Consider the following 56,643-nt stretch of genomic DNA (forward strand, 5'->3'; position numbering starts at 1 on the left):
CGTTGAACAGCGCGCGTGTCGCGCTGGCCCCGAAGGGGTGAGCCGCTGTGCGGCGAATAATCGAACGGAGTTCGATGAAGAGTCCGGATGCAGAAAAGCAAAAACCCAGCCATAGGCTGGGTTCTCTGAATAAGTGGTGCCCGGACTCGGACTAACGCCGCAGGCGTTGAACAGCGCGCGTGTCGCGCTGGCCCCGAAGGGGTGAGCCGCTGTGCGGCGAATAATCGAACGGAGTTCGATGGAGAGTCCGGATGCAGAAAAGCAAAAACCCGCCTTTTGGGCGGGTTCTTTAAATAGTGGTGCCCGGACTCGGAATCGAACCAAGGACACGGGGATTTTCAATCCCCTGCTCTACCGACTGAGCTATCCGGGCAACGGGGCGCATTAAACCGTAATCGCCGCGCCTCGTCAACGAAATTTATCTGTTTTGCAGCAGACTGAACAATCTATCACCACATTGCGCTAAAAGCACGCGTCTTCAGGCAAAAAACAGCGTCCAGGCCGCTGAAATCGGCATCGCCAGCACCAGCGCAGGCAGCATATTCACCACGGCAAACATTTTTATTCCGCAGATGCGCAGCCCGGTGGCCACCAGCAGCATACCGCCGACGGCGCTGAAATCCGCCAGCATCATCGGCGTGGTGAGCGGCATAATGATCGCCGCGCAGGCCGCGAGAGACAGCTGGATAAGTAGCATCGGTACGCTGATGGCGGCGACGGCAATGCCCAGGGTACAAGCGAAAATGGTGGCGGTGAAAAAATCAAGAAACGCTTTGGCAATCAGAATGCTGGCGTCGCCGGTCATCCCTTCGCGCATGGCGCCGAAGACGCCGGTGCCGCTGGCGCAGAACAGGACGATAATCGCCACATAGCTCTGAATATAGGAGTCATGCGCCGAGGCCTTTTTCTTACCCTTCGATGACAGCAACTGCTGAAGCTGACTGACCAGCGTATTTATGCCTTTTTCCATATTGCATATTTCGCCGAGCAGCGTTCCCACCAGGGTCGACAGCACCATCACCGGCAGATTGGCGCATTTAATCACCAGCAAAATACCGATGCCTAATGACGCCAGGCCAAAAATTGAGGTCATGGATGTGCGGATCCGTTCCGGCAACCGCTGGCTGAGTAAGGCGCCTAACACGCCGCCGACCAGCACCGCGCTGGCATTAATAAAAGGTCCTGTAACCACGCTGACTCCTGTTAAATATCCCTGATAACCGACTGATTATGACGTTAACCCGCCGTGAAAGCTTGTGTATCCGTGATATAAGTGCATACGGTTTTCATCTTGCGCCTGTCAGTGAAAGGTGCCATGATTGCGCGAATTTTCTCCTCCCTGATATGAGGCCGCCGATGACGACACTGCCATTACCTCGCCAGCGACGCCGCGCACAGATGCGTGGGCTGCCTCATCTTGCTACGCTTACCCCTTCGTTCACCATGCGGTGAAGGACACGTATGCTCACTGTAGGGCAACAGTAAGATCGGACGCGTCTGCTTTTACTGATGTCCGGCGGTCGGAGCTGAATCCGTCAGACCCGGACACATCGTTGGGCAAGGTTTCCCTTGTCTGAGATTTTTACACTCCCGATACGGGCATTTGCGCTTATGAAATCCATGCACATTGCCGCCAGCTGCGAGCTGGTCACCCGCTTGTCCACCCACCGTCGCGTTGTGGCGCTGGACAGTACCGATTTTACCGATGTGGCGGCAGTCGTCATCACCGCGGCGGACAGTCGCAGCGGTATCCTTGCCCTCCTCAGGCGTAGCGGATTTAACCTGCCGGTCTACCTGCTGAGCGAGACGGCGGTCGATAAGCCGGAGGGGGTACAGGCGGTGATCGCCGGTAAAGATCAGGAGTGGCTCGAGCTGGAAGCGGCGGCCTGCGATTATGAAGCGCGTCTGCTGCCGCCGTTTTTCAATACGCTGACCCAGTACGTCGAAATGGATAACAGCACTTTTGCCTGTCCGGGACACCAGCACGGGGCCTTTTTCAAAAAGCACCCCGCAGGCCGTCAGTTCTATGACTTTTTTGGCGAAAACGTCTTTCGCGCCGATATGTGTAACGCCGACGTAAAATTAGGCGATCTGCTGATCCACGAAGGGTCGGCCAAGCATGCGCAGAAGTTCGCCGCGAAGGTCTTTAATGCGGATAAAACCTACTTCGTCCTTAACGGCACCTCGGCGGCCAACAAAGTTGTGACCAACGCGCTGTTGACCCGCGGCGATCTGGTGCTGTTCGATCGCAACAACCACAAGTCAAATCATCACGGGGCGCTGATTCAGGCGGGGGCGACGCCTGTCTATCTTGAAGCCGCGCGCAATCCGTTCGGCTTTATCGGCGGCATTGACGAGCGTTGCTTTGATGAGCGCTACCTGCGGGATCTCATCCGCGAAGCGGCGCCAGAGAAAGCCACGGCCGCTCGCCCGTTTCGCCTGGCGGTGATCCAGCTCGGGACCTATGACGGCACGGTCTATAACGCCCGCCAGGTGGTCGATAAAATCGGCCACCTCTGCGATTACATCCTGTTCGACTCGGCGTGGGTGGGCTATGAGCAGTTTATCCCGATGATGGCCGACTGTTCGCCGCTACTGCTGGAGCTGACGCCGGACGATCCGGGCATTTTTGTCACCCAGTCCGTACACAAGCAGCAGGCCGGTTTCTCGCAGACGTCGCAGATCCATAAAAAGGATAACCATCTGCGCGGCCAGGCGCGCTTCTGTCCGCACAAACGGCTGAATAACGCCTTTATGCTGCATGCCTCCACCAGCCCGTTTTATCCGCTGTTCGCCGCGCTGGACGTCAACGCCAAAATTCACGAAGGCGAGAGCGGCCGCCGCCTGTGGGCCGAGTGCGTGGCGCTGGGCATCGAGGCGCGCAAAGCGATCATCGCCAACTGTAAGATGATTCAGCCCTTTATTCCGCCGATGGTGGCGGGGCGCCCGTGGCAGGATCACCCGACCGAAGCGATCGCCAGGGAGCGTCGTTTCTTCAGCTTCGAACCGGGCGCGCGCTGGCATGGTTTCGAGGGCTATGCCGACGACCAGTATTTTGTCGACCCGTGCAAGCTGTTGTTGACCACCCCTGGCATCGACGCGGAGAGCGGGGAGTACAGTGAGTTCGGCATCCCGGCGACCATTCTGGCGCATTACCTGCGGGAAAACGGCATCGTGCCGGAGAAGTGCGATCTCAACTCGATTCTGTTCCTGCTGACGCCGGCGGAAAGCGCCGAAAAAATGGCGCAGCTGGTGGCGATGCTGGGGCAGTTTGAACAGCATATTGAAGCGGATACGCCGCTGGCCGATGTGTTGCCGACCATCTACAACAAATATCCGGTGCGCTATCGCGACTATACCCTGCGCGAGTTGTGCCAGGAGATGCACGATCTGTACGTCAGCTTTGACGTGAAGAGCCTGCAAAAAGAGATGTTCCGTAAACGGAGCTTCCCGCGGGTGGTGATGAATCCCCAGGATGCCAACCGCGAATTTATCCGCGGCGACGTGGAGCTGGTGCGTCTGAGCGAGGCGGAGGGCCGCGTCGCGGCGGAAGGGGCGCTGCCGTATCCGCCGGGGGTATTATGCGTGGTGCCCGGTGAGGTCTGGGGGGGCGCTGTGCTGCGCTATTTCCTCGCGCTGGAGGAGGGGGTCAATATGCTGCCGGGCTTCTCGCCGGAGCTGCAGGGAGTCTATAGCGAGACGGATCCGGACGGCATTAAGCGGCTGTATGGCTACGTGTTGAAGGGATAAAAAAACGCCCCGCCGAACAGGCGGGGCGTTTTACTTTTGCCGATCACGCGCTCTGCTGCGCGGCGGTCGGCTGTCTGACGTGTTTGTATTTGAACAGCGCCACGAAGGCAAAAGCCAGCGCCAGCGAATAGCCGGCGAAAATCAGCCACACGCTCTGCCAGTTAGTGATCCCTTCGACGGTAAAGTGCTCCACCACTTTGCCGCTCACCATGCCACCGAGAATACAGCCGAAGCCGTTGGTCATCATCAGGAACATCCCCTGGGCGCTGGCGCGGATTTCCGGGCGCACCTCTTTCTCAACGAACACTGAACCGGAGATGTTGAAGAAGTCGAAGGCGCAACCGTAGACGATCATCGACAGTACCAGCAGCACGGTGCCGAGCGGCGTCGGGTCGCCAAAGGCGAACAGGCCGAAGCGCAGCATCCACGCCACGATACTCATCAGCATGACGTTCTTAATGCCGTAGCGGCTGAGGAAGAACGGGATGGTCAGGATAAACAGGGTCTCGGAGATCTGCGAGATCGACATCAGCACCGAGGCGTGTTCGACGATAAAGCTGCCGGCAAACAGCGGATCTTTATCGAAGCTGTGCAGGAAGGTATTACCGAACATGTTGGTGATTTGCAGCTCGGCGCCGAGCATCATTGAGAAGATAAAGAAGATTGCCATGCGCTTGTTTTTAAACAGCGCGAAAGCGTTAAGCCCCAGCATCTCCGTCCAGCTTTGATTACGCTGGGCGTTAGCCACCGGGATCGTCGGCAGCGTCAGGGTGAACAGCGCCAGCAATACCGACAACGTCGCACCGATGTACAACTGCATATGGCTCAGCTCAAAGCCGGAGAAGCTGACGCCCCACATGGCGAAGATAAAGCCGATAGTGCCCCAGATACGGATCGGCGGAAAATCGGTAACGATATCCAGCCCCGCAGACTGCAGGCGATAGTAAGAGATGGTGTTAATCAGCCCCAGCGTCGGCATATAGGCCAGCGAGTTAAGCAGGATCACGAGGAACATTTCGCCCGGCGTGGTGACCTGCGCCGCCAGATACAGCGTCAGCGCACCCACCAGGTGACAAACGGCATACACCCATTTGGCGCTAATCCACTTGTCGGCGACGATGCCGAGCAGCGTCGGCATCAGCACCGCGGCGATACCGAGCGAGCTATAAACCGCGCCGATTGCTGCGCCGTCAAACTTCAGGGTGACAAACATGTATGAGCCAAGCGTGGTAAGCCAGCTCCCCCAAAGACAGAACTGCAGGAACGACAGTATTTTGAGCTGCAGCTTAAGATTCATGTAGTTATCCTCACGAATGTGGGCTTGTTATGTTTTTTAAATAACATTAAACCCGTTATTTTGATGCGATTCTATCATTCGCCAACCGAAGGCTTCTGTTAACTGCCGCAGAAAACCGAAAGATATTGCACCGTATGGCGCAGAAAAAACGCGGCCTCAGCGCGGGGCTGAGGCCGGTGTCAGGAGGGGGTTATTTACGGCGGTAGCTTTTCTGCGCTGTGTTAACTTTATACAGATAGCGGCGCGATTCCGCCGACGGATGGCGGGTGGTCAGGGTCTGGTAGACGTCCCCTGGCGCCATGCTGTTGATGATATTGGCCGCCTGGACTTTATCGCTGGAGAAGACCCGCAGCACGCTGCCGGCGCCGCCGTTATAGGCGGTGATCACCGCGTAGCGACGCGAGGTGGGGTTATCGATGCCGGCGAGGTAGACATTGTTCAGCATCGCCAGGTAGGCGGTACCGGTGTCAATGTTATTCGCCGGGTCGAACAGATAGCTGCGGCTTGGCAGGCCCGATTTACCCTGGGAACGGAAGACGTCTCTGCCGGCGCTGTGCTGGACCACCTGCATCAGCCCCATGGCGTCGGCATGGCTGACCGCATAAGGGTTAAAGGAGGATTCGGTCTGCATAATCGCGAGGATCAGCGACTCATCAACCCCATACTTACGCGAGGCCTGACGCACCATGCCGAGGTATTTATGCGCACGTTTGTCGAGGTGGTTCGGCACCAGGTTGATGGTGATGCTGTAGATCACGCGCAGGCCGTTGTTGCGGCTCTTCAGGCGGGTTTGCAGCAGATAGTCGGCAAAGCGCGCGGCGCGCCACTCCCAGCGAATCGATACCCCGGTGTTATCCACCACCTGGCCATAGAGGAACGGCTCTTTGGAGATCTGAATGTCATCGACATCGGAATAGAGGTCGATGGAGTTGGGGTCATCGCCCATCAGCAGGGTTTTGACGATCGCCTGGCGCAGTCGTCCGCGCGGATCGGTGCCGGCGATGGTCTCGACGGTGATTGTCCCTTCATCGAAGTTGATGTGGCTGCGGGTTTGATACTGGTCGGTGTATTTGACGTAGTCCTTCGGCCCGGCGAGCAGGACTTCGTTGTACCCCCAAATGTTCTCGATGTTGTGGGCAAACTGGCCCATCAGGATATCAAAACCGTTGGTATCCTTGACCCAGGCCTCGTTGTATTCGGCGCCTTTTTTATTGGAGCTGGAACACGAAACGAGCAACGGCGCAATCAGCGCGAGCGCTAAGTATTTTTTCATCATTCCGGGCGTGCGTGTTGTGTTTGTTTTTAAAAGGCCGCAGGGCCCTTACTGTTTTTCCGGCGGCGTATAGCCTTCGATGTGCACGTCTTTCCCTTCAAACAGGAACTGCACCATCTCCTGCTCCAGCAGCTTGCGGTGCTCCGGGTTCATCATGCTGAGCTTTTTCTCGTTGATCAGCATGGTCTGCTTGTGCTGCCACTGTGCCCAGGCTTCTTTGGAGATTTCGTTGTAAATGCGCTTCCCGAGTTCGCCCGGATACAGCTGAAAATCCTGGCCGTCCGCTTCACGCTGCAGGAAGGTACAAAAAATGGTTCTGCTCATAATCAATCCTCTTTGATAGCCGAAAATTTATACCGGCGTTCCGGCTTTTAACTGTTGCAACAAACGCTCCACGGGGGCCGCCAGACCGACCGACGGCGGCTGCGCTAAGTTATACCAGAGTGCGTTGCCTTCATCCATGCATGCGCCAGATGAGTGCACTGTAAGCCACATCGGCACAATATCCAGATGGAAATGGCTGAAAGTGTGGCGAAAAGCGGTGAGCTGCGTCAGATTATCGGCCTTAATCTGGCGCTGTGCCAGCCACTCGCGCAGGCCCGCTTCGTCGGCAAACTGCGGAAAACAGAACAATCCGCCCCACAGGCCCACCGGCGGACGCTGGGCGAGAAACACCTCGTCGCCGTGCTGCATCAGCAGGAAATAGCCGGTGCGTTCCGGAATGGTCTGCTTCGGTTTTTTGCCCGGATATTCTGCCCATGAATGATTGGCGTAGGCCACGCAGCCGTTGCTCAGCGGGCACAGTTCGCACTTCGGCTTCGATCGGGTGCAGACCATCGCCCCGAGATCCATCATCGCCTGGTTAAAGCGCTCCACGCCCTTCGCCGGCGTGACCGCTTCGCTGATCTCCCACAGCCGTTTTTCCACCTCTTTTTTCCCCGGCCAGCCGCTGACAGCATAGCAGCGGGCGAGCACGCGCTTCACGTTGCCGTCGAGAATCGGATAATGCTGACCGAGCGAAAGGGATAAAATGGCCCCCGCCGTTGAGCGCCCGACGCCGGGAAGCGCCGCCACTTCGTCAAAGGTCTGCGGGAATTCGCCGCCGTGCTGCGCCGCCACCTGCTGCGCCGCTTTGTGTAAGTTGCGCGCCCGCGCGTAGTAACCCAGTCCGGTCCACAGGTGCAGCACCTCATCCAGCGGCGCGTTGGCGAGATCGACCACCGTGGGGAAACGCGCCATAAAGCGTTCAAAATACGGGATAACCGTGGTCACCTGGGTTTGTTGCAACATCACTTCGGAGAGCCATACTTTGTAGGGCGTCTTGGCGATTTGCCAGGGCAGGGTTTTACGCCCGTATTTGTCGTACCAGTCCAGGACCTGGGCTGAAAATTGCGTGGCGAGAAAAGTCAAAGCTACGGCTCCGGGATCGCGATTACAGGGTGGCAGATTGCAGCACAAGGCCGAGTGGCTGTAAACCCTTGCATCCGCCGGGTAACTTTGGATAATGCCCGTTTTCCGAACACTTTCACTAGCAGACCTAACTTTTATGAAAAACGACGTCATCTCTCCGGAATTTGATGAAAACGGCCGTCCGCTGCGCCGTATTCGTAGCTTCGTCCGTCGCCAGGGCCGCCTGACGAAAGGGCAGCAGCATGCGCTGGATAACATTTGGCCGGTGATGGGCGTTGAATTCAACGATGCGCCGCTCGATTTCGCCGCCCTGTTTGGCCGCGAAGCGCCGGTCACCCTCGAAATTGGCTTCGGGATGGGCGCCTCGCTGGTGGCGATGGCAAAAGCCAAACCGGAACAGAATTTCCTCGGCATCGAAGTGCACTCCCCGGGCGTCGGCGCCTGTCTGGCCTCGGCCGAAGAAGAAGGTGTGCAAAACCTGCGCGTGATGTGTCACGATGCGGTGGAAGTGCTGCACACTATGATTCCGGATAACTCGCTGAATATGGTGCAGCTGTTTTTCCCTGACCCGTGGCACAAAGCGCGTCATAATAAACGTCGTATCGTGCAGCCGCCTTTCGCCGAGCTGGTGAAAAGTAAACTGAAGCTCGGCGGCGTCTTCCATATGGCGACCGACTGGGAAGCCTATGCCGTCCATATGCTGGAAGTGATGTCCTCGCTGGAAGGGTACCGTAACCAGTCGGCAAGCAACGATTACGTACCGCGCCCGGAATCGCGCCCGGTAACCAAATTTGAACAGCGTGGCCATCGTCTCGGCCACGGCGTATGGGACTTAATGTTCGAGAGGGTGAAATAATGGCCAAGAATCGTAGCCGTCGTCTGCGGAAAAAAATGCATATCGACGAGTTTCAGGAGTTAGGCTTCTCCGTCGCCTGGCGTTTCCCGGAAGGGACCAGCGAAGAACAGATCGACCAGACGGTCAACGATCTGATCGAAGAGGTGATTGAGCCGAACAAGCTGGCCTTTGACGGCAGCGGCTATCTCTCCTGGGAGGGGCTGATCTGCATGCAGGAGATCGGTAAATGCACCGAAGAGCATCAGGCCATCGTGCGCCAATGGCTGGAAGCGCGTAAGTTAGAGGATGTGCGCACCAGCGAACTTTTTGACGTCTGGTGGGACTAAGTTTGACAAGGGTCGGCAACTGCCGGCCCGTTTTGTCTTAAGGGAGTTTTATGATGCGTAAAACGCTGCTGGCGGTGGCGCTCTCCGTCACCGCTTTGTCTGCCCATGCAGACTACCAGTGTAGCGTCACGCCGCGTGACGATGTGATCCTCACCCCGCAGCAGGTCCAGGTGAAAGGGGAAAATGGCAATCTGGTGATCAAACCGGACGGTAACCTGACCTTTAACGGCAAGGCCTATGCCCTCAGCGCCGCCCAGCGCGAGCAGGCCCAGGATTATCAGGCCGGTCTGCGCAGCAGCCTGCCGTGGATTGACGAAGGCGCGCGTTCGCGAGTCGAAAAAGGCCGCAAGGCGCTGGATAAAATCATTACCGAACAGGTCGGCGCCGACAGCAGTATGCACGGTCGTCTGACTAAGCTGGACGCGCAGCTGAAAGAACAGATGAACCGCATCATTGAGCGCCGCAGCGATGGCCTGACCTTCCACTATAAAGCCATCGACCAGGTGCGCGCCGACGGCCAGCAGCTGGTGAATCAGGCGATGGGCGGCATTCTGCAGGACAGCATTAACGAGATGGGGGCGAAAGCGGTGCTCAAAGGCGGCGGCAACCCGCTGCAGGGCATTCTCGGCAGCCTCGGTGGTCTGCAAACCGCGATTCAGGACGAGTGGAAAAACCAGGAGGCCGATTTCCAGCAGTTTGGTAAAGACGTCTGCAGCCGAGTGGTCTCCCTTGAGGACAGCCGCAAAGCGCTGGTGGGCTCGTTAAAGTAAGTTACATCCCGCTACCTGCGTCCGCAGGTAGCAAAATCAGATTTCATTTATCCTGCCTGCTGTGGCGAACGCCTTATGATGCCTGCTGTATTCATAAAAGGAATTTGCTGATGAAAGAGGCATGGAAAACGCTCACCGTCCTGATGATCGCTTCCCCTTGTTACGTGCTGGCGGATGCCAACACGCCAACAGACGACGTGGTGAAAAAGCAGTTTGCTGAACAGACTGGCGGGATTATGCGCTTGCAACGTGTGACGCTAAAGCAGCTCGACGCCAGGGGAAATCAGGCGACCTATATGCTGGAAGGCGATATGGCCGCCGCGGAAGATCTCTATATTTGCGTCGGCGTCGCAGGAGATTACTTTTTTTATGAGCGAGTCTGGACCAGGGGGCGGCCGGTAAAGTTCTCCGCCATGATGACCGCGGTAGGGACCAAAGACTCCGGCTGGCAGACCGAATTCTTTTCGCTGCAAATGGCGGCGAAGAGGGGCGGGAGAACCTTGAAGGAAATCGGAGGGGATGAAAGTAAAAACCTGATCGTTAATGACCACAAATTTATGGCGCAATTTGCCAAAATTAACGCCAGCTTTGCCGCCAGCAAAGCCACGATGAAGACGTTGCAAGTGCAACAGGATGCGCTGAAAACCGAGATCGCCGCGTTAGAGGAGCAGATTAACCGTTCATGGGGTACGGATGCGAACGGCAAGCCGCTCGATCGCAGCGACGTGCAGCAGGCGATGCTGGAAAAAATGTATGAAGTAGATCGGCAAAACGATCCGCTGAAATTCGAGAATCATTACTACAAAACTATCTATGAACCCGCCCTGACCGCCTGTCAGAAAAAAGCGGTTTGCGATGCCGGGCCGCTGCGCGCCGAGCGCGATGCTGTGCTGAATGAGCAGAAGCGTAACTATTATCGCCAGCATAAAGAGATGAGTGAAAATATCAAAGCGGAGATGGCCGCGCGCGATAAAAAGATAGCGCCTCTGCAGAAGCAAAAAGGCGAACTGAGCGCTCAGCTGATGGCGCTGGAGATACGCTATCGGGATTTGGCTCGCGACGAAAAATACTGGCAGGAGGGGCTGGAGAAGATGCGCCGCGACGGGGTCCTTAAGTAGCCGAATCAGGTTCGGAATGGCCCGGCTGCGCCTGGCGGGTATAGGCTTGTCGGATGACACAATGTTCTGATATTGAAGATTTTTGCCTGACGGGCAGGGCGCTAAGCGCCGCCCGGGCAGAAGCGTTAGCACGGGGGCTAACGCTCGTTTTTCCTCAGGGAGGAGAGCCCCTTCTCCTGGGCAAAACCCTACATCAGCCCCAGCAGCTGTGGAATAAACAGCGAGATCGGCGGGATATAAACAATCATCATCAGCGCGATCAGCAGGGCGGCGTAGAACGGCAGCAACGGTTTGATGAGCTGCTGAATTTTCACCCCTGAAATGGAGCAGCCGACAAACAGCGCGCTGCCTACCGGCGGGGTCAGCAGTCCGATGCACAGGTTAGCGACCATCATGATGCCGAAATGAACCGGGTTCATGCCCAAATCCTCAGCAATGGGCAGAAATATCGGCGTGAAAATCAGCACCGCTGGGGTCATATCCATAAAAATGCCGACGATTAGCAGCACAATATTTATCAACATCAGGATCACCACCGGGTTTTCCGACACCCCCATTAGCGCATCGCTTATCATGTAGGGAATGTCGGCGTTGGTCATCGCCCACGACATGCCCACCGAAAAGCCAATCAGCAGCAGCACAATAGAGGTCATGACTACCGATTCCAGAATCAGCTTCGGCAGATCGCGCCACTTCACTTCCCGATAGATCAGTACCGACAGGATAAAGGTGTAGACCACGGCGATGGCAGAGGCTTCCGTCGCGGTAAAAATGCCGCCAAGGATCCCGCCCATCACAATGATGACCAGCAGCAGGCTGGGCAGGGCGTCGAAAAAGGCCTTTGCCGCCTGGGCGCAGGTCGGCCGTTCGGAAACCGGATAGCCGCGGCGTTTAGCGATGCAGCCGCAGACCAGCATAATAGCCAGGCCCATCAGGATGCCCGGCAAATAGCCGGCCATAAACAGCGAGGCCACCGAGACGCCGCCTGCGGTCAGGGAAAAGACGATCAGGACGTTTGACGGCGGAATAAGCAGACCCGTGATGCAGGATGAGACGTTTACCGCTGTGGAAAAGGTCGGATCGTAGCCTTTCTGCGTCTGAATGGGATTCAGCGTGCCGCCTACCGCCGCGGCGGCGGCGACGGCTGAACCGGAAATCGAGCCGAACATCATATTGGCCAGCACGTTGACGTGGCCCAGAGAGCCCGGCACGCGTCCGACCATCACCTGCGCCAGATTGATTAAACGTATGGCAATCCCGCCGCTGTTCATCAGGGTTCCGGCAAAGATAAAAAAGGGGATGGCCAGCAGCGCGAAGTTATCAAGCCCGTTCGCCAGGCGTTGAGACACGGTAATCACCGCGATATCCCAGGGAAACATCAGCAGCATCGAACCAACGGTAGCGATACCGATGGCGAAGGAGATGGGAACGCCAATAAAAACCAGAATAAAGAAAGCGCCAAACAGCGTCAGTGCAATATAGCTATCCATGAGTGCTCCTTATTCTGCATGTTTGATGTTTTTCAGGCCGTTACTGATAAAACACAATGCGTAAAACATCATCATGATGCCGGTGAGCGGCAGGATCAGATACACGTAGCCCATAGGGATCTGCATCGCGGCTGAGACCTGGGCGGTCGACAGCGTTTTTGCAATCAGTTTTACGCCGCCGGTCACAATCACTGCGCCGGCAAACAGCAGGATCAGCAGGTTAATGATGACGCTGTAAAGCGCCTGCCTGCGGGGAGAGAGCGTCATGGTGAGTAAATCAATCGCCAGATGACGCTGGGCGCCGACGGTATAGGCCGCGCCCAGTAGCCCGACCCAGATCATTAAGAAGCGCGCCAGCTCGTCGGTCAGGGTGCTTGGCTGGTTGAGCACGTAGCGGCTGAATACCTGCCAGACGACGCAGACAACCAGCGCAATCATTACAGCGACAGAGAAGGCGGCGATGGTGCGGTCCACCGCCAGCTTAATGCGGTTAAGTATCATCGTTGATTTCCTGGTGCAAACGGGCCAGCGGCCGGCCCGTTAAAGGTTATTCCGCGGCAGCTTTAAATTTGGCCAGCAGGGCGGCCTGGCTGGGATCTTTTTTAAAGTCATCGTATAGCGGCTGCACGGCGGCGCGGAACGGCGCTTTATCTACTTTGATAATTTCGCCGCCCAGGGCTTTGGCCTGCGCGCGGGTATCGGCATCGATCTTCCGCCACAGCTGTTGCTGATAAATCTCTGAGGCTTTCGCCGCTTTGATCAGAATGTGCTGCTGATCCGGCGTCAGCTTGTCCCAGGTTTTGCTGGAGATAACGAGGAAGTCAGGGATGGAGGCGTGCTCATCTTCAGAGAATACTTTCGCGATTTCGATATGGCGCGTCTGCACCCAGGAGGGAACGTTATTTTCCGCGCCGTCAACCACCCCCTGCTGCATGGCGGTATAAACTTCACCGAAGGAGATGGGGGTCGGGGAACCGCCCATTAATTCGACCATTTTTAACGTTGTCGGACTGGCCTGGACGCGGATCTTCAGTCCTTTTAAATCTTCCGGTTTAGTAATGGGCTTTTTGGCATAAAAGCTTCGCGTCCCGGCGACATAAGCGGAAAGGGCAAAGAATCCTTTCTCTTTCGTCGAGTTCATTATTTCCTTGCCTACCTCGCCGAAGACGACTTTATTGAAGTGATTCTGGTCGTTAAACAGGAAGGGTAAATTATAAATGGCATAAATATTATCGAAAGACTCCAGATCGCTGGCGGAACCTTTGGTCATATCCAGCGCGCCATTTTGTAATAACTCCATGGTCTCGCGCGCGCTGCCCATCTGACTACTGGGGTAAATACGAATCTTCATCTTACCGTCAGAAAGCTGGTTTACCTCTCTGGACATCTCCTCCAGCGCCTGATGCACCACATGGCTGCGCTCAAGGTTATGTGCCAGTTTTAACGTGACTTTTTCAGCCGCGACGGCCCCTGCGGAGAGTAGGGCCAGTAAAGCTATACCTACCAGAGAACGAGAAAAAGGATATTTTTTCATGAGTTGGCTCCATGCACTTGGGATAATTGGTCAATATCTTTAGCATCATGCTTTATTTCTGTATGACATATTATCTTTGTTGTCGTACATCTTTAAGCTACCTGACTCACACTTTCTGGCAATGAGGTAAGGAAATAACCGATCTTATTGCTGGATTGATATTTGGCTTGTATTAATTAATGCAAATTAATTTGAGGGTGGAATATTTAATAAGAATGAGTCGGATATAATAGGGTATATATGGCGGAGGAATCGAGTTATTCCCATTCCCGCACTCTGCCTGGCGGGAATGGGATAACGATATTTATTCGCTAAGGAATAGTTCGAGAAGAGAATTTAAAAACAGCTTTCCATGCTCGGTGATCTGCCAGTTCTGCTCGTCTTCCTGGAGATAGCCCTGAGCTATCGCCGCGTCCAGCTGCGGACGGATCGCCGCTTCATCAAGACCGGTATAACGGCGGAATTCCGCGCGCGGCGCGGCCTCCAGCAGGCGAAAACGGTTCATAAAGAACTCAAACGGTTTATCCGCCTCTTCCACATCATGCTGACGTTCGAGGTAGCGGCCTTCCATATAGCCGCGCGGGTGGCGGGTTTTGGCAGTACGCAGAATGCGCCCGTCCGGGAAGGTTATCTTGCCGTGCGCGCCGCAGCCGATGCCAAGGTAGTCGCCAAAGCGCCAGTAATTGAGATTATGCTGACACTGATAGCCCGGTTTGGCGTAAGCGGAAGTCTCGTACTGCTGGTAGCCGGCGGCGTTCAGCAGCTGATGCCCCTGCTCGAAAATATCCCATAGCGCGTCGTCATCCGGCAGCACCGGCGGCCGGGAGCCGAACAAGGTGTTCGGCTCAATGGTCAGCTGGTACCACGAGAGATGCGGCGGGTTGAGAGCAATGGCCTGACGCAGATCGTCCAGCGCCTCCTCCAGAGACTGGTCCGGCAAACCGTGCATCAGGTCGAGATTGAAACTGCGCAGGCCCAGGCCGCTGGCGAGGCGTGCCGCGCGTTTGGCCTCTTCCGGGCCGTGGATCCGCCCCAGCCGCTGCAGCTTCGGTTCGCTAAAGCTTTGTACGCCGATGGAGATGCGATTCACCCCGGCGCGCTGGTAATCAACGAAGCGATCGGCCTCCACGGCGCCCGGGTTGGCTTCCATGGTGATTTCCGCCCCGGCGGCCAGCGGCAGGCAGGTGCGGACGCCATCGAGCAGGGTTTGCATGGCCGGGCCGGACAGCAGGCTCGGCGTACCGCCGCCGATAAAAATGGTGCCTATTTCCCGTCCCTGGGCATACTGCGCATCGGCCCGCAGATCGTTCAGCAGATGCTGGACGTAGTCATCGTGCGGCACTTCGCCTTTCAGCGCATGCGAATTAAAGTCGCAGTACGGGCATTTCTGCACGCACCAGGGAATATGGATATAGAGACTCAGCGGCGGCAAATTAGCCATTACGTAATGCTTCCAGTAACAATTTCAGCGCTTGCCCGCGATGGGAAATGGCGCTCTTTTCTTCACGGCTCAGTTCGGCCGCGGTTTTTCCTTCTGACGGGACGAAGAAGATCGGGTCGTAGCCGAAACCGCCCTGACCCGCGGCTTTCCGGGCGATCACCCCAGGCCAGCTGCCGTGGCACACCAGCGGCGTGGGATCCTCGGCATGGCGCAGATAGACCAGTACGCAGTGGAATTGCGCCTGGCGCTGGTCGTCCGGCACGTCCTGCAGGGCGTCGAGCAGTTTCTCAAGGTTCTGCTGGTCGCTGGCGTCGACGCCGGCATAGCGGGCGGAGTAGATGCCCGGCGCGCCGCCCAGGGCATCGACGGCCAGACCGGAATCGTCGGCGATAGCCGGCAGGCCGGTGATCTGCGCCGCATGACGCGCCTTCAGAATCGCGTTTTCAATAAAGGTCAGGCCGGTCTCTTCCGCAGACTCGACGCCCAGCTCGGTCTGAGCGACGATATCGAGACCAAAATCTTCCAGCAGCGAGGCCAGTTCGCGCACTTTACCGGCGTTGCCGGTAGCGAGGACGACTTTTTGCATGATGAATCCTGTTTATTCAGTTAGCGCCGCGACCGCAGTCGGGATCTGTTGTGGGGCGATGATTTTAACTTGCTTATGGCGGCCCAGCTCGCCTTTTTCAATCAGTACCTGGCTTTTGGCGACGCGGAACTGTTTGGCGAGAAATTTCACCAGATGGGCATTGGCCTGGCCATCAACGGGCGGGGCGGTAATGGCGACTTTGAGCTCGTCGCCATGCACGCCCACGATGCTGTCGCGGCTGGCCTTCGGCTGAATATACAGCCTCAGCACCAGCCCGTCAGCGCAGCTTTCAACGGCACTCATAGCGCCATCCACAGCCCCGGCAGCAGTACGTTACCGGTGGCCTGCAGCACCTCGGCGATACCCATATTGATCACGTACAGCAGCAGCACCAGCACCATCGGTGAGAAATCGATACCGCCCATCGACGGCAGCAGGTTGCGGATAGGGCGCAGCAGCGGGTCCGCCAGCTGCATCAGCACATACTCCACCGGGCTGCGTCCCTGGCTGACCCAGCTCATGATCGCCATCAGCAGGAGCACCCAGAAGATCAGCGAGCCGATGGTTTTCAGCAGAATAAGCAGAGCGGAGATCCAGATGATCGGCTGGAAGGTGATCACCATAAACAGTACGATCGCTTTGATGACGCAGAGGATGAATGCCACCAGCAGCGAGGCGCTGTCAATCGGCCCCATTGCCGGGATAATCCGGCGCAGCGGCCCGACAATCGGCTGCGTGGCCTTTACCACAAACTGCGAAAACGGGTTGTAAAAGTCGCAGCGCGCCCACTGCATCCAGACGCGTAACAACACGACCATCGTGTAAAGCTCAATGACCGTTGAAAGCAGGAAAGTCAACGTCTTCATGGCGTTCCTCAGATTCCTTATTATTTGCTGTAGTCGCGCGCACCAAAAATGGCCGTGCCGATGCGCACCATTGTGCTTCCCGCCGCGATAGCGGCTTCCATATCGTCCGACATTCCCAGAGACAACGTATCGACCGTGGGGTACCGCGTTTTTAACCGCGCAAATGCTACCGCCATTTGCTGGGCGACGGCAAACTGCCTTACATATTCTGACTCAGGCGCGGGGATCGCCATCAGGCCGCGCAGCTCCAGATGAGGTAACTCAGCGATCTCCGCCGCCAAGGCATCGAGCGCTTCCAGCGGGATGCCGGATTTACTCTGCTCATCGCTAATGTTGATTTGAATCAGTACCTTCAGCGGCGGCAAATGCGCCGGGCGCTGCTCGTTCAGGCGGGTGGCGATTTTCAACCGATCGACGGTGTGGCACCAGTCAAAATGTTCGGCCACCAGCCGGCTTTTGTTGGACTGCAGGGGGCCAATAAAGTGCCACTGCAGACCGCTGACGCCTGCCTGCTGGAAATGGTTAATCTTCTCCACGCCCTCCTGGACGTAGTTTTCACCAAATGCCCGCTGGCCTGCCGCGATGGCTTCTTCGATCGCGCTCGCAGGTTTCGTTTTACTCACTGCAAGCAATGTCACTTCTTCTGGCGCACGCCCGCAACGGGCGGCGGCACCGGAGATTTTGTCCCGGACCTGTGCCAGGTTATGCGCAATATCGTTCATATTCCGAGGATGAGTTATGAAGCTGGAAGAAATCGTAGCCCTTAGTGTAAAGCATAATGTCTCCGATCTACACCTGTGCAATTCCGCCGCACCGCGCTGGCGGCGGCAGGGCAAGCTGGAGGCCGCTCCCTTTCCCGCGCCGGATATCGCGGATTTACTCAACGACTGGCTCGATGCCGCACAGTTCCAGCACTGGCAGGAGCACGGCCAGATTGACTTTGCGCTGACTCTGGCCTGCGGTTCGCGGCTACGCGCCAGCGCTTTCGCCCATACGCGCGGAATATCGCTGGTGCTGCGCCTGCTGCCCGTCCAGTGCCCGCGTCTGGAGACGCTGGGCGCGCCGCCTGCGCTAAGCGAACTACTGGCGGAAGAGAGTGGCTTGCTGCTGGTCACCGGGGCGACGGGCAGCGGCAAGTCGACTACCCTGGCGGCGATGGTCGGGCATCTCAACCAGCATCTTGATGGCCATATTCTGACGCTGGAGGATCCGGTGGAGTTTATTCATCACAGCGAGCGCTGCCTGATCCAGCAGCGGGAGATTGGCCGTCACTGTCCTTCGTTCTCCGCGGCGCTTCGGGTGGCGCTGCGCCAGGATCCGGATGTGATCCTGCTTGGGGAGTTACGCGACAGCGAAACCATCCGTCTGGCGTTGACGGCTGCGGAAACCGGGCATCTGGTGATGGCGACATTACACACCCGCGGCGCGGCGCCGGCGGTGGAGAGATTGATCGATGTCTTTCCGGCAGAGGAGAAAGATCAGGTTCGGAGTCAGCTGGCCGGAAGCCTGTGCGCGGTGCTGGCGCAAAAATTATTACCCGCACGTCAGGGCGGTAGAGTTGCGCTATACGAGCTTCTGGTCAATACGCCGGCGGTGGCGAATTTGATCCGCGAAGGAAAAGTGCACCAGCTGCCCGGTGTTATGCAGACCGGGATGCAGGCCGGAATGCTGACATTTACCCAGAGTTTTCAGCAACGTGTGGCCACAGGCCAGCTGTAAGGGGGGCGTGAAGCGGGTTGGGTGGTTAAAATGATGTGTTAACTGAATGTTTAAATACTGTTTCTGGATATTATTTGATAATACAAATAATCTTTCTGAATAAATTCAAATAAGACATTCAGCTGAGATATTTCGACAGTGAATACGCATTTCCAGGAAAAAAGTTTGATTACCTTTTGACAGCTTTGCGGTATTCGATTTATGCTGTTTACGGGAATAGGATGATTCTCATGGAATAACGTTTCAATTTGTAAATTGCTAAGGCTATTTATAAATTCATGACTGATTGTATATTTTTTTATTCATTTAACCACCATGACGGTGGATAGCAGCTAAGGAGAGTTTTAAGTGATTAATTTAAATGGAAATTCATCATCTTCTCGTCAGGTTACATTTATTACCCACCCGTCAATCCAGAGTAAAGCCTTTGCCAGCTATCTCAGCGAAACCCTGATGGCACCGGTAGTTTTACAAAATATTAATAAACCGCTGGCGCAGCGACTGGCGAAGGACTCTGTAATATTATTTGATATCGCCGTTTCAAATAAGAAATTAAACGGGGTGTGGCGAGATATTATTCGGCTGCAGTCAGATAATCCCCGCTTGCTGATTATCAACAGCGCGCAAAAGTATGAGTTATACGAAATGGCGCAGTGGCCGGCTTTATATGGCGTGTTCCGCCATGACGATGATGAATCGCGCTTAATTGAGGGCGTCAAGGCCGTGCTGAACGGCGAACAGACGGCTGAATTGAGCGTGATGCACCCGGCGATGTACGCTGCGGACCATACATCGGCGCCGGTTGAAAACTCGCCGCTGACCGAACGAGAATGCGAGATCCTCAACGAACTGCGCTGCGGCGCGACCAACCTGGATATTGCCCGCGCGCTGTTTATCAGCGAGAACACGGTGCGGACGCACCTGTATAACGTGTTCCGTAAGCTGAGCGTTAAGAATCGCACCCAGGCGGTGAGCTGGGCTAACGAACATCTGCGCCACTAGGCGGGAGGATCTGCGCCGTTAGCGGTTCGCCGGCGGCGCAGAAGACAGAGCTTAAAAGCTCTGCTCGAAGTAGCTTTCCAGAATGACCACCGCAGAGGCCGAATCGACGCTGCCTTTATTCAGCGCCCGATAGCCGCCGTGTTCGAACAGGCCCGCCCGGGCCTCAACCGTACTCAGACGTTCATCGTGGAGAAGGATCGCGACGCCAAAGCGGCCATGAATTTTATTGGCGAAATTACGTGCGCGCGCCGTCAGCGGTTGCTCGGTGCCGTCCATATTCAGCGGCAGGCCGACGATCACCGCCTCAGGCTGCCACTCCTTAAGCAGTTTTTCGATGATATTCCAGTCCGGTTTACCGTCCTGCGCCTTCAGCGCCGGCAGTGGCCGGGCGGTGGCGGTGATGCGTTGCCCCACCGCCACACCGATGCTTTTCGTCCCGAAATCAAAGCCGAGAAAGGTTCCGCTCATCATGCATGCCCCGCGACGCCTGGCATCGTCACGATGTCGATGCCAATCAGTTTAGCCGCCTCGCGCCAGCGATCGGCGATGGGCGTACGGAAAAGAATATTCTGGTCCGCCGGGGCGGTGAGCCAGGCATTATCTAAAATCTCCTGCTCCAGCTGCCCTTTCTCCCACGAGGAGTAGCCCAGCGCAACCAGCACGTTGCCCGGCTGCCGGTCGGTGCCTAAGGTTTCGAGGACATCCCGCGAGGTGGTGATCACCGTGTTATCCGAGATACGGATGCTTGAGGAAAAGTCAGAGGGCGGGGTATGTAAAATAAAGCCGCGGTCTTCCGCCAGCGGGCCGCCCAGCATCACCGGTTTATCCAGGCGGATCTCCGGATTACGCGGCTCCGGGACAATTTTGAGCTTCTCAAGGATCCCTTCCACCTGCAGATTTTCCAGCGGCTTATTGATAATAATGCCCATGGCACCCTCGTCGTTATACTCGCAGATATAGACCACGGAGCGGCGGAAAATGGGGTCCTGAAGCGCAGGCATGGCAATCAGAAAGTGATGCTGTAAATTCATTGTCAGAGGTTCTGTTCCTGGTTCAAAAAGCAACACCCAGTATGCGGGCAAAGTAGAATGGTGTCGATGCACTTTATCTGGCAGGCGCCTGAGCGGCGCCTGGCTGGAAGGGTTTCACCAGCGCGGCGATCCGCGCTCGCTGTGCCCTGAGCGGACGTTCGTCCGCCGTAGTGCTTATCGGGCGAGACGTCTTTCGATAGCGTCCATCAGCATGCCGGTGATCGAAATATCCGGGAAGGCGGCTTCGATCTCACGTACGCAGGTGGGGCTGGTGACGTTAATTTCCGTCAGACGGTCACCGATGATATCCAGGCCGACGAAGATAAGACCTTTGGCCTTCAGCGTCGGGCCGACGCGGCGGGCGATGTCCCAGTCGCTTTCGGTTAGCGGGCGAGCTTCGCCGCGGCCGCCGGCGGCCAGATTGCCGCGGGTCTCGCCGCCCTGCGGAATGCGCGCCAGGCAGTAAGGCACCGGCTCGCCATCCACCACCAGCACGCGCTTGTCGCCATCTTTAATGGCTGGCAGATAGTTCTGCGCCATGCAGTAGCGGCTGCCCAGCTCGGTCAGCGTCTCGGCGATCACCCCAAGGTTCGGATCGCCGGCTTTGACGCGGAAAATAGAGGCGCCGCCCATGCCGTCGAGCGGCTTCATGATGATATCGCCGTGCTTTTCCCAGAAGGCTTTCAGCTGGGCTTTATTACGGGTGACCAGCGTTTCCGGGGTCAGCTCGGAGAACCAGGCGGTGAACAGCTTCTCGTTACAGTCGCGCAGGCTCTGCGGCTTGTTGACGATAAGCGTGCCTTTCTCTTCCGCTCGCTCCAGAATATAGGTCGCATAAATAAATTCGGTATCAAACGGCGGATCCTTACGCATCAGAATGACGTCAAGATCCGCCAGCGGCAGGTCCTGTTCGCCGGTGAAGTCATACCATTTGTCGTAGTTCTGTTCGACGCTCAGCGTGCGCGTCCGGGCGCGGGCTTCGCCGTTGATCAAATAGAGGTCGTTCATCTCCATGTAATGGAGTTCATAGCCGCGACGCTGCGCCTCCAGCAACATAGCGAAGCTGGTGTCTTTCTTGATGTTGATGGTTGCGATGGGATCCATCACGATGCCGAGCTTGATCATGGTTCTTCTCCGTTAACGCCTCAACCTAAGTCGCCAAAACGCACCTGCAGGGCGGTGATGGCGGTGAGCGCAGTAGTCTCTGTACGCAGAACGCGCGGTCCCAACAGGATATCAGTAAACTGGTATTTCGCGGTCATCGCTATCTCTTCAGCCGACAGCCCGCCTTCCGGGCCAATCAGCAGACGGACGCGTTCAACCGGCAGCGGCAGCGTGTTAATGCTGGCGCTGGCGCGCGGGTGCAGGTTGAGCTTCAGCCCGCTGTCCTGCTCGGCGCACCACTCCTCCAGCTGCATCGCCGGACGAATTTCCGGTACCACGTTACGACCGCTCTGTTCGCAGGCGGCAATAGCGATTTTCTGCCACTGCTGGATCTTTTTCTGCAAACGTTCGGCGTCCAGTTTAACGCCGCAGCGCTCGGAAAACAGTGGCGTTATGAGGCTTACCCCGAGTTCGATCGATTTCTGGATGGTGAATTCCATTTTTTCGCCGCGGGACATCACCTGGCCTAAATGGATATGCAGCGGCGATTCCCGATCGTCGGGTTCGCCACTGAGGACTTCAACCGCGACGTTTTTCTTACCGGCCTCGGTGATGACGGCGTCAAACACCTGGTTACTGCCGTCGAAGAGCTGAAGGTGCTGACCAGCGGTCATGCGCAGGACGCGGCCGACGTGGTTGGCCGCGTCATCGCTCAACGCGATCAGGCTGCCGACAATGAGGCGTTCTGGATGATGGATGCGAGGAATGCGCATGCTTGATATTCCGTTCTTTGCGCAGATGCCAGCTTCCCGCCATTGGGCGGGAAGCACAGGGCTGCAAATTAACAATTGCCGCTAGTGTAGGTTAGCTCTTTTGCGCCTGGCAAGCCTGCAGGACATACGGATTATGGTTGCCCTGTACTTTCGCGATGCGTTCATCGCGTTCACACTCCCAGGCGGTGACCGGGTACTGTTTATTCCAGGCGGTAAACAGCTGAGTTTGCTGGCGGGAAAGATTCAGCTGGTAGCGGTCGCGCATATAGAAGTAGGTGCGGGCGATGGCGCCGCGTGCGCGGGCAGGGGGCTCGGCGATTTTATCTTTAAAATCGACCTTCATGGTGCACTGGCCGTACTGGCCTTCACCGCCGTTCCACTGGCTGTACATAAAGTTGCCGCGATCGCCATTCACTTCTCCCACCGCCGGCTGCAGATTGTGCATGTCGCTTTCCATCTTGCGGTACTCCGGATCTTTGGCGCAGTTTTTACGTCCACCCTCCTGCCAGCACTGGCGCTGATGGCCGAACTGCCACGCCGGCACCACGTGTTCCCATTCAACCCGGCTGGCGCGGTTCTCATTTTTACGCACTTTATAGCCGCAAGATTCCAGATCGATAACGCCTTTTTTACCCTGCCAGTCAATTTTACAGCCGCAGTAAAAGTCGCCGGGAACGTCGGCGTTTACTTTGACGCCAGCGGCCTTGGCCTGGGAAAAACTGGTAATTTCGGCGGCCGCAAGCGGGCCACTCACTGCCGTGCACAATACTGCAACGGCTAAAACATGCATACGGGACATCGTTCACTCCGTGTCAAAACGAGCCCGCAACGTAGCGAATGAGGGTGCCGGATGCAATCAGTCAGATCAGAAAGTTTCTAATTAATTCCAATGGTTATTTTTCAGCCACCAGCAGATCGCCGCAGCGCACGCAGCGGTAAGTGGCTTCGCCGCGCACCACCCGGTTATGGCGACGAACGGTGAGCTGATGCTGCTGGCAGCGGCAGCGGTAGGGGAAGGTATTCTGGCGGACCGAATCAAGTTCAAAACGGTGGGTGCGACGCGCGGGAACGCCCAGGACGCTCTCCATCATCCATTTCCACTCTTTGCCGTGCGGGGCTACCCGGCCAAAGTGTTGCCACACCAGCAGGTGCGCCAGCTCATGGGGCACCACTTCATCGATAAACTCCTGCTGATTCTCCAGCAGCAGCACCGGGTTTAAACGAATTTCGTTTTTCTCCAGCCAGGCGGTGCCGGCGGAGGTACCGCGCTGCTGGTAGACCAGTGTCGGCTCCGCGTAGCGGCGTTCCAGCTTGAGGTTCGCTTTGGCGAGATGCTCCCGCAGGCTGCGCATCACGGCCTGCTGAATAGCGATGGGAATACGGGGTGTTTTCATAGCGCCAGAGGATAGTGCGGCGGAGGGGGGAGAGCAAGAGGAAGCTTCCTCCCGCGAGGGGAGGAAGCTCAGGCGGGTTAATCGCGGGCGCCGATCTCGCGCAGCGGACGACCCTGCATCAGGTTGCGTTCGATATGTTCCAGCGAGACGTTTTTGGTTTCCGGGATCAGCCACAGCGTCAGCAGGATAAACAGCACGTTCAGACCGCCGTACACCCAGAAGGTGTTGGCGCTGCCCAGCGAATTGAGCATGGTCAGGAAGGTGGCCCCGACAATCATGTTGGCAATCCAGTTGGTCGCCGTGGAGCAGGTGATACCGAAGTCGCGGCCTTTCAGCGGCTGGATTTCGGAACACAGTACCCAAATCAGCGGGCCGGCGCTCATGGCGAAACCGACGATAAACATCAGCAGCATCAGGACGGCGATGTACTGGGCGGTTGAGGAGTGAATGCCGATGTGCATCATGCTGCCCAGCACGCCCATCCCCGCGGCCATGACGATAAAGCCAAGGATCAGCGTCGGTTTACGGCCCCAGCGGTCGACCAGACCGATGGCGATAAAGGTAGCCAGCACGTTAGTCAGGCCGACGATCACCGTCCCCCACATCTGCTCGGTGGTGTTGGCATAGCCCGCCAGCTCAAAGATCTTCGGCGCGTAGTACATGATGACGTTCATCCCGGTGAACTGCTGCATCACCTGCAGCAGAATGCCGAGGAACACCGCGCGGCGGAAGTTGCTGTTGTCTTTAAACAGCGACCAGCCGGACTGTTTTACCTTCAGGCTTTCGCGGATCTCGTCGAGTTCGCGTTTCGCTTCGGCGCTGGTATCGCGCAGGCGCAGCAGCACGCGCTCGGCATCGACAAAGCGACGTTTAGCGGCGAACCAGCGCGGGCTGTCCGGCAGGAAGATAACGCCGATCAGCAGCAATACCGCCGGAATAATGATTACGCCGAGCATCCAGCGCCATGCGCCGCTGTAGCTGAAAGCGGTGTCGGAGAGGTAGGCGCCAAGAATACCGATGGTGATCATCAGCTGGTACATGGAAATCATACTGCCGCGAATTTTCTCCGGAGCGATTTCCGACAGATACAGCGGCGCGGTGTAGGAGGCGACGCCCACCGCCAGGCCCAGCAGCACGCGGGAAACCAGCAGGATCTCGACGTTTGGCGCGGCGGCGGAGAACAGAGAGCCGGCGACGAAGAGGATGGCGCCGATCATCAGGCTCTTTTTACGGCCCAGTTTGAAGGAGAGCCAGCCGCTGCCGACCGCACCGACGGCGGCGCCGAACATCATGGAGCTGACCACCCACTCCTGAGTGTGAGCGGAAATCTGGAACTCATTGGCAATAAAGGGTAACGCACCCGCAATAACACCGATATCAAGGCCGAACAGCAGGCCAGCCAGCGCGGCGAGGAAACAGACGAAGAACGTCATGGTCTTGTTTGAACGCCCTTGTTTTTTGTTGTCAGGCATAACGCCCTCCAGTTGAGTTATTGATTCTGTCGATGGTTAGCGTAGGACACTCGTCGGTAAAAAAACGTGATTATAGTCACGGCTGTGTAATCGTTTCCACAAAGGTAAAGAAACGTAATTCATTAAATGCTTTTTAAATCAGCAATATAAATAAGGATAGACGACAATTTTAAAAACGGTAATCAGAGTTAACCGAAACAATATGTAACATTGTGAAAAATGCACGCATGAGAAGGCGCTTGCAGGCAGCAATCGACCATTGTCATGATGTAATCGCTTTCATTGCATCGCCGCGGTTCGCTGAAGCAGGGCATGGGAGGGTGGGTAACGGACATAAAAAGGCCAGCGCGAGGCTGGCCTTGAAGAGTGGAAGCGGGGAGATTATTTCAGACCAGCCGCTTCGCGCAGCAGGGCCGCTTTGTCGGTTTTTTCCCATGGGAAATGTTCGCGACCAAAGTGACCGTAGGCAGCGGTTTCTTTGTAGATCGGGTGCAGCAGATCCAGCATCTGAATCAGGCCGTACGGACGCAGGTCGAAGAACTCGCGCACCAGCAGGGTCAGCTGTTCAGAAGGCACTTTTTCTGTACCAAAGGTTTCCACCATGATGGAAGTCGGCTCTGCAACGCCGATGGCGTAGGAAACCTGAATTTCGCAACGGTCAGCCAGGCCTGCGGCAACGATGTTTTTCGCCACATAGCGCGCCGCATAGGCTGCGGAACGGTCAACTTTAGATGGATCCTTACCGGAGAAGGCGCCGCCGCCGTGACGAGCCATGCCGCCGTAGGTATCGACGATGATCTTACGACCGGTCAGACCGCAGTCGCCCATCGGGCCGCCGATAACGAAACGGCCGGTTGGGTTGATGAAGAATTTAGTGGACGCGCTCAGCCATTCGGTTGGCAGAATCGGTTTGATGATCTCTTCCATCACCGCTTCCTGCAGCGATTTCTGGTCGATATCTTCCGCGTGCTGCGTGGACAGCACCACCGCGTCGATGCCGACGATTTTGCCGTCGTCATACTGGAAGGTCACCTGGCTTTTCGCATCCGGACGCAGCCACGGCAGGGTGCCGTTTTTACGTACTTCAGCCTGGCGCTGCACCAGACGGTGAGCGTAGGTCACCGGCGCCGGCATCAGCACGTCGGTTTCGTTGGTGGCGTAGCCAAACATCAGCCCCTGGTCGCCTGCGCCCTGTTCCAGCGGATCGGCACGGTCAACGCCCTGGTTGATGTCCGGAGACTGTTTACCAATGGCGCTCAGTACGGCACACGAGTTGGCGTCAAAGCCCATATCGGAATGCACGTAGCCAATTTCGCGGACGGTGTTGCGGGTGATCTCTTCGATGTCAACCCATGCGCTGGTGGTGATTTCGCCGCCTACCAGCACCATGCCAGTTTTGACATAGGTTTCACATGCGACACGCGCTTTCGGATCCTGCTCGAGGATCGCATCCAGCACGGCATCAGAGATTTGGTCAGCAATTTTGTCAGGATGCCCTTCTGATACGGACTCAGACGTAAAAAGGTGTTTTGCCATATTTTATTTCACCTGTGGACGATTCGGATAGCTCATACTGTTGTGTAATGTGGCTTTGGTGGATAATCAGCGCAAAGCCGCGCAGGTAGCGACACGAGCAGTCTGAGTGTTAATCAGTATAGACGGATTAACTTCTGGACGGCTATTTTAGGTCAAATCTTAAGCCCATTTCCAGCCTTTTTTGATGGCGGTCGCATTTATCGGAAAACTCGCCTGGCAAATTTTCCTGACAACCGCGCAAACCTGCACATTTTTATTTTGCTTTTTACCCCGCTTCTCGGTATAAAACGCCGCGCGCGGCTCATTAAAAAAGCGCACGGGGATCTCCCCGTGGTGCCACTTCCAGCCGGGTTAAGCAGTCTGTATTTACAGAATCTCGCAACGGCATAGCGCCTGTTGCCCGGTATGTATAGCTTTGGCTTGTCGCCGACCCTGACCCAGGGCGGTGTGGAGGTGATACCAGATAATGAACCAACGTTTTTCGCTTGATTCGTCGCGTCGTTCTGTCGCGCGTCAGCACTCCGCAACCTGCATCTCTCTCATGCAAACCAGCCGATGTTCACCCCATCTCGGCGCTTCTCAGGATTCCAGGGCCGGTCGGTCGTCAGAAAACTGAACAAGGGCGCTCTTGCCTGGCAAGAGTTTTCTCGTGGTTTCTCCGGACTGTCATACTCTGTTCGGCTACGTGTTTTACGATGATATGAATAAGAAACCGGTCGCGCAGTCGCAAAACCAGCAGATAGTGCTGGGCTTTAGGACTGTTCATGGGTTGTTATCGCATCTTTGGACTGCGATAGTAGTTAACTGTCTTACACTTATTATTAAAAATTGAGGTTCGCTATGTCTGACGACATGTCTATGGTTTCGCCTTCGTCAGCAGGCGAACACGGTGTACTACGTTCCATGCAGGAGGTAGCGATGAGCTCCCAGGAAGCCAGCAAGATGCTGCGTACTTATAATATTGCCTGGTGGGGCAATAACTATTATGACGTCAACGAACTGGGCCACATCAGCGTTTGCCCGGATCCGGACGTCCCGGAAGCGCGCGTTGACCTCGCTGAATTAGTCAAAGCGCGCGAAGCGCAAGGGCAACGCTTGCCGGCGCTGTTCTGCTTCCCGCAGATCCTGCAGCACCGCCTGCGCTCAATCAACGCCGCATTCAAGCGCGCGCGCGAATCCTACGGCTATAACGGCGATTACTTCCTGGTCTACCCGATCAAGGTGAACCAGCATCGTCGCGTCATCGAATCGTTGATCCATTCCGGCGAGCCGCTGGGTCTGGAAGCCGGTTCGAAAGCAGAACTGATGGCCGTGCTGGCGCACGCCGGGATGACCCGCAGCGTCATCGTCTGTAACGGCTATAAAGACCGCGAATACATCCGCCTGGCGCTGGTGGGCGAGAAGATGGGCCACAAGGTCTATCTGGTCATCGAGAAGATGTCGGAGATCGCCATCGTGCTGGAAGAGGCCGAGCGCCTGAACGTGGTGCCGCGCCTTGGCGTGCGCGCGCGTCTGGCCTCGCAGGGGTCCGGTAAATGGCAGTCTTCCGGCGGCGAGAAGTCCAAGTTCGGCCTCGCGGCGACCCAGGTTCTGCAACTGGTGGAGATCCTGCGTGCCGCAGGACACCTCGACAGCCTGCAGCTGCTGCACTTCCACCTCGGCTCGCAAATGGCTAACATTCGCGATATCGCCACCGGCGTGCGTGAATCGGCGCGTTTCTACGTCGAGTTGCATAAGCTGGGCGTCAATATCCAGTGCTTCGACGTCGGCGGCGGCCTGGGCGTGGATTACGAAGGCACCCGCTCGCAGTCTGACTGCTCGGTGAACTACGGCCTGAACGAATACGCTAACAATATCATTTGGGCCATCGGCGACGCCTGCGAAGAGAACGGCCTGCCGCACCCGACGGTGATCACCGAGTCCGGCCGCGCGGTGACCGCGCACCACACCGTGCTGGTTTCCAACATCATCGGCGTGGAGCGCAACGAATACACCGAGGCGACCCCGCCGGCGGAAGACGCCGCGCGCCCGCTACAGAGCATGTGGGAAACCTGGCTGGAGATGCACGAAACCGGCAATCGCCGCTCGCTGCGCGAATGGCTGCACGACAGCCAGATGGACCTGCACGATATCCATATCGGCTACTCCTCCGGCACTTTCAACCTGCAGGAGCGCGCCTGGGCAGAACAGCTGTATCTGAACATGTGTCATGAAGTGCAGAAGCAACTCGACCCGAGCAACCGCGCCCATCGCCCGATTATTGATGAGCTGCAGGAGCGCATGGCGGATAAAATCTACGTCAACTTCTCGCTGTTCCAGTCGATGCCGGATGCGTGGGGGATCGATCAGCTGTTCCCGGTGATGCCGCTGGAAGGGCTGAACAAGTCGCCTGAGCGCCGCGCGGTGCTGCTGGACATCACCTGCGACTCGGATGGCGCCATCGATCACTACGTGGACGGCGACGGGATCGCCACCACCATGCCGATGCCGGAATATGACCCGGAGAACCCGCCGATGCTGGGCTTCTTTATGGTCGGCGCCTATCAGGAAATCCTTGGCAACATGCACAACCTGTTCGGCGATACCGAGGCGGTAGACGTGTTCGTCTTCCCTGACGGTAGCGTTGAGGTTGAGCTGTCCGACGAGGGCGATACCGTGGCGGATATGCTGCAGTACGTGCAGCTGGATCCCAATACGCTGCTGACCCAGTTCCGCGATCAGGTGAAAAACACCGGCCTGGACGACGCGCTGCAGCAGCAGTTCCTCGAAGAGTTCGAGGCGGGTCTGTACGGGTACACTTATCTGGAAGACGAGTAACCGCTGATGCCCGGTGGCGCTGCGCTTACCGGGCCTGCGTATGTCGGCCGCCTAAGGCGAAGCCGTCATCCGGCAGAAGGCGATACTCACTTGAACCCGTATGCATTACCGGCGATAATTCACGCCAATAAGCGATTTATCTATCAAACCCTTCCTCGTCGGGCCTAACGACGCGGAGGGGTTTTTTTATACTTATTTTTTACGTTCCACGACTGTGAAAAGAGGTCATATCCATGAGCACTTTAGGTCATCAATACGATAACTCCCTGGTATCCAATGCCTTTGGCTTCCTGCGTCTGCCGATGAATTTCATGCCCTACGACAGCGATGCTGACTGGGTGATCACCGGCGTCCCGTTCGATATGGCGACCTCCGGGCGCGCGGGCGGCCGTCATGGCCCGGCGGCGATCCGTCAGGTTTCCACCAATCTCGCCTGGGAGCACAACCGTTTTCCGTGGAACTTCGACATGCGCGAACGCCTGAACGTGGTTGACTGCGGGGATCTGGTGTACGCCTTCGGCGACGCGCGCGAAATGAGCGAGAAGCTGCAGGCCCACGCCGAGAAGCTGCTGGCGGCCGGCAAGCGCATGCTCTCCTTTGGCGGCGACCACTTCGTTACGCTGCCGCTGCTGCGCGCCCACGCCAAGCACTTCGGTAAAATGGCGCTGGTGCACTTCGATGCCCACACCGACACTTACGCCAACGGCTGCGAGTTCGACCACGGCACCATGTTCTACACCGCGCCGAACGAAGGGCTCATCGATCCGAACCACTCCGTACAGATCGGTATTCGCACCGAATTCGATAAAGATAACGGTTTCACCGTGCTTGATGCGGGCCAGGTTAACGACCGCAGCGTCGATGACGTGATTGCCCAGGTGAAGCAGATCGTTGGCGATATGCCGGTGTACCTGACCTTTGATATCGACTGCCTGGATCCGGCGTTTGCGCCAGGAACCGGTACCCCGGTTATCGGTGGGCTCACCTCTGACCGCGCGATCAAGCTGGTGCGCGGTCTGAAGGATCTGAACATCGTCGGGATGGACGTGGTGGAGGTCGCCCCGGCCTACGATCAGTCCGAAATCACCGCCCTGGCGGCGGCGACCCTCGCGCTGGAGATGCTGTACATCCAGGCGGCGAAGAAGGGCGAATAACCCGAGGTCACCCCAACCCTCTCCCTTCCGGGGAGAGGGTACCGCACGGCACAGGGGGTTAATCAAGGCGCCGGACGGTTGCTCCTGCGGGCCGGGAGAGGGCCGACCCGCAGGAGAGGGTTCATCAGGTGCTTAAAACACGTTAAATGGATATTCGACGTAGAACCGCACTTCATTACCGCTGACGTTATAGTCGCTGGCGTTGCTGGAAACCCGCAGTACCGAATAGCGAAGCCTGAATTTCAAATCTTTCGCCGCCCCGTTTTGCACCTGGTATTGAACCTGGTTGAACCATTCATGTTCTTTGCCGTTGCTGGTCTCTGACGTTTTAATGTTATCCCCGCGCACGTAGGCGGTGGTCCAGGTCAGCCCCGGTAGCCCCAGCCCGGCAAAATCCAGTCCATACGATGCCTGCCAGGAGCGTTCATCTTCCCCGTTAAAATCAGACCAGTAGGAGTTGGCCAGCCAGATGGTGTTCCCGCCATCGCCGACGCCGCCCTGGCTCTGGTAGCCGCCGTAGTGGTAGCCGGTGCTGCCGCTGCTTTGCTGGTAAGCGACCTTAAAGGTATGGATATCCCAGATGTAGCTGGCGGCCAGGCTCCAGATACTGTTGCTGCGTCCGGTGTCATTGGCATCGGCATATTGCTGATCCAGGCGTGAGTGATAGCCGTTGAAGTCGAGAACCAGCTGTTGGTTGGCGGCGAACGGCTGCTGATAGTTCAGGCCGAGATACTGTTTGTTCAGCACATCTTCGACATGCGACGCGTACAGCGCGCCGCTGAGCTGGTCGTTGAACCGGTAGCTGGCGCCGCCGAAGGACAGGCTTTTCAGACCGCTGTTATGGCTGTCGTCGCTTTTACGCTGCTGATCGGTCAGGTAGCCGGCGTTAATTTCCAGACCGTCGATTTCGCGTGAGGTCAGCATGGTGCCGGTATAGCTCTCGTAGAGCAGGCGCGAGTCGTCGGCGTAGACAATAGGCAACATCGGGCGCTGACTGCCGTAGCTGAGCACGGTATTCGAAAAGCGCATTTTGCCGGTGGCGCCGAATTTCGCGAGGTCGGATTTTGCCCGGCCGTCGTCATCCTGGGCGAAAAAGTCGATCCCGCCCGCGCCGCTGCGGCCGCGGCCGCCGTCGAGGCGCACGGCGTACTGGGCGATGCCGTCCACGCCGAAGCCGACCGGTCCCTCGGTAAAGCCGGATTCGAAGGTGGCGATAATTCCCTGGCCCCATTCGGCTTTATCCGGCAGCCCATCGCGATAATCGCGTTTGATATACGCGTTACGTAAAAAGAGATCCAGATGGCTGTCTTCAATAAAGCCCTGGCTGGTAGATTGTTGGCTGGCGAAAGCCGGCGCGGCGGCAATAATGCCAAGTGCGATGAATGATAATTCTTTTTTCACTGAGGGCACTTCTCTGTCTGTCGATATATTCAAGGGAATCACTGCAATCGCGATATTCTCCTGAAATAATGTCAAAAGCAATCATTGTGTGAGCAATGGTATCGGCAGGAAACAAGCGGTGTGGCCCACGCCGGCCAGGTTTGGCGAAGAGGGGTGGACTATTTAATATTTGGTCTAACCCGGCTCTGAAAGGCGGATTGTGTACGCCGTTTTTCATTTGCCAAATAATATTTTGCTGAGTGACAGCATATAAAATAATTGGCTGCGACGAGGTGAAATAATAATTAACGGTTTGTGCGCTTAAGTTATCAATTGATGCGGCTAAATATTTTTACTGGCAGATATAAAAGGGAGGCAGTCATGCCTCCCGCTGGCGATTATTTAATCCCGTCGGCCTTCATGCGATCGCGAATATGCTGGGCGCGCGCTTCTGAGGCCGGGTGATCGTCAAACATCGAGCTCTGACGGCCGGCTTCCAGCTTGGCCAGTTTCTCGAAGCTGGTGGCCAGTCCCGACGGATTGATGCCGCGCTTACGCAGCAGGTCGTAAGAGTAGTCATCCGCTTCCGATTCCTGGCGCTGGGAGAACTGCGAGTTCACCAGTTTTTCACCCAGATCGCCGAGCTGCGACTGGGACAAGCTGCCGACGATGCCGCCGGCGGAGGCCGCTGCCGCGCGCACGGCGTTGGTGCCCAGGGCGACTTGCATGCCTTTCTTCACATGGCCCAGCGCGACGTGGCCCATTTCATGGCCGATCACCGCCTCGACTTCATTATCGTTCATCAGATCCATCAGCCCGCTGTAAACGCGGATGCAGCCGTTAGCCATGGCGAAGGCGTTGACATCCTTGGTCTCATAGACCTTGTAGTTCACGGGCTGACCATTGATGTTATCGCCCAGCGCGGCCGCGATTTTGTTCAGCCGCTGGCTGTATTCACTGCTGGCTGGGGCGATTTTCGCTTTGGCGTCCATCTCTTTACAGGCCTGGTCGCTTAAGGTTTTCACCTGCGCGTCGCTGAGGGAGTATGCCTGGAAGGCTTCGGCCCCTGAGCTGAGCAGACCGTTGGAGTCCATGTTCTGACATCCGGTGAGCGTTGCTGCGATCCCAAGAGCAAGTACGGTTGAGCGAATTTTCATTTTTTATCTTCCACAATCTTATGGTTGTTTATCCGACAATACGGCGACGGCAGGGAACCGTATTCTGCGTAAATTATAAAGAGTATCGCAGGATGCGGGCGAGCGGATTCCGGCGTAGCACAACCTGTTCCAGAGATTTCTTAAAGGGCAAAAGGATGCTCCATGTACATGACTTGTCGCTTGGGTTACATTGTTCACACTTTTTTCCGGCGTAGCCCAAAACGCGCTCTCGTCAAGTCGTTAAGGGCATGGCCTTCAACAGTCCGAACTGGAGTCAAAATGTCCTCACGTAAAGAGCTTGCTAACGCTATTCGTGCGCTGAGCATGGACGCTGTACAGAAAGCCAAATCCGGCCACCCGGGTGCCCCGATGGGTATGGCTGACATTGCCGAAGTGCTGTGGCGTGATTTCCTGAACCATAACCCGAACAATCCGGCCTGGGCTGACCGTGACCGTTTTGTACTGTCCAATGGCCATGGTTCGATGCTGATTTACAGCCTGCTGCACCTCACTGGCTACGATCTGCCGATTGAAGAGCTGAAAAACTTCCGCCAGCTGCACTCCAAAACGCCGGGCCACCCGGAAGTCGGCTACACCGCGGGCGTGGAAACCACCACCGGTCCGCTGGGCCAGGGTATCGCTAACGCGGTCGGGATGGCTATCGCCGAGAAAACCCTGGCGGCGCAGTTCAACCGTCCGGGCCACGACATCGTCGACCACTACACCTACGCCTTCATGGGCGACGGCTGCATGATGGAAGGCATTTCTCACGAAGTGTGCTCCCTGGCCGGTACCCTGAAGCTGGGCAAACTGGTGGCCTTCTATGATGACAACGGCATCTCCATCGACGGCCACGTTGAAGGCTGGTTCACCGACGATACCGCCAAACGCTTTGAAGCCTACGGCTGGCACGTGGTGCGCGGCGTTGACGGTCACGACGCTGACGCCATCAAACGCGCAGTAGAAGAAGCGCGCGCGGTCACCGACAAACCGTCCCTGCTGATGTGCAAAACCATCATCGGCTTCGGTTCGCCGAACAAAGCCGGTACCCACGACTCCCACGGCGCGCCGCTGGGCGACGCCGAAATCGCCCTGACCCGCGAAGCGCTGGGCTGGAACCACGCGCCGTTTGACATCCCGTCTGACATCTATGCGCAGTGGGATGCCAAAGAAGCCGGTCAGGCGAAAGAAGCGGCATGGAATGAGAAGTTCGCTGCCTACGCCAAAGCCTTCCCGCAGGAAGCAGCCGAATTCACCCGTCGTATGAAAGGCGAGATGCCGTCTGACTTCGACGCGAAAGCCAACGAGTTCATCGCGAAGCTGCAGGCCAACCCGGCGAAAATCGCCAGCCGTAAAGCCTCTCAGAACGCCATCGAAGCTTTCGGTCCGCTGCTGCCGGAATTCCTCGGCGGTTCCGCTGACCTGGCGCCGTCCAACCTGACCCTGTGGTCTGGTTCTAAGCCGATCAACGAAGACACCGCGGGTAACTACATTCACTACGGCGTGCGTGAGTTCGGTATGACCGCTATCGCCAATGGTATCGCGCTGCACGGCGGCTTCCTGCCGTACACCTCCACCTTCCTGATGTTCGTGGAATACGCGCGTAATGCGGTACGTATGGCCGCGCTGATGAAACAGCGTCAGGTGATGGTCTACACCCACGACTCCATCGGTCTGGGCGAAGATGGCCCGACTCACCAGCCGGTAGAGCAGGTGGCTTCTCTGCGCGTAACGCCGAACATGTCCACCTGGCGTCCGTGTGACCAGGTTGAATCCGCGATTGCATGGAAATATGGCGTCGAGCGTCAGGACGGCCCGACAGCGCTGATCCTCTCCCGCCAGAACCTGGCGCAGCAGGAGCGTACCGAAGAGCAGCTGGCGAACGTGGCCCGCGGCGGTTACGTGCTGAAAGATTGCGCCGGCCAGCCGGAGCTGATCTTCATCGCCACCGGTTCCGAAGTGGAGCTGGCGGTGGCCGCGTGGGACAAACTGACCGCCGAAGGCGTGAAGGCGCGCGTGGTCTCCATGCCGTCCACCGACGCGTTCGACAAGCAGGATGCGGCCTACCGTGAATCCGTACTGCCGAAAGCCGTGACCGCGCGCGTTGCCGTGGAAGCGGGTATTGCTGATTACTGGTTCAAATACGTTGGCCTGAACGGGGCGATCGTTGGCATGACCACCTTCGGTGAGTCTGCGCCAGCTGAGCAGCTGTTCGAAGAGTTCGGCTTCACCGTCGACAACGTGGTCGCTAAAGCGAAAGCGCTGCTGTAATTGCGGTTACGGTGCGGGCTGATGCCCTCACCCCAACCCTCTCCCACAGGAGAGGGGGCAAACGCCAAAAAACGGTAACCCCTGGGTTACCGTTTTGCTTTTACCTCGCCACCCGGCTTTTTTGTATCTGCTATTCCTGAACCATGTAATACGGTTGTAAATTATTCCAGCGAAAATGTGATGTGAGTCATATAGCTGGTTTATTGCGCTGGACAAACATTCCTTTTATTCCTCGTTTGGCTTATTCTAGCTGAAGCGTTTCAGTCGTTTAAATGTTCGACAATTAATCAATCAGTCGCAGTTTGCAGCTGGTAAGGTTTCCCTCAGAGCGTAGCTGGATTACTCTGTCAGCCACCTCATAACAGGGACAGCCTTGCAGGAGATCTATGACCATTCGCATCGCGATTAATGGCTTCGGTCGTATTGGACGCAACGTGGTTCGTGCGCTATATGAATCCGGGCGCCGTGCGGAAGTCACCGTGGTGGCTATCAATGAGCTGGCGGATGCTGCGGGCATCGCGCATTTGTTGAAATATGACACCAGCCATGGCCGTTTCGCCTGGGATGTTCGTCAGGAGCGCGAGCAGCTGTTTGTTGGCGATGATGCCATCCGTCTGCTGCACGAGCCGACCATTGCGGCGCTGCCCTGGCGCGAGCTGGCGGTAGACGTGGTGCTCGACTGCACCGGCGTTTACGGGAGCCGTGAACACGGTGAGGCGCACCTGCAGTCTGGGGCGAAGAAAGTGCTCTTCTCGCATCCCGGCGGCAACGACCTCGACGCGACGGTGGTGTACGGCGTCAATCAGGATGAACTCCGCGCCGAGCATCGCATTGTCTCCAACGCCTCCTGCACCACCAACTGCATTATTCCGATCATTAAACTGTTAGATGATGCCTATGGCATCGAGTCCGGCACCGTCACCACCATTCACTCGGCGATGCATGACCAGCAGGTGATTGACGCCTACCATCCGGATCTCCGGCGTACCCGCGCGGCCAGCCAGTCGATCATTCCGGTGGATACCAAACTGGCGGCAGGGATCACCCGTATTTTCCCGCAGTTTAATGACCGTTTTGAAGCGATTGCCGTGCGGGTGCCGACGATAAACGTGACGGCAATTGACCTGAGCGTGACGGTCAAAAAACCGGTAAAAGCATGTGAAGTCAACCAGTTGCTGCAAAAAGCAGCACAAGGTGCATTTCATGGTATAGTTGACTATACGGAATTACCGTTGGTCTCAACAGATTTTAACCACGATCCGCACAGCGCCATCGTCGATGGCACGCAAACCCGGGTCAGTGGCGCGCATCTGATCAAAACGCTGGTCTGGTGCGATAACGAATGGGGCTTTGCTAACCGAATGCTCGACACGACGTTAGCGATGGCGGCTATTGGTTTCAGGTTCGACGCGTAAACGTCGACAAAACTTTATGAATCAACGAGAGGATTCACCATGTCTGTAATTAAGATGACCGATCTGGATCTGGCTGGTAAACGCGTTTTTATCCGTGCGGATCTGAACGTACCAGTTAAAGACGGGAAAGTAACCAGCGACGCACGTATCCGTGCCTCTCTGCCGACCATTGAACTGGCGCTGAAGCAGGGCGCGAAAGTCATGGTTACTTCTCACCTGGGTCGTCCGACCGAAGGCGAGTACAACGAAGAATTCTCTCTGCTGCCGGTTGTTAATTACCTGAAAGACAAACTGTCCAGCCCGGTACGTCTGGTTAAAGACTACCTGGACGGCGTGGAAGTCGCTGCCGGCGAGCTGGTGGTGCTGGAAAACGTTCGCTTCAACAAAGGCGAGAAAAAAGACGACGAAGCGCTGTCCAAAAAATACGCCGCGCTGTGCGACGTGTTCGTAATGGACGCTTTCGGTACCGCGCACCGCGCGCAGGCTTCCACCCACGGTATCGGCAAATTTGCTGACGTGGCGTGCGCAGGCCCGCTGCTGGCCGCTGAACTGGACGCGCTGGGTAAAGCGCTGAAAGAGCCGGCTCGTCCGATGGTCGCTATCGTCGGTGGTTCTAAAGTATCCACCAAACTGACCGTGCTGGATTCCCTGTCTAAAATCGCTGACCAGCTGATCGTCGGCGGCGGTATCGCCAACACCTTCGTTGCCGCTCAGGGCCACAACGTCGGTAAATCCCTGTACGAAGCGGATCTGGTTGATGAAGCCAAGCGCCTGCTGAGCACCTGCGATATCCCGGTTCCGACTGACGTTCGCGTCGCGACCGAGTTTTCCGAAACCGCAACGGCGACTCTGAAATCTGTTAACGACATTAAAGATGACGAGCAGATTCTGGACCTCGGCGACGTTTCCGCACAGAAACTGGCTGACATCCTGAAAAACGCCAAAACCATCCTGTGGAACGGCCCGGTTGGCGTATTCGAATTCCCGAACTTCCGTAAAGGGACTGAAATCGTGGCTAACGCTATCGCGGACAGCGAAGGTTTCTCCATCGCCGGCGGCGGCGACACCCTGGCAGCGATCGACCTGTTCGGCATCGCTGACAAAATTTCCTACATCTCCACTGGCGGCGGCGCGTTCCTTGAATTCGTCGAAGGCAAAGTCCTGCCGGCAGTAGCGATGCTCGAAGAGCGCGCTAAGCAGTAATTCAGTTCAGGCGGGGAAACCCGCCTGTTTTTCAGCGCGCTTAAGGGCTCGCGAACCTTCTTCAACGGTCGAAGATACAGATACAGGACTAAGTAACATGTCTAAAATTTTTGATTTCGTAAAACCGGGCGTCATCACTGGCGACGACGTTCAGAAAGTGTTCCAGGTAGCGAAAGAAAACAACTTTGCACTGCCGGCGGTAAACTGCGTAGGTACTGACTCCATCAACGCCGTTCTGGAAGCTGCTGCGAAAGTTCGCTCTCCGGTTATCGTTCAGTTCTCTAACGGCGGCGCGGCGTTCATCGCAGGTAAAGGCGTGAAAACTGACGTTCCTCAGGGTGCTGCTATCCTCGGCGCTATCTCTGGCGCGCACCACGTGCACCAGATGGCTGAGCACTACGGCGTGCCGGTTATCCTGCACACTGACCACTGCGCGAAGAAACTGCTGCCGTGGATCGACGGCCTGCTGGACGCGGGTGAAAAACACTTCGCCGCTACCGGCAAACCGCTGTTCTCTTCTCACATGATCGACCTGTCTGAAGAGTCTCTGCACGAAAACATCGAAATCTGCTCTAAATACCTGGCGCGCATGGCCAAAATGGACATGACCCTGGAAATCGAACTGGGTTGCACCGGTGGCGAAGAAGACGGCGTGGACAACAGCCACATGGACGCTTCCGCCCTGTACACCCAGCCGGAAGACGTGGATTACGCGTACACCGAGCTGAGCAAAATCAGCCCGCGCTTCACCATCGCCGCTTCCTTCGGTAACGTACACGGCGTGTACAAACCGGGTAACGTCGTTCTGACCCCGACTATCCTGCGCGACTCTCAGGAATATGTTTCCAAGAAACACAACCTGCCGCACAACAGCCTGAACTTCGTCTTCCACGGCGGTTCCGGTTCTTCCGCTCAGGAAATCAAAGACTCCGTTAGCTACGGCGTAGTGAAAATGAACATCGATACCGACACCCAATGGGCAACCTGGGACGGTATCCTGCAGTACTACAAAACTAACGAAGCTTACCTGCAGGGCCAGCTGGGCAACCCGAAAGGCGAAGACCAGCCGAACAAGAAATACTACGATCCGCGCGTATGGCTGCGTGCTGCACAGACTTCCATGGTGACTCGTCTGGAGCAGGCATTTAAAGAGCTGAACGCGATCGACGTTCTGTAAGAAAAATCTGTTTCTTACCCTGAAGCCCGCAGCAATGCGGGCTTTTTTATTAGCTTAACAACAGGATAGCGCGGCAGAAAACTGTGATCCATTTGGCAAAACGTGCACTTATTGTTTACCCTATAACCTGACTGCCCTGTCGCAGGCTGAGTTATTTACTTCCCCCTGGGGGATTCATAAGGAATGTTAAATGGAAGATTTGAACGTTGTCGATAGCATCAACCACGCCGGGACGTGGCTGGCACGCAACCAGGAGCTGCTGCTGAGCTATGCCGTCAACATCGTCGCGGCTATCGCTATCCTGATCGTCGGGATGATCGTGGCGCGCGTCGTCTCTAACACCGTCAACCGCCTGATGCTGGCGCGTAAAATTGACGCCACCGTTGCCGATTTCCTCTCCGCGCTGGTGCGCTATGCGGTTATCGCCTTTACGCTGATTGCCGCCCTGGGCCGCGTGGGCGTGCAGACCGCCTCGGTCATTGCGGTGCTGGGCGCCGCGGGTTTAGCCGTCGGTCTGGCGCTGCAGGGGTCACTGTCTAACCTCGCGGCTGGCGTACTGCTGGTGATGTTCCGCCCGTTCCGCGCCGGTGAATATGTCGATCTCGGCGGCATTGCGGGTACCGTACAGAATGTGCAGATTTTCTCCACGACCCTGCGTACCGTCGATGGCAAAATCGTGGTGGTGCCGAACGGCAAAATTATCGCCGGCAACATCATTAACTTCTCCCGCGAACCGGCGCGCCGCAATGAGTTTATTATCGGCGTCTCTTACGATGCCGATATCGACAAGGTGAAGCAGCTCCTGACCTCGATTATCGAATCTGACGATCGTATTCTGCGCGATCGGGAAATGACGGTGCGCCTGAACGAACTCGGCGCCTCGTCGGTGAACTTCGTGGTGCGCGTGTGGAGCAAAAGCAGCGATCTGCAAAACGTCTACTGGGATATCCTCGAGCGCATCAAGCGTGAATTTGACGCAAATGGCATCAGCTTCCCTTATCCGCAGATGGATGTTCATGTGGTGCGCCTGCCGGAAAAAGCCGAGTAAACCACTACTCAGTGACTCAGGCCGGCCATGCCGGCCTTTTTTAATGGCTCATTATTAGCTTCGCTTATTAATGATTAATACTTTCAATTTCCGCTAATAATTTATTCGCGTTATAGTCAGCGCCACTCTCGAAGACAGCGGAAAAATCCTCATGTTTACCTATTACTTTCAGGGCCTTGCCCTGGGAGCGGCAATGATTTTGCCGCTTGGCCCACAAAATGCTTTCGTGATGAACCAGGGCATCCGTCGTCAGTATCACCTGATGATTGCCTTGCTGTGCGCCGTCAGCGACTTGCTGCTGATCTGCGCCGGCATTTTTGGCGGCAGCGCGCTGCTGATGCAGTCCCCCTGGCTACTGGCGCTCGTGACCTGGGGCGGCGTGGCCTTTTTACTGTGGTACGGCTTTGGCGCGCTGAAGACGGCGTTCAGTCCGAATCTTGAGCTCGCCAGCGCCGAGGCGATGCAGCAGGGGCGCTGGAAAATCATTATCACTATGCTGGCGGTCACCTGGCTGAATCCGCACGTTTATCTGGATACGTTTGTGGTGCTGGGCAGCCTGGGAGGCCAGCTGGCGATGGAGCCGAAGCGCTGGTTTGCGCTGGGAACCATTAGCGCCTCTTTCCTGTGGTTCTTTGGTCTGGCGCTGTTGGCCGCCTGGCTGGCGCCGCGGCTGCGTACCGCCAGAGCCCAGCGGATCATCAACATTGTGGTCGGCGCCGTCATGTGGTTTATTGCGTTTCAGCTGGCAAAAGAGGGCGTCGTCCATATCCAGGCGTTGCTCAACTAAGCGTTGTCCGATGGACTTTCCTGCTGTACGCGCTAAGCTTGCTGGCATGCGTCCCGTAAGGGCGATTTAAGTAACATGGAGAAACGACAGTGAAGTTAAAAGTCTTAGCCCTGGCGGCAACACTCGGATTTAGCACGATGGCGGCACAGGCAAGCGAATTGCCGGACGGTCCGCACATTGTGACTTCAGGCACAGCAAGCGTTGCTGCGGTTCCGGATATCGCTACCCTGGCGATCGAAGTGAACGTGGCGGCAAAAGATGCCGCATCGGCAAAAAAACAGGCTGACGATCGCGTTGCGCAATACCTCTCTTTCCTCGAAAAGAGCGGCATTGCGAAAAAAGACATCAACTCGGCGAATCTGCGTACCCAACCTGATTACGACTATCAGAACGGGAAAAGCATTCTGAAAGGCTATCGCGCGGTGCGCACCGTCGAAGTGACCTTGCGCCAGCTGGATAAACTCAACGGTCTGCTGGATGGCGCCCTGAAAGCCGGTCTGAACGAAATTCGCTCCGTCTCGCTGGGCGTTGCGCAACCGGACGCCTACAAAGATAAAGCGCGTAAAGCGGCGATCGACGACGCCGTGCACCAGGCGCAGGAGCTGGCCGCAGGTTTCCACAGCAAGCTGGGGCCGGTGTACAGCGTGCGCTACCATGTCTCTAATTATCAGCCGAGCCCGATGGTTCGCATGATGAAGGCCGCTGACGCTGCGCCGGTTTCCGCCCAGGAAACCTACGAGCAGGCGACTATCCAGTTTGACGACCAGGTCGACGTCGTGTTTGAACTGCAGCCGGCGCAGGCCGCGGCACCGGCGAAACCGGCTGAAGCGCCGAAACCGGCCCAGTAAGCGAGAGAAACAAAAAAGCCACTTCAGCGAAGTGGCTTTTTTTATGCCCGCAGTTTAATCCTGACGCAGCACCTTGTGACCGTAGTCGATGAGCGCATCGGTCACCCGCCGCATCATACGGCTTTCCGGGGCAAAGCGGTGCCAGTAGAGCATACGGCGCTGAAACAGGCCGGGAGTGAGATCGATAAGCTCGCCGCTGTTGAGCTCTTTTTCGATCTGCAGATGCGGGATCATACAGCAGGTAGTGCCCTGGCGCGCCAGCTGGACGAAGGCTTCCGACGAGTTGACGATATGGCAGGGGACGCTGCCCGGCGGCAGGTCGAAGTTTTGCTGCAGAAAGGCCTGATGCATATCGTCCAGATGGTCGAAGGCGACGACCGGGGCTTTCAGCAGCGCCGAACGCGTTACGCCGTTCGGGAAGTAGCGTTGCGCAAACTCTTTTGAGGCGACAAACAGGTAATCGAGCGCGCCGAGCTGATCCACCAGGCAGCTTGGCAGCGCCTGCGGCTGGATACTTACCGCGCCGACCACTTCGCCACGGCGCAGGCGCTCCTGGGTGCGGGTTTCATCTTCCACCTGCAGGTTGAGACGAATAGGGGAGTCCGACAGCACATTAGCCAGCGCCGGCAGCAGCCAGGTCGCCAGACTGTCGGCGTTCACCGCCAGCGACAGCAACAGCGGCGTGGAGCCAGTCTGCTCGTCGCCCAGCCACTCCTCTTCCAGCAGTTCAACCTGGCGCAACAGAGCCAGCAATTTTTGTCCTTGCTCGGTTGGGCGCGGCGGCACGGTACGTACCAGCAGCGGCTGGCCGAACATATTTTCCAGCTGCTTAATTCGCTGTGAGACGGCGGACTGGGTAATACATAGCTTCTGCGCGGCGCGCTCAAATCCTCGTTCTCTAATCACCGCGTCCAGCGCTTGTAGTGTCCTGTAGTCCGGTCGTTTCATTATTCTGGCGTGCCCCCATAACTAATCGTTATCTCGCACTATGACATAAATTTTTATTTGATACAGACGAAATTGGTCTGCTCTGTTGTGTGATCTGCATCGCAGGGACATTTCCACTGTCGATGTTCTATAATGCGCCACAGGCATTCACATCTCGGACCATGATTATGACGCAGGATGAACTGAAAAAAGCGGTAGGTTGGGCAGCGCTGCAATACGTACAGCCAGGGACCATTGTGGGCGTTGGCACCGGCTCGACGGCGGCCCATTTTATTGACGCGCTGGGCACCATGAAAGGGCAGATCGAAGGGGCGGTCTCCAGCTCCGATGCCTCCACCGAGAAGCTGAAAAGCCTCGGGATCACCGTCTTCGATCTCAACAGCGTCGATCGCCTGGGGATCTACGTTGACGGCGCGGATGAGATCAACGGTCACATGCAGATGATCAAAGGCGGCGGCGCGGCGCTGACCCGTGAGAAGATCATCGCTTCGGTGGCCGATAAATTTATCTGCATCGCCGATGCCTCCAAGCAGGTCGATATTCTGGGCAAATTCCCGCTGCCGGTTGAAGTCATTCCGATGGCGCGCAGCGCCGTTGCACGCCAGCTGGTCAAGCTGGGCGGTCGTCCGGAATACCGTCAGGGCGTGGTGACCGATAACGGCAACGTGATCCTTGACGTGCACGGCCTGGAAATTCTCGATGCTATCGCGCTGGAAAACGCGATTAACGGCATTCCTGGCGTCGTGACCGTAGGGCTGTTCGCCAATCGCGGCGCCGACGTGGCGCTGATCGGCACCGCTGACGGTGTGAAAACCATCGTAAAATAGTCTGTCCGCAGGGAGCCAACCGGCTCCCTCGCAAATATTTTTTCACCTGGTGCAATTTAGTGACTTCTGTCACATTTGTGCAACCATTCTGATTAACGCGCTACCGTTCATTATCTTTCTGGTGTTTTGTCCTGCCATTTCCTTCTGAATGACATTTCTTCAGGACGGCGACGCAAACGTTCATATTGCCGCGATAGTTTTTTTTGATATGTTGCTGAGACGAACTTTCGTTCAGCACGACATCAGTTAAGACAAAACAGGACGGGGAAATGGCTAAGGTATCACTGGAAAAAGACAAGATTAAATTTCTGCTGGTTGAAGGTGTGCATCAAAAGGCAATCGATAGCCTTCGCGCGGCAGGTTACACCAACATTGAATTTCATAAAGGCGCGCTGGATTCCGAACAGCTGAAAGCGTCGATCCGTGATGCCCATTTCATCGGCCTGCGTTCCCGTACCCATCTGACTGAAGAGATTTTCGCCGCGGCGGAAAAACTGGTTGCCGTCGGCTGCTTCTGCATCGGTACCAACCAGGTGGATCTGAACGCCGCCGCGAAGCGCGGTATTCCGGTGTTTAACGCGCCATTCTCCAATACCCGTTCGGTGGCCGAGCTGGTGATCGGTGAGCTGCTGCTGCTGCTGCGCGGCGTGCCGGAAGCCAACGCCAAGGCGCATCGCGGCGTATGGAATAAGCTGGCGGTGGGGAGCTTTGAAGCGCGCGGCAAGAAACTGGGGATTATCGGTTACGGCCACATCGGCACCCAGCTCGGCATTCTGGCGGAATCGCTGGGGATGCATGTCTTCTTCTATGATATTGAAAACAAACTGCCGCTCGGCAACGCCACTCAGGTACAGCATCTCTCCGACCTGCTGAACATGAGCGACGTGGTCAGCCTGCACGTGCCGGAAAACGCCTCCACCAAAAATATGATGGGCGCGGAAGAGCTGGCGCTGATGAAGCCGGGCGCGCTGCTGATCAACGCCTCCCGCGGTACCGTGGTGGATATTCCGGCGCTATGCGATGCGCTGGCGAGTAAGCATCTGGCCGGGGCGGCAATCGACGTCTTCCCGACCGAACCCGCGACCAACAGCGACCCCTTCACTTCGCCGCTGTGCGAATTTGATAACGTGATCCTCACTCCGCATATCGGTGGCTCCACTCAGGAAGCGCAGGAGAACATCGGTCTGGAAGTGGCCGGCAAGCTGGCGAAATACTCTGACAACGGGTCAACCCTGTCGGCGGTTAACTTCCCGGAAGTTTCTCTGCCGCTGCACGGCGGACGCCGTCTGCTGCACATCCATGAGAACCGGCCGGGCGTCCTGACCGCCATCAACCAGATCTTCGCCGCGCAGAGCATCAACATTGCCGCCCAGTATCTGCAAACGTCGCCGGAGATGGGCTACGTGGTTATTGATATCGAAGCGGAAGAAGACGTTGCCCAGCAGGCGCTGCAGGCAATGAAAGCGATCCCGGGAACTATCCGCGCCCGTCTGCTGTTCTAACCATTTTTGCCTCTCGGGCAGGTCGCGTACCTGCCCGTTTTTTTGTTAATACTTTCCAGGCTGAATTTCTCGTCCCCGCGTACCTACCAACACCAGGTTTTGCCCGGGGTGATCACCGCCGGCAGCGGGATATCCCACTCTTCGCTCGGCAGGGTGTCCACCTGCTGGCAGTCGTGCGCGTAGCCCACCGGCTGCAGGCGATACTGCTGCCAGTTTTGCAGCGTCCGGTCGTAAAAACCGCCACCCATCCCCAGCCGTTGGCCGCCGGCATCGAAGGCCACCAGCGGGGTGACCAGCACATCGAGTTCAGCGAGCGGCAGCACGTCGCGCACGTCGAGCTTCGGTTCGCGGATCTTCAGGCGATTCACTATCAGTTCGCTCTGCGGATGGTAATGTAAAAACAGCAGGTTACCGGGGCTAAACGGATGCAGCACCGGGAGATAGACTCGCTTACCGGCCCGCCAGAGCTGGTCGATCAGCGGTTGGGTGTCCAGCTCGCCGTCAAAGGAGAGAAACAGCGCCACGGTGTGGGCGAGAACCACCGGCGGCCAGGCCATCATCCGCTCTGCGGCCTGCAGGGCAAACTGCCGCTGTTGCTCAGGGCTGAGCGCGCGTCGACGCTCGCGGATCTGCTGGCGAATGTGCTGGCGGGAGAGCAGGGTATCGGGCTGTAGAGTCATGCAGGTCTCATGGCGAGCAGGCGAAACAATAGAAAACAGTGTAATACAGTGCGGCATCAGCCGAAAACAGGCGTGGGGAAATAATGCGAGGTAAGGAAGGGAATCTCCGAGATGCCGCCGCAGGCTGTAACCCTTGAACCCTTGGTTCAAGGTGAATGTGTCGTCACAGTTTTAAGGCTTCTCGGACGGACCGAGCATGCTCACCAACCGTGGAGCGCCACATTCTTGTGGTATGAAATATCGGCTCAGGGGACTGGCCCGCTTGCAAACATCTCAGAGAAATTTTGTTCCTGGAGTTACTCTAACACAGTTAACTGCAAAGTGTTATTCAAACTTCGACCCTGGTCTTTCGCTTATGCGACCTTGCTCAAGCAATGCTTGCTCGATGGTCTGCTGAAGCATGCGAATGCGCTGCTCCATACTGGAAGCGTAGTCGCGGGTCTTCGCTTTTTCCTGAGTCAACTCATAGCTGATGTTCAACGCGGCGATGAAGACCAGCTGCTCAGTATTTGTGACTCTAGTGCGTTCTTTTAAATCTTGCAACCGCTGATTAAGGTCTTCAGCTGCCTGATTCAGGGCATCCCTTTGTTCAGGCGGGCAATTCACTCGCAGTGAACGGCCGAAAATTTGGAGATCTACGGGTTGTGCAGACATGCCACCTTCCTGCTGATTGACTGCGCTGCCTTCACACCCTGACCCGGGTCTGCGAAGGGGCGACACTATAGCTACCCTGGTGCGAAGATACAAGCCCTATTCTGGTTCACCAGGGTCCAAAGTGGTAGCATACCATGAATATTCCTCCCAACGATGACGAATGCGCATGTCTATACAGAACGAAATGCCTGGTTACAACGATGTAGACCAGTTACTGAACCAACAAGGGGTAGGGCTTACCCCGGCCGAGATGCACGGTTTGATCAGCGGATTACTGTGCGGCGGCAACACGGACAGCAGCTGGCAGCCGCTGGTGCACGACCTGACCAACGAAGGTCTCGCCTTCGGCCATGAGCTGGCCCAGGCGCTGCGTAACATGCATTCCGCCATCAGCGACTCACTGGATGACGATGGCTTCCTCTTTCAACTGTATCTGCCGGAAGGCGATGCGGTGAGCGTCTTTGACCGCGCCGACGCCCTCGCCGGCTGGGTCAACCACTTCCTTCTCGGCCTTGGCGTTAGCCAGCCGAAGCTGGATAAAGTGAAAGACGAAACCGGGGAAGCGATTGACGATCTGCGTAATATTGCCCAACTGGGCTACGATGAAGACGAAGATCAGGAAGAGCTGGAGATGTCTCTGGAGGAGATTATCGAGTATGTCCGCGTTGCCGCACTGCTGTGCCACGACACCTTTGCGCGTCAGCAGCCAACCGCACCGGAAGTCCGCAAACCGACATTACACTAACTAAAATTCGTTCAGGGGGCGTCATGACTCAGCAGGAATTTCTCTCGCGTCGCCAGGCGCTGTTGGCGCAGATGCAGCCAGGCAGCGCGGCGCTGATTTTCGCCGCACCGGAAGCGGTGCGCAGTGCAGATTCGGAATATCCCTACCGGCAGAACAGCGATTTCTGGTACTTCACCGGCTTCAACGAACCGGAAGCGCTGCTGGTGTTGATTAAAAGCGATGAAACCCACAACCATAGCGTGCTGTTCAACCGGGTTCGCGATCTGACCGCTGAGATCTGGTTCGGTCGCCGTCTGGGCCAGGAGGCCGCGCCGGCGAAGCTGGGCGTTGACCGGGCGCTGGCGTTCAGCGAAATCAACCAGCAACTGTATCAGCTGCTCAACGGTCTGGACGCTATCTATTTTGCCCAGGGCGAATATGCCTATGCCGATGAGATTGTGTTCAACGCCCTCGAAAAACTCCGCAAAGGCTCGCGGCAGAACCTGCAGGCGCCGAACTCGGTGATCGACTGGCGGCCCATTGTGCATGAGATGCGCCTGTTCAAATCCGCGGAAGAGCTGGCCGTGATGCGCCGCGCCGGGGAGATCAGCGCCCTGGCCCATACCCGGGCGATGGAAAAATGCCGCCCTGGCATGTTCGAGTATCAGCTGGAGGGCGAAATTCTCCATGAATTCAATCGCCACGGCGCGCGCTTCCCCTCCTATAACACCATCGTTGGCGGCGGCGAAAACGGCTGCATTCTGCACTACACCGAAAACGAATCTGAACTGCGCGACGGCGATTTAGTGCTGATTGACGCCGGCTGCGAGTATCGCGGCTATGCCGGCGACATTACCCGCACCTTCCCGGTGAACGGCAAATTCAGCCAGCCGCAGCGCGAAATCTACGATATCGTGCTGGAATCGCTGGAGACCGCGCTGGAACTCTATCGCCCGGGCACCTCAATCTGCCAGGTGAACCAGGAAGTGGTGCGCATTATGATCACCGGCCTGGTGCGGCTGGGGATCCTCAAAGGCGAGGTTGACGAGCTGATCGCCAACAATGCCCACCGCCCGTACTTTATGCACGGTCTGAGCCACTGGCTGGGGCTGGATGTACACGATGTCGGTCACTACGACACCGACCGTTCTCGCGTCCTGGAGCCGGGGATGGTGCTGACCGTCGAACCGGGGCTGTATATCGCCGCCGACGCCGACGTGCCGGCGCAGTACCGCGGCATCGGCATCCGTATTGAAGATGACATCGTCATTACCGAAGACGGCAACGAAAATCTCACCGCCGGCGTGGTGAAGAAGGCGGATGAGATCGAAGCGCTGATGGCGGCGGCGCGCCAGTCATGAGCGTGCTGATCGTCGGCGGCGGAATGACCGGGGCGACGCTCGCCCTGGCCATCTCCCGTTTGACCGGCGGCGCGCTGCCGGTCCATCTGATTGAGGCGCAGGATCCCCAGTCGGCTCGCCATCCCGGCTTCGACGACCGGGCGATCGCCCTGGCCGCCGGCACCTGCCAGCAGCTGGCGCGCATCGGTGTCTGGCAACGTCTCGCCGAGCGGGCGACGGCTATCCAGCGGGTACACGTCAGCGACCGCGGCCATGCCGGTTTTGTGAATCTGGCGGCGGCGGATTATCGCCTGCCGGCGCTGGGTCAGGTGGTTGAACTCCACGATGTCGGCCAGCGACTGTTTAGCCTGCTGCGCGAGGCGCCGGGCGTGACGCTGCATTGCCCGGCGAAGGTGGCAGCGGTCAGCCGCAGCCAGGAGAGCGTCAGCCTTACCCTTGAGGGGGGCGAAACGATCAGCGGCAAGCTGCTGGTGGCGGCGGACGGTTCGCGTTCGTCGCTGGGCGCCCGCTGCGGCATCAGCTGGCAACAACAGCCCTATGAGCAACTGGCGATTATCGCCAACGTAAGCACCGCGCTGCCCCACGAAGGCCGCGCTTTCGAACGTTTTACCGAGCATGGCCCGCTGGCAATGCTGCCGATGTCGCAAGGGCGCTGCTCGCTGGTGTGGTGTCATCCGCAGTCGCGCCGCGACGAGGTGCTGAGCTGGTCTGACGAACGCTTTTGTCAGGAGCTGCAGCAGGCGTTCGGCTGGCGTTTGGGGCGCATTACCCACGCCGGGAAGCGCAGCGTCTATCCGTTGGCCCTCACCACCGCAAGCCGCGCGGTGTCGCACCGCCTGGCGCTGGTCGGTAACGCGGCGCAGACGCTGCACCCGATTGCCGGGCAGGGCTTTAATCTCGGCCTGCGCGATGTGATGAGTCTGGCGGAGCTGCTCGCTGACGCCCATCTCAGCGGCGAAGATGTCGGCCATTATCCGTTGCTGTGTCGCTATCAGGCGCGCAGAACAGGGGATAAAGCCGCCACCATCGGCGTGACCGATGGGCTGGTGCATCTGTTTGCCAACCGTTGGGCGCCGCTGGTGGCGGGGCGCAATGTCGGTCTGATGGCCATGGAATTATTTACCCCGGCGCGCGATGCGCTGGCGCAGCGTACCCTCGGTTGGGTTCCCCGTTAAGGAGTAGAACGTGCAAAGTGTTGATGTTGCCATTGTTGGCGGTGGAATGGTGGGGCTGGCGGTAGCCTGCGGTTTACAGGGCAGCGGCCTGCGCGTCGCGGTGCTGGAGAAAGCGGAGCCACAGCCGCTGGCTGCCGATGCGCCGCCGGCGCTGCGCGTGTCGGCAATAAACGCCGCCAGCGAAAAGCTGCTGACGAAGCTGGACGTCTGGCGCGAGATCGTTGCCCGACGCGCCAGCTGCTATCACGGAATGGAAGTGTGGGACAAAGACAGCTTCGGCCGCATTAGCTTTGATGACCAGAGCATGGGCTTCAGCCATCTGGGCCATATTATTGAAAACGCCGTGGTGCATTATGCGCTGTGGCAGAAGGCGCAGCGCTGCGCCGACGTCACCCTGCTGGCGCCTGCGCAACTGCAGCAGGTGGCGTGGGGCGAAAATGAGGCCTTTCTCAGCCTGCAGGACGGCAGCATGCTCACCGCGCGTCTGGTGATCGGCGCCGATGGGGCGAATTCATGGCTGCGCAATAAAGCCGATATTCCGCTGACCTTCTGGGATTACCATCATCACGCGCTGGTGGCGACTATCCGTACCGCTGAGCCGCATCAGGCGGTGGCGCGCCAGGTATTTCATGGCGACGGGATCCTCGCCTTCCTGCCGCTCTGCGATCCGCACCTGTGCTCGATCGTCTGGTCGCTGTCGCCGGCGGAGGCGCAGCGAATGCAGGAGGCTGATGAAGCCACCTTTAACCAGGCGTTAAATATCGCCTTCGATAATGGCCTTGGCCTCTGCCAGCTGGAAAGCGCACGTGAAGTCTTCCCGCTGACCGGCCGCTATGCCCGCCAGTTCGCCGCCCACCGCCTGGCGCTGGTCGGCGATGCCGCGCATACCATCCACCCGCTGGCCGGGCAGGGCGTCAACCTCGGCTTTATGGATGCGGCCGAGCTTATCGACGAACTGAAGCGTCTGCACGCCCAGGGCAAAGATATCGGCCAGCATCTTTATCTGCGCCGCTACGAGCGCAGCCGCAAGCACAGCGCCGCGCTGATGCTGGCGGGTATGCAGGGCTTCCGCGACATGTTTTCCGGTAGCCATCCGGCGAAGAAGTTCCTCCGCGACATGGGGCTGAAACTGGCCGATACGCTGCCGGGCGTGAAACCGCAGCTGATTCGCCAGGCGATGGGCCTCAACGATCTGCCTGCCTGGTTACGTTAACCGCGTCACACTTCTTTCACCCGGCCTGCGCGCCGGGTTTTCCCCCTCATTTGAAATATTCTAATTTCACCTCTTTTTTCGCATTAGTTTTATTAATGTGTCCTTTTTTTTGTTAAAGAAATTAGGGCTATAAAATCGCATAAAACACCATCATTACCTAATTCGAGCCGCGGTATTGTTAATTTTATGTGGCGTAAATCGCTTTTTTCCAGTCAATAACTCTGTAGGCTTTTCGGCGGATTTTAGTCATAAGCTAATGTGATGCCCTGAATGAGCTTATGGTTTAGCGCCGGGTTCGGTGGTAAGTTCAGGCAAAAGAGAACGTTTGCGTCGGTGTCCGTCAGCGATGCCGACGCCCCATTTCGTGGCGAAAAATCGCCGACAATCTCGTGGCTGGTTCCGTTTTATTCGATGAGGAAAAGATGGCTCAACAGACTCCGTTGTATGAACAACACACGCTGTGCGGCGCGCGCATGGTGGATTTCCATGGCTGGATGATGCCGCTGCATTACGGATCCCAGATTGATGAGCACCATGCGGTGCGCGGCGACGCAGGCATGTTCGATGTGTCGCATATGACCATCGTTGATTTCCACGGCAGCCGGACCAGAGAGTTCTTGCGCTATTTGCTGGCCAACGACGTGGCGAAGCTCACCACCCCGGGCAAAGCGCTCTACACCGGCATGCTGACCGCCTCCGCCGGCGTCATCGACGACCTGATTGTCTATTTCCTCTCTGAAGATTATTTCCGCCTCGTTGTTAACTCCGCCACCCGCGAAAAAGACCTCGCCTGGATTTCCGAACAAGCTGAACCTTACGGCCTTGAAATCATCGTTCGCGACGATCTGTCGCTGATCGCGGTTCAGGGTCCGCAGGCGAAAGCGAAGGCGGCGACGCTGTTCACCGACGCGCAGCGTCAGGCCGTGGAAGGTATGAAGCCGTTCTTCGGCGTGCAGGCCGGCGAGCTGTTTATCGCCACCACCGGCTATACCGGCGAAGCGGGTTATGAAATCGCCATGCCGAACGAGCAGGCGGCGGATTTCTGGCTCGGTCTGCTGGACGCTGGCGTTAAGCCGTGCGGTCTCGGCGCGCGCGATACCCTGCGCCTGGAGGCCGGGATGAACCTGTATGGCCAGGAGATGGACGAAGGCGTCTCTCCGCTGGCGGCGAATATGGGCTGGACTATTGCCTGGGAACCGGCGGATCGTAATTTTATCGGTCGCGAAGCGCTGGAAATGCAGCGTGAAAAGGGCACCGAACAGCTGGTTGGCCTGGTGATGACCGAGAAAGGCGTCCTGCGCGGCGGCCTGCCGGTACGTTTTACCGATAGCGACGGTACTCAAAAAGAAGGCATTATCACCAGCGGCACCTTCTCGCCGACCCTGGGCTACAGTATCGCGCTGGCTCGCGTGCCGGCCGGGATTGGCGACACCGCGGTGGTGCAAATTCGTAACCGTGAAATGCCGGTAAAAGTGACTAAACCTGGTTTTGTACGCAATGGCAAAGCCATTGTGTGATTTCCCTTTTTTGGAGATGAATTGATGAGCAACGTACCAGCAGAACTGAAATACAGCAAAGAACACGAGTGGCTGCGTAAAGAAGCGGACGGCACCTATACCGTCGGGATCACCGAGCATGCGCAGGAGCTGCTGGGCGATATGGTATTCGTTGATCTGCCGGAAGTGGGCGCCACCGTTGAAGCGGGCGCCGATTGCGCGGTTGCCGAATCCGTGAAGGCGGCTTCCGATATTTATGCCCCGATCAGCGGTGAAATCGTTGCCGTTAACGAAGAGCTGAACGACTCGCCGGAACTGGTCAACAGCGACCCGTACACCGACGGCTGGATCTTCAAAATCAAAGCCAGCGATGAAGCGCAGGTTGCCGCGCTGCTGGATGCGACCGCCTATGAAGCTCTGTTAGAAGACGAATAAATACGTTTCATCCTTCACGCTGCAGGGGCGTTGGCTTCCTGCCGCGCGAATGATTTTGCGTATTCCGGCCCGGTAAGCATCAGCGTTTGCCGGGCAAACCAGTCAGACAATCACGATTCACCGCACGTTTCAGGAACCATCGCTCATGACTCAGACTTTAAGTCAGCTTGAAAACCGCGACGCCTTTATCGAACGTCACATTGGCCCGGACGCTCAGCAGCAGCAAGAGATGCTGAAGACCGTCGGCGCGGATTCGCTTAACGCCCTGATCGGCCAGATTGTGCCGCAGGATATCCAGCTGGCGACCCCACCGCAGGTGGGCGACGCGACAACCGAATTCGCCGCGCTGGCAGAGCTGAAGGCGATCGCCGGTCGCAACAAGCGCTTCAAGTCTTACATCGGCATGGGCTACACCGCCGTGCAGCTGCCGCCGGTTATTCAGCGCAACATGCTGGAAAATCCGGGCTGGTATACCGCCTATACCCCTTACCAGCCGGAAGTCTCCCAGGGCCGTCTGGAATCGCTGCTCAACTTCCAGCAGGTTACGCTGGATCTCACCGGGCTGGATATCGCTTCCGCTTCGCTGCTCGATGAAGCGACCGCCGCCGCCGAAGCGATGGCGATGGCCAAACGCGTCAGCAAACTGAAAAACGCCAACCGTTTCTTCGTCGCCGCCGATGTCCATCCGCAAACCCTGGACGTGGTGCGCACTCGTGCGGAAACCTTCGGTTTCGACGTGATCGTCGATGACGCCGACAAAGTGCTCGATCACCAGGATGTCTTCGGCGTGCTGCTGCAGCAGGTGGGCACCACCGGCGAAATCCACGATTACAGCAAACTGATCGCCGAGCTGAAAGCGCGCAAAGTGATTGTCAGCGTCGCTGCCGACTTTATGGCGCTGGTGCTGCTGACGGCGCCGGGCAAGCAGGGCGCGGATATCGTCTTCGGCTCCGCCCAACGCTTCGGCGTGCCGATGGGCTATGGCGGCCCGCACGCGGCCTTCTTCGCGGCGAAAGATGAATTCAAACGCTCCATGCCGGGCCGGATTATCGGCGTATCGAAAGATGCGGCGGGGAATACCGCGCTGCGCATGGCGATGCAGACTCGCGAACAGCATATCCGCCGCGAGAAAGCGAACTCCAACATTTGTACCTCGCAGGTGCTGCTGGCCAACATCGCCAGCCTGTACGCGGTATTCCACGGCCCGGCGGGTCTAAAACGTATCGCAGGCCGCATTCATCGCCTGACCGACATTCTGGCCGATGGCCTGCAGAAGAAAGGGCTGAAGCTGCGTCATGCCCACTACTTCGACACCCTGTGCGTGGAAGTGGCGGATAAAGCCGCGGTGCTGGCGCGTGCCGAAGCCCTGCAGATTAACCTGCGCAGCGATATTCACGGCGCGGTGGGCATTACGCTCGATGAAGCGACCACCCGCGAAGACGTGCTCAACCTGTTCCGCGCCATCGTCGGCGACGATCATGGTCTGGACATCGATACCCTGGATAAAGACGTGGCGCTGGACAGCCGCTCCATCCCGGCGGCGATGCTGCGCGACGATGCGATCCTCACCCATCCGGTGTTCAACCGCTACCATAGCGAGACCGAGATGATGCGCTACATGCACGCCCTGGAGCGTAAAGATCTGGCGCTGAACCAGGCGATGATCCCGCTGGGCTCCTGCACCATGAAGCTGAACGCCGCGGCGGAGATGATCCCCATCACCTGGCCGGAGTTCGCTGAGCTGCACCCGTTCTGCCCGGTAGAGCAGGCGGAAGGGTATCATCAGATGATCGCTCAGCTCTCCGACTGGCTGGTGAAACTGACCGGCTATGACGCCGTCTGCATGCAGCCGAACTCCGGCGCACAGGGCGAATATGCTGGCCTGCTGGCGATTCGCCACTACCACGAGAGCCGCAACGAAGGCCATCGCGATATCTGCCTGATCCCAAGCTCCGCGCACGGCACCAACCCGGCTTCCGCGCAGATGGCGGGTATGCAGGTGGTGGTGGTCGCGTGCGACAAAAACGGCAACATCGATCTCGCCGACCTGCGTGAAAAAGCAGAGCAGGCGGGGGCGAATCTCTCCTGCATCATGGTCACCTATCCGTCGACCCACGGCGTATATGAAGAGACCATTCGCGAAGTGTGCGAGATCGTGCACCAGTTCGGCGGCCAGGTTTACCTTGACGGCGCCAACATGAACGCCCAGGTCGGGATCACCTCTCCGGGCTTTATCGGCGCTGACGTTTCGCACCTCAACCTGCATAAAACGTTCTGCATTCCGCACGGCGGCGGCGGCCCGGGTATGGGCCCAATCGGCGTGAAAGCGCACCTGGCGCCGTTCGTGCCGGGTCACAGCGTGGTGCAGATTGAAGGGATGCTGACCCGTCAGGGCGCGGTTTCCGCTGCGCCGTTCGGCAGCGCGTCCATCCTGCCGATCAGCTGGATGTATATCCGTATGATGGGCGCGGAAGGGCTGAAGCAGGCGAGCCAGAACGCGATCCTTAACGCCAACTATATCGCTACCCGTCTGAAAGACGCCTACCCGGTGCTCTACACCGGTCGCGATGGTCGCGTGGCGCACGAATGTATTCTCGATATTCGTCCGCTGAAAGAAGAGACCGGCATTAGCGAGCTGGATATCGCCAAGCGCCTGATCGACTTTGGCTTCCATGCGCCGACCATGTCCTTCCCGGTTGCCGGTACGCTGATGGTTGAGCCGACGGAATCGGAAAGCAAGGTGGAGCTGGACCGCTTTATCGACGCGATGCTGGCGATCCGCGCGGAGATCGACCGCGTCAAAGCCGGTGAATGGCCGCTGGAAGACAACCCGCTGGTGAACGCGCCGCATACCCAAGGTGAGATCGTTGGGGAATGGAACCATCCGTACAGCCGCGAGCTGGCGGTATTCCCGGCGGGTCTGCACAACAAATACTGGCCGACGGTGAAACGCCTGGACGACGTGTACGGCGACCGTAATCTGTTCTGCTCCTGCGTGCCGATGAGCGAATATCAGTAACATGCGGAATTAGCTATACTTTTAAAGGCGCTGCGGCGCCTTTACTTTTTGGGAGAGAAGCATGGGGATAGCACTGATTAGCGGCGCGAGCCGCGGAATAGGCCGGGCGACGGCGCTGCTGCTGGCGCAGGAAGGGTATACTGTCGCGGTCAATTATCATCACAATATTAACGCTGCCACCGAGGTGGTGAATACCATTGTTGCCGCCGGCGGCAAAGCCACGGCGCTGCGGGCGGATATCAGTGATGAAGCGCAGGTGATGGCGATGTTTGAGGCGATTGACCGCATGGGCGAGCCGCTGACGGCGCTGGTCAACAACGCCGGGATCCTCTTTACCCAGTGTACGGTGGAGAGCCTGAGCGCCGAGCGCATTAACCGTGTGCTGGCGACCAACGTGACCGGCTATTTCCTCTGCTGCCGCGAGGCGGTCAAGCGCATGGCGCATCAGCATGGCGGCAAGGGCGGGGCGATAGTTAACGTGTCGTCGGCGGCGTCGCGCCTTGGTTCGCCGGGAGAATATGTAGATTACGCCGCGTCGAAAGGGGCGGTGGATACCCTGACCACCGGGCTGGCGCTGGAGGTGGCGGCGCAGGGGATCCGGGTA

Annotated in this window: 55 protein-coding genes, 1 tRNA gene and 1 other RNA gene (1 of these 57 only partly in view); 28 read left to right on the forward strand and 29 right to left on the reverse strand. The window is 57.4% G+C overall.

All coding sequences use genetic code 11. The features are described from left to right. Positions 1-297 precede the first annotated feature (297 nt). Positions 298-373 (reverse strand) — tRNA-Phe (locus L2I46_RS04545). A 105-nt stretch (positions 374-478) separates the two neighbouring features. Next, positions 479-1,192 carry a DUF554 domain-containing protein gene (locus L2I46_RS04550; protein WP_102002879.1) on the reverse strand — a complete coding sequence of 238 codons (714 nt, stop codon included), beginning with the start codon at positions 1,190-1,192 and terminating at the stop codon, positions 479-481. Between the two features lie 419 nt (positions 1,193-1,611). Between L2I46_RS04550 and L2I46_RS04555 the strand changes: the two genes are divergently transcribed. Next, positions 1,612-3,750: an ornithine decarboxylase gene (locus L2I46_RS04555; protein ID WP_023291006.1), complete on the forward strand. Its 2,139-nt coding sequence runs from the start codon at positions 1,612-1,614 to the stop codon at positions 3,748-3,750. 43 nt (positions 3,751-3,793) lie between these two features. On the opposite strand, the gene L2I46_RS04560 is transcribed toward L2I46_RS04555, so the two are convergent. The 4 genes from L2I46_RS04560 to mutY form a co-directional block, all read right to left on the reverse strand. Further along, on the reverse strand, positions 3,794-5,047 hold the full coding sequence (locus L2I46_RS04560; protein WP_102002330.1) for a nucleoside permease: 1,254 nt from the start codon (positions 5,045-5,047) through the stop codon (positions 3,794-3,796). A gap of 190 nt (positions 5,048-5,237) precedes the next feature. Then, the gene (mltC, locus tag L2I46_RS04565; RefSeq protein ID WP_105490952.1) at positions 5,238-6,320 is read right to left on the reverse strand and encodes a membrane-bound lytic murein transglycosylase MltC; all 1,083 of its coding nucleotides are present in this window, start codon (positions 6,318-6,320) and stop codon (positions 5,238-5,240) included. A gap of 48 nt (positions 6,321-6,368) precedes the next feature. After that, the gene (locus L2I46_RS04570) at positions 6,369-6,644 is read right to left on the reverse strand and encodes an oxidative damage protection protein (protein WP_004105744.1); all 276 of its coding nucleotides are present in this window, start codon (positions 6,642-6,644) and stop codon (positions 6,369-6,371) included. A 27-nt stretch (positions 6,645-6,671) separates the two neighbouring features. Then, positions 6,672-7,730 (reverse strand): A/G-specific adenine glycosylase, encoded by a 1,059-nt coding sequence (mutY, locus tag L2I46_RS04575; RefSeq protein WP_023291004.1) that lies wholly within the window; start codon positions 7,728-7,730, stop codon positions 6,672-6,674. Positions 7,731-7,866: 136 nt separating this feature from the next. On the opposite strand from mutY, the gene trmB reads away from it, so the two are divergent. The 4 genes from trmB to L2I46_RS04595 all read left to right on the forward strand — a co-directional run bounded on the left by trmB (position 7,867) and on the right by L2I46_RS04595 (position 10,800). Continuing rightward, on the forward strand, positions 7,867-8,586 hold the full coding sequence (gene trmB, locus L2I46_RS04580; protein ID WP_004205192.1) for a tRNA (guanosine(46)-N7)-methyltransferase TrmB: 720 nt from the start codon (positions 7,867-7,869) through the stop codon (positions 8,584-8,586). Beyond that, positions 8,586-8,912 (forward strand): YggL family protein, encoded by a 327-nt coding sequence (locus tag L2I46_RS04585; protein WP_023291003.1) that lies wholly within the window; start codon positions 8,586-8,588, stop codon positions 8,910-8,912. The genes trmB and L2I46_RS04585 overlap by 1 nt, the downstream gene beginning before the upstream one ends. Positions 8,913-8,962: 50 nt before the next feature. Next, positions 8,963-9,682: a DUF2884 domain-containing protein gene (locus L2I46_RS04590; protein ID WP_032428990.1), complete on the forward strand. Its 720-nt coding sequence runs from the start codon at positions 8,963-8,965 to the stop codon at positions 9,680-9,682. A 110-nt stretch (positions 9,683-9,792) separates the two neighbouring features. Then, on the forward strand, positions 9,793-10,800 hold the full coding sequence (locus L2I46_RS04595) for a DUF1202 family protein (RefSeq protein WP_236947576.1): 1,008 nt from the start codon (positions 9,793-9,795) through the stop codon (positions 10,798-10,800). A gap of 188 nt (positions 10,801-10,988) precedes the next feature. Here the strand turns inward: L2I46_RS04595 and L2I46_RS04600 are convergent, their stop codons facing one another. The 8 genes from L2I46_RS04600 to L2I46_RS04635 form a co-directional block, all read right to left on the reverse strand. Continuing rightward, entirely contained in the window at positions 10,989-12,290 is a 1,302-nt protein-coding gene (locus L2I46_RS04600) for a TRAP transporter large permease (protein WP_032454052.1), read from the reverse strand. A gap of 9 nt (positions 12,291-12,299) precedes the next feature. Continuing rightward, a complete protein-coding gene (locus L2I46_RS04605; RefSeq protein WP_072420608.1) occupies positions 12,300-12,791 on the reverse strand; it encodes a TRAP transporter small permease in 492 nt (163 codons plus the stop codon). Positions 12,792-12,837: 46 nt separating this feature from the next. Then, positions 12,838-13,824 carry a TRAP transporter substrate-binding protein gene (locus L2I46_RS04610; RefSeq protein ID WP_236947577.1) on the reverse strand — a complete coding sequence of 329 codons (987 nt, stop codon included), beginning with the start codon at positions 13,822-13,824 and terminating at the stop codon, positions 12,838-12,840. Between the two features lie 304 nt (positions 13,825-14,128). Further along, entirely contained in the window at positions 14,129-15,265 is a 1,137-nt protein-coding gene (gene hemW, locus L2I46_RS04615; RefSeq protein WP_236947578.1) for a radical SAM family heme chaperone HemW, read from the reverse strand. Beyond that, complete coding sequence (locus L2I46_RS04620) at positions 15,258-15,851, reverse strand: XTP/dITP diphosphatase (RefSeq protein WP_023290995.1); 594 nt, start codon at positions 15,849-15,851, stop codon at positions 15,258-15,260. Before L2I46_RS04620 ends, hemW begins: the two co-directional genes overlap by 8 nt. A 12-nt stretch (positions 15,852-15,863) precedes the next feature. Beyond that, positions 15,864-16,154 carry a DUF167 family protein YggU gene (gene yggU / locus L2I46_RS04625; protein ID WP_004205183.1) on the reverse strand — a complete coding sequence of 97 codons (291 nt, stop codon included), beginning with the start codon at positions 16,152-16,154 and terminating at the stop codon, positions 15,864-15,866. Continuing rightward, positions 16,151-16,717: a YggT family protein gene (locus tag L2I46_RS04630; protein WP_002916613.1), complete on the reverse strand. Its 567-nt coding sequence runs from the start codon at positions 16,715-16,717 to the stop codon at positions 16,151-16,153. The genes yggU and L2I46_RS04630 overlap by 4 nt, the downstream gene beginning before the upstream one ends. 20 nt (positions 16,718-16,737) lie before the next feature. Further along, positions 16,738-17,439, reverse strand: coding sequence for a YggS family pyridoxal phosphate-dependent enzyme (locus tag L2I46_RS04635; protein ID WP_004205181.1), 702 nt, complete (start codon positions 17,437-17,439; stop codon positions 16,738-16,740). Positions 17,440-17,455: 16 nt separating this feature from the next. On the opposite strand from L2I46_RS04635, the gene L2I46_RS04640 reads away from it, so the two are divergent. Next, positions 17,456-18,436, forward strand: a complete 981-nt coding sequence (locus tag L2I46_RS04640) for a type IV pilus twitching motility protein PilT (RefSeq protein WP_032454049.1) — start codon at positions 17,456-17,458, stop codon at positions 18,434-18,436. A gap of 348 nt (positions 18,437-18,784) precedes the next feature. Beyond that, positions 18,785-19,438 (forward strand): LuxR C-terminal-related transcriptional regulator, encoded by a 654-nt coding sequence (locus tag L2I46_RS04645; RefSeq protein WP_032454048.1) that lies wholly within the window; start codon positions 18,785-18,787, stop codon positions 19,436-19,438. A gap of 51 nt (positions 19,439-19,489) precedes the next feature. Here L2I46_RS04645 and ruvX read toward each other — a convergent pair whose 3' ends face one another. The 9 genes from ruvX to L2I46_RS04690 all read right to left on the reverse strand — a co-directional run bounded on the left by ruvX (position 19,490) and on the right by L2I46_RS04690 (position 27,066). Further along, on the reverse strand, positions 19,490-19,906 hold the full coding sequence (ruvX, locus tag L2I46_RS04650; protein WP_004205178.1) for a Holliday junction resolvase RuvX: 417 nt from the start codon (positions 19,904-19,906) through the stop codon (positions 19,490-19,492). Beyond that, positions 19,906-20,469: a YqgE/AlgH family protein gene (locus L2I46_RS04655; RefSeq protein ID WP_002916603.1), complete on the reverse strand. Its 564-nt coding sequence runs from the start codon at positions 20,467-20,469 to the stop codon at positions 19,906-19,908. Before L2I46_RS04655 ends, ruvX begins: the two co-directional genes overlap by 1 nt. Before the next feature lie 174 nt (positions 20,470-20,643). Beyond that, entirely contained in the window at positions 20,644-21,594 is a 951-nt protein-coding gene (gene gshB / locus L2I46_RS04660; RefSeq protein ID WP_004205176.1) for a glutathione synthase, read from the reverse strand. A gap of 20 nt (positions 21,595-21,614) precedes the next feature. Then, on the reverse strand, positions 21,615-22,346 hold the full coding sequence (rsmE, locus tag L2I46_RS04665; RefSeq protein WP_023290991.1) for a 16S rRNA (uracil(1498)-N(3))-methyltransferase: 732 nt from the start codon (positions 22,344-22,346) through the stop codon (positions 21,615-21,617). Between the two features lie 91 nt (positions 22,347-22,437). After that, positions 22,438-23,145, reverse strand: coding sequence for a deoxyribonuclease I (gene endA / locus L2I46_RS04670; RefSeq protein WP_032454045.1), 708 nt, complete (start codon positions 23,143-23,145; stop codon positions 22,438-22,440). A gap of 94 nt (positions 23,146-23,239) precedes the next feature. Then, positions 23,240-23,740, reverse strand: a complete 501-nt coding sequence (locus L2I46_RS04675) for a SprT family zinc-dependent metalloprotease (RefSeq protein WP_032428989.1) — start codon at positions 23,738-23,740, stop codon at positions 23,240-23,242. 77 nt (positions 23,741-23,817) lie between these two features. Next, positions 23,818-25,212, reverse strand: coding sequence for a sugar porter family MFS transporter (locus L2I46_RS04680; protein ID WP_004205171.1), 1,395 nt, complete (start codon positions 25,210-25,212; stop codon positions 23,818-23,820). Positions 25,213-25,593: 381 nt separating this feature from the next. Further along, positions 25,594-26,748 (reverse strand): methionine adenosyltransferase, encoded by a 1,155-nt coding sequence (gene metK / locus L2I46_RS04685; protein ID WP_004205170.1) that lies wholly within the window; start codon positions 26,746-26,748, stop codon positions 25,594-25,596. Positions 26,749-26,907: 159 nt separating this feature from the next. Next, positions 26,908-27,066 (reverse strand): hypothetical protein, encoded by a 159-nt coding sequence (locus L2I46_RS04690; protein ID WP_032428987.1) that lies wholly within the window; start codon positions 27,064-27,066, stop codon positions 26,908-26,910. 148 nt (positions 27,067-27,214) lie between these two features. On the opposite strand from L2I46_RS04690, the gene L2I46_RS29705 reads away from it, so the two are divergent. From L2I46_RS29705 to speB, 4 genes are all read left to right on the forward strand, one after another. Next, positions 27,215-27,364: a hypothetical protein gene (locus L2I46_RS29705; protein WP_418272254.1), complete on the forward strand. Its 150-nt coding sequence runs from the start codon at positions 27,215-27,217 to the stop codon at positions 27,362-27,364. Positions 27,365-27,448: 84 nt separating this feature from the next. After that, positions 27,449-27,580: an acid stress response protein YqgB gene (gene yqgB, locus L2I46_RS04695; protein ID WP_002916578.1), complete on the forward strand. Its 132-nt coding sequence runs from the start codon at positions 27,449-27,451 to the stop codon at positions 27,578-27,580. Positions 27,581-27,588: 8 nt separating this feature from the next. Beyond that, positions 27,589-29,565, forward strand: coding sequence for a biosynthetic arginine decarboxylase (gene speA / locus L2I46_RS04700; RefSeq protein WP_004205167.1), 1,977 nt, complete (start codon positions 27,589-27,591; stop codon positions 29,563-29,565). Positions 29,566-29,798: 233 nt separating this feature from the next. Beyond that, on the forward strand, positions 29,799-30,719 hold the full coding sequence (gene speB, locus L2I46_RS04705) for an agmatinase (protein ID WP_004205166.1): 921 nt from the start codon (positions 29,799-29,801) through the stop codon (positions 30,717-30,719). A 132-nt stretch (positions 30,720-30,851) separates the two neighbouring features. On the opposite strand, the gene L2I46_RS04710 is transcribed toward speB, so the two are convergent. Beyond that, the gene (locus L2I46_RS04710) at positions 30,852-32,120 is read right to left on the reverse strand and encodes an OprD family outer membrane porin (RefSeq protein ID WP_102002146.1); all 1,269 of its coding nucleotides are present in this window, start codon (positions 32,118-32,120) and stop codon (positions 30,852-30,854) included. 377 nt (positions 32,121-32,497) lie between these two features. Further along, positions 32,498-33,256: a M48 family metallopeptidase gene (locus L2I46_RS04715; protein ID WP_017899781.1), complete on the reverse strand. Its 759-nt coding sequence runs from the start codon at positions 33,254-33,256 to the stop codon at positions 32,498-32,500. Between the two features lie 279 nt (positions 33,257-33,535). On the opposite strand from L2I46_RS04715, the gene tkt reads away from it, so the two are divergent. The 7 genes from tkt (at position 33,536) to L2I46_RS04750 (ending at position 42,005) form a co-directional block, all read left to right on the forward strand. Then, entirely contained in the window at positions 33,536-35,527 is a 1,992-nt protein-coding gene (tkt, locus tag L2I46_RS04720; protein ID WP_023290987.1) for a transketolase, read from the forward strand. Between the two features lie 386 nt (positions 35,528-35,913). Then, a complete protein-coding gene (gene epd, locus L2I46_RS04725; protein ID WP_236947579.1) occupies positions 35,914-36,942 on the forward strand; it encodes an erythrose-4-phosphate dehydrogenase in 1,029 nt (342 codons plus the stop codon). 39 nt (positions 36,943-36,981) lie between these two features. Next, a complete protein-coding gene (gene pgk / locus L2I46_RS04730) occupies positions 36,982-38,145 on the forward strand; it encodes a phosphoglycerate kinase (protein ID WP_023290986.1) in 1,164 nt (387 codons plus the stop codon). Positions 38,146-38,242: 97 nt separating this feature from the next. Beyond that, positions 38,243-39,322, forward strand: coding sequence for a class II fructose-bisphosphate aldolase (fbaA, locus tag L2I46_RS04735; protein WP_008806452.1), 1,080 nt, complete (start codon positions 38,243-38,245; stop codon positions 39,320-39,322). A 190-nt stretch (positions 39,323-39,512) separates the two neighbouring features. After that, positions 39,513-40,370 (forward strand): small-conductance mechanosensitive channel MscS, encoded by an 858-nt coding sequence (locus tag L2I46_RS04740; RefSeq protein WP_023290985.1) that lies wholly within the window; start codon positions 39,513-39,515, stop codon positions 40,368-40,370. Between the two features lie 151 nt (positions 40,371-40,521). Continuing rightward, positions 40,522-41,157 (forward strand): arginine exporter ArgO, encoded by a 636-nt coding sequence (gene argO / locus L2I46_RS04745; RefSeq protein WP_048335266.1) that lies wholly within the window; start codon positions 40,522-40,524, stop codon positions 41,155-41,157. A gap of 89 nt (positions 41,158-41,246) precedes the next feature. Next, the gene (locus L2I46_RS04750; protein WP_023290983.1) at positions 41,247-42,005 is read left to right on the forward strand and encodes an oxidative stress defense protein; all 759 of its coding nucleotides are present in this window, start codon (positions 41,247-41,249) and stop codon (positions 42,003-42,005) included. 54 nt (positions 42,006-42,059) lie between these two features. Here L2I46_RS04750 and argP read toward each other — a convergent pair whose 3' ends face one another. Continuing rightward, a complete protein-coding gene (gene argP, locus L2I46_RS04755) occupies positions 42,060-42,953 on the reverse strand; it encodes a DNA-binding transcriptional regulator ArgP (RefSeq protein WP_002916497.1) in 894 nt (297 codons plus the stop codon). A gap of 167 nt (positions 42,954-43,120) precedes the next feature. Here argP and rpiA point away from each other — a divergent pair, with 167 nt between their 5' ends. Beyond that, a complete protein-coding gene (rpiA, locus tag L2I46_RS04760) occupies positions 43,121-43,780 on the forward strand; it encodes a ribose-5-phosphate isomerase RpiA (protein WP_002916495.1) in 660 nt (219 codons plus the stop codon). Positions 43,781-44,049: 269 nt separating this feature from the next. Continuing rightward, positions 44,050-45,282 (forward strand): phosphoglycerate dehydrogenase, encoded by a 1,233-nt coding sequence (gene serA, locus L2I46_RS04765; protein WP_236947580.1) that lies wholly within the window; start codon positions 44,050-44,052, stop codon positions 45,280-45,282. 83 nt (positions 45,283-45,365) lie between these two features. On the opposite strand, the gene L2I46_RS04770 is transcribed toward serA, so the two are convergent. The 3 genes from L2I46_RS04770 to zapA all read right to left on the reverse strand — a co-directional run bounded on the left by L2I46_RS04770 (position 45,366) and on the right by zapA (position 46,616). Beyond that, entirely contained in the window at positions 45,366-45,962 is a 597-nt protein-coding gene (locus L2I46_RS04770) for a 5-formyltetrahydrofolate cyclo-ligase (protein ID WP_072413555.1), read from the reverse strand. Positions 45,963-46,061: 99 nt separating this feature from the next. Beyond that, positions 46,062-46,245, reverse strand: a non-coding RNA gene (gene ssrS / locus L2I46_RS04775) — 6S RNA. A gap of 41 nt (positions 46,246-46,286) precedes the next feature. Next, the gene (gene zapA, locus L2I46_RS04780) at positions 46,287-46,616 is read right to left on the reverse strand and encodes a cell division protein ZapA (RefSeq protein WP_004205298.1); all 330 of its coding nucleotides are present in this window, start codon (positions 46,614-46,616) and stop codon (positions 46,287-46,289) included. 166 nt (positions 46,617-46,782) lie between these two features. On the opposite strand from zapA, the gene L2I46_RS04785 reads away from it, so the two are divergent. From L2I46_RS04785 to L2I46_RS04820, 8 genes are all read left to right on the forward strand, one after another. Next, positions 46,783-47,361, forward strand: coding sequence for a YecA/YgfB family protein (locus tag L2I46_RS04785; protein ID WP_002916486.1), 579 nt, complete (start codon positions 46,783-46,785; stop codon positions 47,359-47,361). 23 nt (positions 47,362-47,384) lie between these two features. Further along, positions 47,385-48,701, forward strand: a complete 1,317-nt coding sequence (gene pepP / locus L2I46_RS04790) for a Xaa-Pro aminopeptidase (protein ID WP_004205299.1) — start codon at positions 47,385-47,387, stop codon at positions 48,699-48,701. Beyond that, positions 48,698-49,876 (forward strand): 2-octaprenyl-6-methoxyphenyl hydroxylase, encoded by a 1,179-nt coding sequence (gene ubiH, locus L2I46_RS04795; protein WP_023290982.1) that lies wholly within the window; start codon positions 48,698-48,700, stop codon positions 49,874-49,876. The genes pepP and ubiH overlap by 4 nt, the downstream gene beginning before the upstream one ends. Positions 49,877-49,886: 10 nt before the next feature. Continuing rightward, positions 49,887-51,089 carry an FAD-dependent 2-octaprenylphenol hydroxylase gene (gene ubiI / locus L2I46_RS04800; RefSeq protein WP_032454040.1) on the forward strand — a complete coding sequence of 401 codons (1,203 nt, stop codon included), beginning with the start codon at positions 49,887-49,889 and terminating at the stop codon, positions 51,087-51,089. A gap of 422 nt (positions 51,090-51,511) precedes the next feature. After that, entirely contained in the window at positions 51,512-52,606 is a 1,095-nt protein-coding gene (gene gcvT, locus L2I46_RS04805; protein WP_032454039.1) for a glycine cleavage system aminomethyltransferase GcvT, read from the forward strand. Between the two features lie 24 nt (positions 52,607-52,630). Then, a complete protein-coding gene (gene gcvH / locus L2I46_RS04810) occupies positions 52,631-53,020 on the forward strand; it encodes a glycine cleavage system protein GcvH (protein ID WP_023290979.1) in 390 nt (129 codons plus the stop codon). 145 nt (positions 53,021-53,165) lie between these two features. Next, positions 53,166-56,039, forward strand: a complete 2,874-nt coding sequence (gcvP, locus tag L2I46_RS04815; protein WP_023290978.1) for an aminomethyl-transferring glycine dehydrogenase — start codon at positions 53,166-53,168, stop codon at positions 56,037-56,039. 61 nt (positions 56,040-56,100) lie between these two features. Continuing rightward, on the forward strand, positions 56,101-56,643 hold the 5' portion of the coding sequence (locus tag L2I46_RS04820) for an SDR family oxidoreductase (RefSeq protein WP_023290977.1). The gene runs 201 nt beyond the window's last position; 543 of the gene's 744 nt are visible here — the first part of the coding sequence; the start codon lies at positions 56,101-56,103; its stop codon lies beyond the right edge, outside the window.

Origin of the sequence: Klebsiella sp. 2019SCSN059 (assembly GCF_021739525.1) — a bacterium.
In the GTDB taxonomy this organism is placed as follows: domain Bacteria; phylum Pseudomonadota; class Gammaproteobacteria; order Enterobacterales; family Enterobacteriaceae; genus Klebsiella; species Klebsiella quasipneumoniae.

Excerpts from the sequence above, each read along its gene's own strand:
- L2I46_RS04605 (WP_072420608.1), bottom strand. The coding sequence starts at position 12,791 with ATGATACTTAACCGCATTAAGCTGGCGGTGGACCGCACCATCGCCGCC.
- L2I46_RS04635 (WP_004205181.1), bottom strand. The coding sequence starts at position 17,439 with ATGAACGATATTGCGCATAACCTGGCACAGGTCCGGGACAAAATCTCC.
- fbaA (WP_008806452.1), top strand. The coding sequence starts at position 38,243 with ATGTCTAAAATTTTTGATTTCGTAAAACCGGGCGTCATCACTGGCGAC.
- pepP (WP_004205299.1), top strand. The coding sequence starts at position 47,385 with ATGACTCAGCAGGAATTTCTCTCGCGTCGCCAGGCGCTGTTGGCGCAG.
- L2I46_RS04655 (WP_002916603.1), bottom strand. The coding sequence starts at position 20,469 with ATGAATTTACAGCATCACTTTCTGATTGCCATGCCTGCGCTTCAGGAC.
- gcvT (WP_032454039.1), top strand. The coding sequence starts at position 51,512 with ATGGCTCAACAGACTCCGTTGTATGAACAACACACGCTGTGCGGCGCG.
- L2I46_RS04585 (WP_023291003.1), top strand. The coding sequence starts at position 8,586 with ATGGCCAAGAATCGTAGCCGTCGTCTGCGGAAAAAAATGCATATCGAC.
- speA (WP_004205167.1), top strand. The coding sequence starts at position 27,589 with ATGTCTGACGACATGTCTATGGTTTCGCCTTCGTCAGCAGGCGAACAC.
- endA (WP_032454045.1), bottom strand. The coding sequence starts at position 23,145 with ATGTCCCGTATGCATGTTTTAGCCGTTGCAGTATTGTGCACGGCAGTG.
- yggU (WP_004205183.1), bottom strand. The coding sequence starts at position 16,154 with ATGAGTGCCGTTGAAAGCTGCGCTGACGGGCTGGTGCTGAGGCTGTAT.
- serA (WP_236947580.1), top strand. The coding sequence starts at position 44,050 with ATGGCTAAGGTATCACTGGAAAAAGACAAGATTAAATTTCTGCTGGTT.
- L2I46_RS04785 (WP_002916486.1), top strand. The coding sequence starts at position 46,783 with ATGTCTATACAGAACGAAATGCCTGGTTACAACGATGTAGACCAGTTA.
- ubiH (WP_023290982.1), top strand. The coding sequence starts at position 48,698 with ATGAGCGTGCTGATCGTCGGCGGCGGAATGACCGGGGCGACGCTCGCC.
- metK (WP_004205170.1), bottom strand. The coding sequence starts at position 26,748 with ATGGCAAAACACCTTTTTACGTCTGAGTCCGTATCAGAAGGGCATCCT.
- gcvP (WP_023290978.1), top strand. The coding sequence starts at position 53,166 with ATGACTCAGACTTTAAGTCAGCTTGAAAACCGCGACGCCTTTATCGAA.
- gshB (WP_004205176.1), bottom strand. The coding sequence starts at position 21,594 with ATGATCAAGCTCGGCATCGTGATGGATCCCATCGCAACCATCAACATC.
- L2I46_RS04555 (WP_023291006.1), top strand. The coding sequence starts at position 1,612 with ATGAAATCCATGCACATTGCCGCCAGCTGCGAGCTGGTCACCCGCTTG.
- argP (WP_002916497.1), bottom strand. The coding sequence starts at position 42,953 with ATGAAACGACCGGACTACAGGACACTACAAGCGCTGGACGCGGTGATT.
- rpiA (WP_002916495.1), top strand. The coding sequence starts at position 43,121 with ATGACGCAGGATGAACTGAAAAAAGCGGTAGGTTGGGCAGCGCTGCAA.
- yqgB (WP_002916578.1), top strand. The coding sequence starts at position 27,449 with ATGAATAAGAAACCGGTCGCGCAGTCGCAAAACCAGCAGATAGTGCTG.
- trmB (WP_004205192.1), top strand. The coding sequence starts at position 7,867 with ATGAAAAACGACGTCATCTCTCCGGAATTTGATGAAAACGGCCGTCCG.
- speB (WP_004205166.1), top strand. The coding sequence starts at position 29,799 with ATGAGCACTTTAGGTCATCAATACGATAACTCCCTGGTATCCAATGCC.
- pgk (WP_023290986.1), top strand. The coding sequence starts at position 36,982 with ATGTCTGTAATTAAGATGACCGATCTGGATCTGGCTGGTAAACGCGTT.
- L2I46_RS04595 (WP_236947576.1), top strand. The coding sequence starts at position 9,793 with ATGAAAGAGGCATGGAAAACGCTCACCGTCCTGATGATCGCTTCCCCT.
- L2I46_RS04715 (WP_017899781.1), bottom strand. The coding sequence starts at position 33,256 with ATGAAAATTCGCTCAACCGTACTTGCTCTTGGGATCGCAGCAACGCTC.
- L2I46_RS29705 (WP_418272254.1), top strand. The coding sequence starts at position 27,215 with ATGAACCAACGTTTTTCGCTTGATTCGTCGCGTCGTTCTGTCGCGCGT.
- hemW (WP_236947578.1), bottom strand. The coding sequence starts at position 15,265 with ATGGCTAATTTGCCGCCGCTGAGTCTCTATATCCATATTCCCTGGTGC.
- L2I46_RS04675 (WP_032428989.1), bottom strand. The coding sequence starts at position 23,740 with ATGAAAACACCCCGTATTCCCATCGCTATTCAGCAGGCCGTGATGCGC.
- L2I46_RS04610 (WP_236947577.1), bottom strand. The coding sequence starts at position 13,824 with ATGAAAAAATATCCTTTTTCTCGTTCTCTGGTAGGTATAGCTTTACTG.
- rsmE (WP_023290991.1), bottom strand. The coding sequence starts at position 22,346 with ATGCGCATTCCTCGCATCCATCATCCAGAACGCCTCATTGTCGGCAGC.
- L2I46_RS04770 (WP_072413555.1), bottom strand. The coding sequence starts at position 45,962 with ATGACTCTACAGCCCGATACCCTGCTCTCCCGCCAGCACATTCGCCAG.
- L2I46_RS04590 (WP_032428990.1), top strand. The coding sequence starts at position 8,963 with ATGATGCGTAAAACGCTGCTGGCGGTGGCGCTCTCCGTCACCGCTTTG.
- L2I46_RS04680 (WP_004205171.1), bottom strand. The coding sequence starts at position 25,212 with ATGCCTGACAACAAAAAACAAGGGCGTTCAAACAAGACCATGACGTTC.
- zapA (WP_004205298.1), bottom strand. The coding sequence starts at position 46,616 with ATGTCTGCACAACCCGTAGATCTCCAAATTTTCGGCCGTTCACTGCGA.
- mltC (WP_105490952.1), bottom strand. The coding sequence starts at position 6,320 with ATGAAAAAATACTTAGCGCTCGCGCTGATTGCGCCGTTGCTCGTTTCG.
- epd (WP_236947579.1), top strand. The coding sequence starts at position 35,914 with ATGACCATTCGCATCGCGATTAATGGCTTCGGTCGTATTGGACGCAAC.
- gcvH (WP_023290979.1), top strand. The coding sequence starts at position 52,631 with ATGAGCAACGTACCAGCAGAACTGAAATACAGCAAAGAACACGAGTGG.
- L2I46_RS04620 (WP_023290995.1), bottom strand. The coding sequence starts at position 15,851 with ATGCAAAAAGTCGTCCTCGCTACCGGCAACGCCGGTAAAGTGCGCGAA.
- L2I46_RS04600 (WP_032454052.1), bottom strand. The coding sequence starts at position 12,290 with ATGGATAGCTATATTGCACTGACGCTGTTTGGCGCTTTCTTTATTCTG.
- L2I46_RS04560 (WP_102002330.1), bottom strand. The coding sequence starts at position 5,047 with ATGAATCTTAAGCTGCAGCTCAAAATACTGTCGTTCCTGCAGTTCTGT.
- tkt (WP_023290987.1), top strand. The coding sequence starts at position 33,536 with ATGTCCTCACGTAAAGAGCTTGCTAACGCTATTCGTGCGCTGAGCATG.
- L2I46_RS04640 (WP_032454049.1), top strand. The coding sequence starts at position 17,456 with ATGAAGCTGGAAGAAATCGTAGCCCTTAGTGTAAAGCATAATGTCTCC.
- ruvX (WP_004205178.1), bottom strand. The coding sequence starts at position 19,906 with ATGAGCGGAACCTTTCTCGGCTTTGATTTCGGGACGAAAAGCATCGGT.
- L2I46_RS04570 (WP_004105744.1), bottom strand. The coding sequence starts at position 6,644 with ATGAGCAGAACCATTTTTTGTACCTTCCTGCAGCGTGAAGCGGACGGC.
- L2I46_RS04740 (WP_023290985.1), top strand. The coding sequence starts at position 39,513 with ATGGAAGATTTGAACGTTGTCGATAGCATCAACCACGCCGGGACGTGG.
- argO (WP_048335266.1), top strand. The coding sequence starts at position 40,522 with ATGTTTACCTATTACTTTCAGGGCCTTGCCCTGGGAGCGGCAATGATT.
- L2I46_RS04630 (WP_002916613.1), bottom strand. The coding sequence starts at position 16,717 with ATGAAGACGTTGACTTTCCTGCTTTCAACGGTCATTGAGCTTTACACG.